Annotated in this window: 47 protein-coding genes and 4 pseudogenes (1 of these 51 running past the window's edge); 36 read left to right on the top strand and 15 right to left on the bottom strand. The window is 56.0% G+C overall.

Translation table 11 applies throughout. The features are described 5' to 3' along the window. From CKK19_RS00255 to CKK19_RS00230, 6 genes are all read left to right on the top strand, one after another. A protein-coding gene (locus CKK19_RS00255) for a PhoX family protein (protein WP_063853726.1) crosses the window boundary here: on the top strand, window positions 1–94 show its 3' end. Its footprint begins 1880 nt before the window's first position; only the last 94 of its 1974 coding nucleotides appear in the window; its start codon lies beyond the left edge, outside the window; it ends in the stop codon at window positions 92–94. Between the two features lie 102 nt (window positions 95–196). Continuing rightward, a complete protein-coding gene (gene pheP / locus CKK19_RS00250; RefSeq protein WP_023305623.1) occupies window positions 197–1582 on the top strand; it encodes a phenylalanine transporter in 1386 nt (461 codons plus the stop codon). Between the two features lie 316 nt (window positions 1583–1898). Continuing rightward, window positions 1899–3134: an MFS transporter gene (locus CKK19_RS00245; protein ID WP_023299501.1), complete on the top strand. Its 1236-nt coding sequence runs from the start codon at window positions 1899–1901 to the stop codon at window positions 3132–3134. A 15-nt stretch (window positions 3135–3149) separates the two neighbouring features. Further along, window positions 3150–4175, top strand: a complete 1026-nt coding sequence (locus CKK19_RS00240) for a sugar phosphate isomerase/epimerase family protein (RefSeq protein WP_063146563.1) — start codon at window positions 3150–3152, stop codon at window positions 4173–4175. Continuing rightward, the gene (locus tag CKK19_RS00235) at window positions 4168–5310 is read left to right on the top strand and encodes a Gfo/Idh/MocA family protein (RefSeq protein ID WP_063853727.1); all 1143 of its coding nucleotides are present in this window, start codon (window positions 4168–4170) and stop codon (window positions 5308–5310) included. The genes CKK19_RS00240 and CKK19_RS00235 overlap by 8 nt, the downstream gene beginning before the upstream one ends. A gap of 75 nt (window positions 5311–5385) precedes the next feature. After that, entirely contained in the window at window positions 5386–6357 is a 972-nt protein-coding gene (locus CKK19_RS00230; RefSeq protein ID WP_023299504.1) for a LacI family DNA-binding transcriptional regulator, read from the top strand. Here CKK19_RS00230 and CKK19_RS00225 read toward each other — a convergent pair whose 3' ends face one another. Beyond that, window positions 6358–7602: a mechanosensitive ion channel family protein gene (locus CKK19_RS00225; RefSeq protein ID WP_023299505.1), complete on the bottom strand. Its 1245-nt coding sequence runs from the start codon at window positions 7600–7602 to the stop codon at window positions 6358–6360. A gap of 67 nt (window positions 7603–7669) precedes the next feature. Beyond that, window positions 7670–9106 (bottom strand): MFS transporter, encoded by a 1437-nt coding sequence (locus tag CKK19_RS00220; RefSeq protein WP_063853728.1) that lies wholly within the window; start codon window positions 9104–9106, stop codon window positions 7670–7672. Between the two features lie 107 nt (window positions 9107–9213). Here CKK19_RS00220 and CKK19_RS00215 point away from each other — a divergent pair, with 107 nt between their 5' ends. Both CKK19_RS00215 and CKK19_RS00210 read left to right on the top strand, forming a co-directional pair. Further along, a complete protein-coding gene (locus CKK19_RS00215; protein ID WP_063853730.1) occupies window positions 9214–10083 on the top strand; it encodes a helix-turn-helix transcriptional regulator in 870 nt (289 codons plus the stop codon). Between the two features lie 153 nt (window positions 10084–10236). Then, a complete protein-coding gene (locus CKK19_RS00210; protein WP_063853731.1) occupies window positions 10237–10839 on the top strand; it encodes a hypothetical protein in 603 nt (200 codons plus the stop codon). Window positions 10840–10866: 27 nt separating this feature from the next. Here the strand turns inward: CKK19_RS00210 and nfsB are convergent, their stop codons facing one another. The 3 genes from nfsB to CKK19_RS00195 all read right to left on the bottom strand — a co-directional run bounded on the left by nfsB (window position 10867) and on the right by CKK19_RS00195 (window position 12589). Next, window positions 10867–11520, bottom strand: a complete 654-nt coding sequence (nfsB, locus tag CKK19_RS00205; RefSeq protein WP_063853732.1) for an oxygen-insensitive NAD(P)H nitroreductase — start codon at window positions 11518–11520, stop codon at window positions 10867–10869. A gap of 120 nt (window positions 11521–11640) precedes the next feature. Then, window positions 11641–12009 carry an MmcQ/YjbR family DNA-binding protein gene (locus tag CKK19_RS00200; protein ID WP_022647330.1) on the bottom strand — a complete coding sequence of 123 codons (369 nt, stop codon included), beginning with the start codon at window positions 12007–12009 and terminating at the stop codon, window positions 11641–11643. Beyond that, entirely contained in the window at window positions 11999–12589 is a 591-nt protein-coding gene (locus CKK19_RS00195) for a TetR/AcrR family transcriptional regulator (protein WP_023299509.1), read from the bottom strand. Before CKK19_RS00195 ends, CKK19_RS00200 begins: the two co-directional genes overlap by 11 nt. 192 nt (window positions 12590–12781) lie before the next feature. Here CKK19_RS00195 and CKK19_RS00190 point away from each other — a divergent pair, with 192 nt between their 5' ends. Both CKK19_RS00190 and CKK19_RS00185 read left to right on the top strand, forming a co-directional pair. Next, window positions 12782–13885 (top strand): RomA family MBL fold metallo-hydrolase, encoded by a 1104-nt coding sequence (locus CKK19_RS00190; RefSeq protein ID WP_063853734.1) that lies wholly within the window; start codon window positions 12782–12784, stop codon window positions 13883–13885. Window positions 13886–13917: 32 nt separating this feature from the next. Then, window positions 13918–14259, top strand: a complete 342-nt coding sequence (locus CKK19_RS00185) for a RamA family antibiotic efflux transcriptional regulator (protein WP_032670430.1) — start codon at window positions 13918–13920, stop codon at window positions 14257–14259. A gap of 108 nt (window positions 14260–14367) precedes the next feature. Here the strand turns inward: CKK19_RS00185 and CKK19_RS00180 are convergent, their stop codons facing one another. Beyond that, window positions 14368–16512, bottom strand: coding sequence for a TonB-dependent siderophore receptor (locus tag CKK19_RS00180; RefSeq protein ID WP_023299510.1), 2145 nt, complete (start codon window positions 16510–16512; stop codon window positions 14368–14370). Window positions 16513–16635: 123 nt separating this feature from the next. On the opposite strand from CKK19_RS00180, the gene CKK19_RS00175 reads away from it, so the two are divergent. Next, window positions 16636–18204: an alpha/beta hydrolase-fold protein gene (locus tag CKK19_RS00175; RefSeq protein ID WP_063201202.1), complete on the top strand. Its 1569-nt coding sequence runs from the start codon at window positions 16636–16638 to the stop codon at window positions 18202–18204. Here CKK19_RS00175 and CKK19_RS00170 read toward each other — a convergent pair. Beyond that, the gene (locus CKK19_RS00170) at window positions 18190–18438 is read right to left on the bottom strand and encodes a DUF1158 domain-containing protein (RefSeq protein WP_003858875.1); all 249 of its coding nucleotides are present in this window, start codon (window positions 18436–18438) and stop codon (window positions 18190–18192) included. The genes CKK19_RS00175 and CKK19_RS00170 overlap by 15 nt on opposite strands. A gap of 488 nt (window positions 18439–18926) precedes the next feature. Between CKK19_RS00170 and CKK19_RS00165 the strand changes: the two genes are divergently transcribed. The 3 genes and pseudogenes from CKK19_RS00165 (at window position 18927) to CKK19_RS00155 (ending at window position 26037) form a co-directional block, all read left to right on the top strand. After that, window positions 18927–21635 carry a cation-transporting P-type ATPase gene (locus CKK19_RS00165; RefSeq protein ID WP_063853735.1) on the top strand — a complete coding sequence of 903 codons (2709 nt, stop codon included), beginning with the start codon at window positions 18927–18929 and terminating at the stop codon, window positions 21633–21635. Window positions 21636–21712: 77 nt separating this feature from the next. Continuing rightward, entirely contained in the window at window positions 21713–22777 is a 1065-nt protein-coding gene (locus tag CKK19_RS00160; RefSeq protein WP_022647336.1) for an efflux RND transporter periplasmic adaptor subunit, read from the top strand. Between the two features lie 9 nt (window positions 22778–22786). Continuing rightward, a pseudogene (locus CKK19_RS00155) lies at window positions 22787–26037 on the top strand (efflux RND transporter permease subunit). On the opposite strand, the gene CKK19_RS00150 reads toward CKK19_RS00155, so the two are convergent. After that, a complete protein-coding gene (locus CKK19_RS00150; RefSeq protein WP_063853736.1) occupies window positions 25967–27088 on the bottom strand; it encodes a YbdK family carboxylate-amine ligase in 1122 nt (373 codons plus the stop codon). The pseudogene CKK19_RS00155 and the gene CKK19_RS00150 overlap by 71 nt on opposite strands. Before the next feature lie 105 nt (window positions 27089–27193). Between CKK19_RS00150 and CKK19_RS00145 the strand changes: the two genes are divergently transcribed. From CKK19_RS00145 to CKK19_RS00080, 14 genes and pseudogenes are all read left to right on the top strand, one after another. Then, window positions 27194–28084, top strand: coding sequence for an oxidoreductase (locus CKK19_RS00145; protein ID WP_063853737.1), 891 nt, complete (start codon window positions 27194–27196; stop codon window positions 28082–28084). Between the two features lie 117 nt (window positions 28085–28201). Next, window positions 28202–28639: a DcrB-related protein gene (locus CKK19_RS00140; protein WP_063853738.1), complete on the top strand. Its 438-nt coding sequence runs from the start codon at window positions 28202–28204 to the stop codon at window positions 28637–28639. A 17-nt stretch (window positions 28640–28656) separates the two neighbouring features. Next, on the top strand, window positions 28657–32880 hold the full coding sequence (locus CKK19_RS00135; protein WP_063853739.1) for an RHS repeat-associated core domain-containing protein: 4224 nt from the start codon (window positions 28657–28659) through the stop codon (window positions 32878–32880). 6 nt (window positions 32881–32886) lie between these two features. Continuing rightward, a complete protein-coding gene (locus CKK19_RS00130) occupies window positions 32887–33324 on the top strand; it encodes a hypothetical protein (RefSeq protein ID WP_225455012.1) in 438 nt (145 codons plus the stop codon). Between the two features lie 109 nt (window positions 33325–33433). After that, complete coding sequence (locus CKK19_RS00125) at window positions 33434–33790, top strand: SMI1/KNR4 family protein (RefSeq protein WP_225455011.1); 357 nt, start codon at window positions 33434–33436, stop codon at window positions 33788–33790. A 666-nt stretch (window positions 33791–34456) separates the two neighbouring features. Next, a pseudogene (locus tag CKK19_RS00120) lies at window positions 34457–36139 on the top strand (RHS repeat-associated core domain-containing protein); the annotation flags it as partial. A 7-nt stretch (window positions 36140–36146) separates the two neighbouring features. Continuing rightward, complete coding sequence (locus CKK19_RS00115; protein ID WP_032621640.1) at window positions 36147–36590, top strand: SMI1/KNR4 family protein; 444 nt, start codon at window positions 36147–36149, stop codon at window positions 36588–36590. 613 nt (window positions 36591–37203) lie between these two features. Further along, a complete protein-coding gene (locus CKK19_RS00110) occupies window positions 37204–37710 on the top strand; it encodes a hypothetical protein (protein WP_063853742.1) in 507 nt (168 codons plus the stop codon). 185 nt (window positions 37711–37895) lie between these two features. Beyond that, window positions 37896–38462, top strand: a complete 567-nt coding sequence (locus CKK19_RS00105) for a hypothetical protein (protein ID WP_063853743.1) — start codon at window positions 37896–37898, stop codon at window positions 38460–38462. A 576-nt stretch (window positions 38463–39038) separates the two neighbouring features. After that, window positions 39039–39635 carry a hypothetical protein gene (locus CKK19_RS00100; protein ID WP_154819164.1) on the top strand — a complete coding sequence of 199 codons (597 nt, stop codon included), beginning with the start codon at window positions 39039–39041 and terminating at the stop codon, window positions 39633–39635. 497 nt (window positions 39636–40132) lie between these two features. Continuing rightward, window positions 40133–41464 (top strand): annotated as a pseudogene (locus tag CKK19_RS00095) (RHS repeat-associated core domain-containing protein); the annotation flags it as partial. 69 nt (window positions 41465–41533) lie between these two features. Continuing rightward, entirely contained in the window at window positions 41534–41824 is a 291-nt protein-coding gene (locus CKK19_RS00090; RefSeq protein WP_096217047.1) for a ribonuclease domain-containing protein, read from the top strand. Beyond that, a complete protein-coding gene (locus CKK19_RS00085; protein WP_023299531.1) occupies window positions 41824–42162 on the top strand; it encodes a barstar family protein in 339 nt (112 codons plus the stop codon). The genes CKK19_RS00090 and CKK19_RS00085 overlap by 1 nt, the downstream gene beginning before the upstream one ends. Before the next feature lie 132 nt (window positions 42163–42294). After that, window positions 42295–42858 (top strand): hypothetical protein, encoded by a 564-nt coding sequence (locus CKK19_RS00080; protein WP_063853745.1) that lies wholly within the window; start codon window positions 42295–42297, stop codon window positions 42856–42858. A gap of 83 nt (window positions 42859–42941) precedes the next feature. On the opposite strand, the gene CKK19_RS00075 is transcribed toward CKK19_RS00080, so the two are convergent. The 3 genes from CKK19_RS00075 to CKK19_RS00065 form a co-directional block, all read right to left on the bottom strand. Continuing rightward, window positions 42942–43271 carry a type II toxin-antitoxin system HigB family toxin gene (locus CKK19_RS00075; RefSeq protein WP_032671566.1) on the bottom strand — a complete coding sequence of 110 codons (330 nt, stop codon included), beginning with the start codon at window positions 43269–43271 and terminating at the stop codon, window positions 42942–42944. Window positions 43272–43471: 200 nt separating this feature from the next. Then, the gene (locus CKK19_RS00070; RefSeq protein WP_023299534.1) at window positions 43472–43882 is read right to left on the bottom strand and encodes an ASCH domain-containing protein; all 411 of its coding nucleotides are present in this window, start codon (window positions 43880–43882) and stop codon (window positions 43472–43474) included. A 200-nt stretch (window positions 43883–44082) separates the two neighbouring features. After that, complete coding sequence (locus tag CKK19_RS00065) at window positions 44083–44538, bottom strand: hypothetical protein (RefSeq protein ID WP_023305643.1); 456 nt, start codon at window positions 44536–44538, stop codon at window positions 44083–44085. 703 nt (window positions 44539–45241) lie between these two features. On the opposite strand from CKK19_RS00065, the gene cspA reads away from it, so the two are divergent. Next, entirely contained in the window at window positions 45242–45454 is a 213-nt protein-coding gene (gene cspA, locus CKK19_RS00060; RefSeq protein ID WP_022647355.1) for an RNA chaperone/antiterminator CspA, read from the top strand. A gap of 227 nt (window positions 45455–45681) precedes the next feature. Here cspA and CKK19_RS00055 read toward each other — a convergent pair whose 3' ends face one another. Continuing rightward, window positions 45682–46578: a LysR family transcriptional regulator gene (locus CKK19_RS00055; RefSeq protein ID WP_063853746.1), complete on the bottom strand. Its 897-nt coding sequence runs from the start codon at window positions 46576–46578 to the stop codon at window positions 45682–45684. 105 nt (window positions 46579–46683) lie between these two features. Here CKK19_RS00055 and budA point away from each other — a divergent pair, with 105 nt between their 5' ends. The 5 genes from budA (at window position 46684) to CKK19_RS00030 (ending at window position 51357) form a co-directional block, all read left to right on the top strand. Further along, window positions 46684–47463: an acetolactate decarboxylase gene (gene budA / locus CKK19_RS00050; protein WP_139153954.1), complete on the top strand. Its 780-nt coding sequence runs from the start codon at window positions 46684–46686 to the stop codon at window positions 47461–47463. Between the two features lie 13 nt (window positions 47464–47476). After that, the gene (gene alsS, locus CKK19_RS00045; RefSeq protein WP_022647358.1) at window positions 47477–49156 is read left to right on the top strand and encodes an acetolactate synthase AlsS; all 1680 of its coding nucleotides are present in this window, start codon (window positions 47477–47479) and stop codon (window positions 49154–49156) included. Between the two features lie 20 nt (window positions 49157–49176). Further along, on the top strand, window positions 49177–49947 hold the full coding sequence (locus CKK19_RS00040) for a (S)-acetoin forming diacetyl reductase (RefSeq protein WP_022647359.1): 771 nt from the start codon (window positions 49177–49179) through the stop codon (window positions 49945–49947). A gap of 130 nt (window positions 49948–50077) precedes the next feature. Further along, window positions 50078–50551, top strand: coding sequence for a cold-shock protein (locus CKK19_RS00035; RefSeq protein WP_022647360.1), 474 nt, complete (start codon window positions 50078–50080; stop codon window positions 50549–50551). A 107-nt stretch (window positions 50552–50658) separates the two neighbouring features. After that, the gene (locus tag CKK19_RS00030; protein ID WP_063853752.1) at window positions 50659–51357 is read left to right on the top strand and encodes a GNAT family N-acetyltransferase; all 699 of its coding nucleotides are present in this window, start codon (window positions 50659–50661) and stop codon (window positions 51355–51357) included. A 119-nt stretch (window positions 51358–51476) separates the two neighbouring features. On the opposite strand, the gene betA is transcribed toward CKK19_RS00030, so the two are convergent. From betA to betI, 3 genes are read right to left on the bottom strand one after another with little or no spacing between them, the layout of a single operon-like run. Then, a complete protein-coding gene (betA, locus tag CKK19_RS00025; RefSeq protein ID WP_032676376.1) occupies window positions 51477–53141 on the bottom strand; it encodes a choline dehydrogenase in 1665 nt (554 codons plus the stop codon). Window positions 53142–53154: 13 nt separating this feature from the next. After that, window positions 53155–54627: a betaine-aldehyde dehydrogenase gene (gene betB, locus CKK19_RS00020; RefSeq protein WP_063853747.1), complete on the bottom strand. Its 1473-nt coding sequence runs from the start codon at window positions 54625–54627 to the stop codon at window positions 53155–53157. A gap of 13 nt (window positions 54628–54640) precedes the next feature. Beyond that, window positions 54641–55228: a transcriptional regulator BetI gene (gene betI, locus CKK19_RS00015; protein ID WP_023299544.1), complete on the bottom strand. Its 588-nt coding sequence runs from the start codon at window positions 55226–55228 to the stop codon at window positions 54641–54643. A gap of 128 nt (window positions 55229–55356) precedes the next feature. Here betI and betT point away from each other — a divergent pair, with 128 nt between their 5' ends. Next, entirely contained in the window at window positions 55357–57390 is a 2034-nt protein-coding gene (gene betT, locus CKK19_RS00010; protein ID WP_022647365.1) for a choline BCCT transporter BetT, read from the top strand. Between the two features lie 75 nt (window positions 57391–57465). Then, window positions 57466–57651, top strand: a pseudogene (locus CKK19_RS00005) (addiction module toxin RelE); the annotation flags it as partial. Window positions 57652–57671: the final 20 nt, after the last annotated feature.

Below are 57671 nucleotides of genomic sequence, written 5' to 3'. Positions count from 1 at the left end.
TGTTTCCAGCTGGCCAGACGCGAGTCCGAACGGGCGTCCGCGATCGTCAACGGTGGTGATCGTCAAAGCAGACGGCGGGATCATCGGGTCGTGACGTTTATCCGCCGGGCGCATGCACTGGCCCGGCGTTAAGCTTGCTACCACCAGCATGAAGTGTTAAAACGTGCCCCTTCTAAAAAAGAGACAGGGGTAGGGCGTGAAAGACGCGTCATCCGCTTCAGGCCATGGTAGCGCTGAAGCTTCGTCGGATCAGAGTCCGACGCTGCAACGTGGTTTGCAAAATCGACATATTCAGTTAATTGCCCTTGGCGGCGCGATCGGTACCGGGCTGTTTCTCGGCATCGGCCCCGCCATTCAAATGGCTGGCCCGGCGGTTCTGCTGGGTTACGCTCTCGCAGGGATTATCGCCTTCCTGATCATGCGCCAGCTCGGCGAGATGGTTGTTGAAGAGCCGGTGTCCGGCTCCTTCGCGCATTTTGCCTATAAATACTGGGGTCCGTTCGCAGGCTTCCTCTCCGGCTGGAACTACTGGGTGATGTTTGTGCTGGTGGGCATGGCGGAGCTGACCGCCGCAGGCATCTATATGCAGTACTGGCTGCCGGATGTCCCGACGTGGATCTGGGCGGCGGCCTTCTTCATCATCATTAACGCCGTTAACCTTGTGAACGTGCGCCTGTATGGCGAGACCGAGTTCTGGTTTGCGCTGATCAAGGTGCTGGCGATTATCGGCATGATCGGCTTTGGCCTGTGGCTGCTGTTCTCCGGCCACGGCGGCGAGCGTGCATCGATCGACAACCTGTGGCAGCACGGCGGCTTCCTGGCGACTGGCTGGAAAGGGCTGATCCTCTCGCTGGCGGTCATTATGTTCTCCTTTGGCGGTCTGGAGCTGATTGGCATCACCGCTGCCGAAGCGCGCGATCCGCACAAAAGCATTCCGAAAGCGGTCAACCAGGTGGTGTACCGTATCCTGCTGTTCTATATCGGCTCGCTGGTGGTGCTGCTGGCGCTCTATCCGTGGGTGGAGGTAAAATCTGACAGCAGCCCGTTCGTGATGATCTTCCATGACCTGAACAGCAACGTGGTGGCTTCCGCGCTGAACTTCGTCATTCTGGTGGCGTCTTTGTCGGTGTACAACAGCGGGGTTTACTCCAACAGCCGCATGCTGTTTGGCCTCTCCGTACAGGGCAACGCGCCGAAGTTCCTTACCCGCGTCAGCCGTCGCGGCGTGCCGATCAATTCGCTGTTCCTTTCCGGCGCTATCACCTCGCTGGTGGTGCTGATCAACTATCTGCTGCCGAAAGAGGCGTTTGGCCTGCTGATGGCGCTGGTTGTCGCCACGCTGCTGCTGAACTGGATCATGATCTGCCTGGCGCACCTGCGCTTTCGCGCCGCGATGCGCCGCAAGGGGCGCGAGACGCAGTTCAAGGCGCTGCTCTATCCGGCGGGGAACTACATCTGTATCGCCTTCCTCGGCCTGATTCTGGTGCTGATGTGCACCATGGATGAGATGCGCCTGTCAGCGATGCTGCTGCCGGTGTGGGTGGTGTTCCTGTTTGTTGCCTTTAAACTCTCTCGAAGGTAAAAGCAAAACGGCAACCTGGTTGCCGTTTTTAGTGTTTGCCCCCTCTCCCTGTGGGAGAGGGCTGGGGTGAGGGCACCAGACCGCACCACACTGCCTGCCTTCACGCCCGGTGGCGCTGCGCTTACCGGGCCTACATGTTCGGGGACGTTATTTAGTAGGCCGGGTAAGGCGAAGCCGCCACCCGGCACCTCCGCTTCACCATTATCGTGACCCCTCTCCCAATTCTGTTTCGATCCACAGGATCTTTTTTTTGTAATCGATTACTTTCCATTTGGACTAATTTGTAATCGATTACTTTTTCCGGGTGAGGCTTATCATGGTGTCAACTGAGAGTAGTGAAAAGGCGATAACGCAGCACCGGCTGCTGGTGCCGCGTCTGTCGCTGATGATGTTTCTGCAATTTTTTATCTGGGGTAGCTGGTCGGTCACGCTTGGCCTGGTGATGACCCGGCACAACATGTCACTGCTGATTGGCGATGCGTTCTCAGCCGGGCCCATCGCCTCCATTCTTTCGCCGTTCGTGCTCGGGATGCTGGTGGACCGCTTCTTCGCTTCACAGAAGGTGATGGCGGTGATGCACCTCGCGGGCGCGGCGATCCTCTGGTTCGTGCCGGGGGCGCTGATTGCTGAGAACGGCGCGCTGCTGATTGGCCTTCTGTTTGGCTACACGCTCTGCTACATGCCAACGCTGGCGCTCACCAACAACATCGCGTTCCACAGCCTGGCAAACGTGGATAAAACCTTCCCGGTGGTGCGTGTGTTTGGCACCATCGGCTGGATCGTGGCGGGCATTTTTATCGGCGTCACCGGCGTGGCGTCCAGCGTGACCATCTTCCAAGTAGCGGCGGTCAGCTCCGTGCTGCTGGCGCTCTATAGCCTGACGCTGCCGCACACGCCAGCACCGGCGAAAGGCCTGCCTGTGAAGGTGCGCGATCTCTTCTGCGCGGATGCCTTCGCGCTGCTTAAAACCCGCCACTTCTTCGTCTTCTCCGTCTGCGCAATGCTGATCTCCGTCCCGCTCGGCACCTATTACGCCTACACCGCCTCGTATCTGGCGGATGCCGGCATTGCCGACGTCAGCACCGCCATGTCCTTCGGGCAGATGTCTGAGATCGTCTTCATGCTGGTGATTCCGCTGCTGTTCCGCCGCCTGGGCGTGAAATATATGCTGCTGATCGGCATGCTGGCGTGGTTCGTGCGTTATGCCATGTTCGCGCTGGGCGTCAGCGAGGAGGGGCGCATTCTGCTGTATCTGGGCATTCTGCTGCACGGCGTCTGCTACGATTTCTTCTTTGTTGTCGGCTTCATCTATACCGACCGCGTGGCGGGCGAAAAGGTCAAAGGTCAGGCGCAGAGCATGATCGTGATGTTCACCTACGGCATCGGCATGCTGCTCGGCTCGCAGATTTCAGGGGCGCTTTACAATCGCCTGGTGGCAGGGCAGACCGTGCCGCAGGCGTGGGTTACATTCTGGTGGATCCCGGCGGTGGCTGCCGCGGCGATCGCGCTGATTTTCCTTCTCACGTTTAAGTATGACGATGACAAGGCGTAATGTTCTGGAGGTGGTATGAGGACAATGAAAGGACCGGGCATTTTTCTGTCGCAGTTTATTGGCGGGGAAGCGCCCTTCAACACGCTCGACGGGCTGGCAGAATGGGCGGCGTCGAAGGGTTACAGAGCGGTGCAAATCCCCTGCAACCATCCGCATATCTTTGATGTGGAGAAAGCCGCAGAGAGTCAGGCCTACTGCGACGACATCACCGCTAAGCTGGCCGCGCACGGGCTGGTCATCAGCGAGCTGTCGACCCATCTGGAAGGGCAGCTTGTGGCGGTGAACCCGGTTTACAGCGAGGCGTTTGACCACTTCGCACCCGCATCCGTGCGCGATAACGATGCGGCGCGTCAGACGTGGGCAACGGAAAAACTGAAGCAGGCGGCGGTCGCCTCGGCCCGATTAGGCCTGAAAGCGCACGCCACCTTCTCCGGCTCGCTGGCCTGGCCGTTTTTCTATCCGTGGCCGCCGCACAACGAGCAGCGTTTTCAGGAGGCGTTCGAGGCGCTGGCAACCCGCTGGCGGCCGATACTGGATACCTTCGACGAGCAGGGCGTGGACGTCTGCTTTGAACTGCATCCGGGGGAAGATCTGCACGACGGCGTAACCTTCGAGCGTTTTCTGGCGCTGGTGGATAACCATCCGCGCTGCAACATTCTCTACGACCCGAGCCACATGCTGCTTCAGCAAATGGATTACCTGACCTTTATTGATCTCTACCATGCGCGCATTAAAGCGTTCCATGTCAAGGACGCGGAGTTCCGCCCCAGCGGGCGCAGCGGCGTCTACGGCGGCTACCAGCCGTGGATCAACCGCGCCGGACGTTTTCGCTCGCTGGGTGACGGGCAGATCGACTTTAAGGGTATCTTCAGCAAGCTGACCCAGTACGACTACGACGGCTGGGCGGTGCTGGAGTGGGAGTGCTGCCTGAAGGATGGCGACACTGGCGCGAGTGAAGGCAGCGAATTTATCCGCCGCCACATTATTCCCGTTTCCGGACGGGCGTTTGATGATTTCGCCGCAGGGGGGAGCCATGATTAACGTCGGGATTATCGGCAGCGGGTTTATTGGCCCGGCACACATCGAGGCGCTCAGGCGTCTCGGGTTTGTGCAGGTGGTCGCGCTCTGCGACGGTTCGCTCGTTAAGGCGCAGGAAAAGGCGCGCCAGCTAAATGTGCCGCATGCTTACGCCAGCGTGGAAGAACTGCTCGCGCACTCCAATCTGCATGCGGTGCACAACTGCACGCCGAACCACCTGCACGCGGAGATTAACCGCCAGATCCTGCGCGCGGGCAAGCACGTGTTTTCCGAAAAGCCGCTGTGCATGACGCCGGACGAGGCGCGCGAGCTGGTGGCGCTGGCAGAGCAGGCTGGCGTGGTGCATGGCGTGAGCTTTGTCTATCGTCAGTTTGCGATGGTGCGCCAGGCGGCGAGCATGATGCGCGCGGGCACCCTCGGGCGGCTGTTTGCCTCGCACGGCAGCTATTTACAGGACTGGATGCTGCTGGAAACCGACTACAACTGGCGGGTGGATGCCGCGCTCGGCGGCGCATCGCGGGCGGTGGCGGATATCGGCTCCCACTGGTGCGATACGGTGCAGTATGTCACCGGCAGGCGCATTACTGAGGTGATGGCTGATTTATCCATCGTCTGGCCGACGCGCAAGGCTAACGTGGCGGGCAATCAGACGTTTACGCACGACGAACATGCTCACTATGAAGATAAACTGGTCACCACCGAAGACTTCGGCTCGGTGCTGTTGCGTTTTGACGACGGCAGCAAGGGCAGCTTTAGCGTCTCGCAGGTGAGCGCGGGGCGAAAAAACCGCCTGACCTTTGAAATTAACGGCAGCGAGCAGTCGGTGGCGTGGGATCAGGAAACCCCGCAGCAGCTGTGGATCGGCCATCGCACCCGGGCAAACCAGACGCTCAGCGACGATCCGGGTTTGATGAACCGTGATGTGGCCGACAGCGCCCATTTCCCCGGCGGACACATTGAAGGCTGGCCGGATGCCTTTAAAAATATGATGGCGCAATTTTACCGTGCCGTGCAGGCGGGAGCGATGCCGGATAATCCGCAGTTTGCCACCTTCCACGATGGCGCCAGTGTGATGTATATCCTTGATGCGATTGTGAAAAGCCATCAGCAGCAGCGCTGGGTGCGTGTGGAATACTGACGCATTGCCCGGTTCGCCGGGCAACCAATTTATGGTAGCCTGCACAAAACGCTAACCGCAGGATGTATCGTCGCTATGTCAATTCAGAAAATCGCTCAACTGGCCGGGGTATCCGTGGCAACGGTCTCTCGCGTACTGAATAACAGCGATACCGTGAAGGCGAAAAACCGCGAGCGCGTTTTGCAGGCGATCCAGGAGAGTAACTACCAGCCCAATCTGCTGGCGCGTCAGCTGCGCACCGCCCGCAGCTATATGATCCTGGTGATGGTCTCGAACATCGCCAACCCGTTCTGCGCCGAAGTGGTGAAGGGCATTGAAGCCGAGGCAGAAAAGAACGGCTACCGCATTCTGCTGTGCAACTCCGGCTCGGATATTGAGCGCTCCCGCTCGGGCTTAAGCCTGCTCTCCGGCAAAATCGTCGACGGCATTATCACCATGGATGCGTTCTCGAAGCTGCCGGAACTGGCCGCGCTGATTGGCAACGCGCCGTGGGTACAGTGCGCTGAATACGCCGATGCGGGCGCGGTCTCCTGCGTGGGGATTAACGATGTTGATGCCTCCCAGCACGTTGTCAGCCAGCTTGCCGACGGGGGCCGCAAACGCATTGCGCTCATCAACCACGACCTCAGCTACAAATATGCCCGTTTGCGCGAACGCGGCTATAAGAGCGTCATACACCTGCGGGATCTGGACTATCAGGCGGTGGAGTACGCCAGTGAGCTCAGCTCCAGTGCGGGCATGGCGGCGATGCAAAATCTGTTAAAAGCAAACCCGCCGGATGCGGTGTTTGCCGTTTCTGATACACTGGCGGCGGGGGCGCTGCGCGCCATTCAGCAGGCAGGGCTGCGGGTGCCAGAAGATATCGCGGTGGTGGGTTTTGACGGCACCGAGCTGGCGGAGATGATTTCTCTCACCACCATTGAACAACCGTCGCGGGATATCGGGCGCAAGGCGGTCAATCTGCTGTTAAATAAGATCGACAACCCGGATGCGCCCACGGAAAGGGTCATGATGGACTGGCGCTTTATTTCCCGCGCCAGCACCTGATTATCTGGCGATGAAGCCAGCCAGCGAGCGAATATCGTTTCCGGTTGGCGACTGGTGAATACGCAGGCCAAATTCATCCACCACCGCGAAAATATGATCGAAGATGTCGGCCTGAATATCTTCGTATTCTGCCCAAATCACCGTGTTGGTAAAGGCATATATTTCAATCGGCAGCCCGTTGGCATCGGGCGCGAGCTGGCGCACCATCAGCGTCATATCTTTACGAATACGCGGGTGGTTACGCAGATATTCATTCAGATAGGCACGGAAGGTGCCGATATTGGTCATCTTGCGCAGGTTTAATACCGATTCCCCTTCGCCGTTCTGCTGATTCCACAGGTTAATTTCCTCGTGACGCGCGGCCAGATACGGCTTCAGTAGTTTCGCCTGAATCAGTTTCTGCTGCTCCTGCTCATCGAGGAAATGAATGCTGGTGGTATCGATATTCAGGCTACGCTTGATGCGGCGACCACCGGAGGCTGACATGCCGCTCCAGTTGATGAACGCGTCGGACACCAGCGCCCAGGTCGGGATGGTGGTGATGGTGTTATCGAAGTTGCGCACTTTAACGGTGGTCAGGCCGATGTCGGTCACCGTGCCGTTGGCCCCGTATTTCGGCATCTCCAGCCAGTCCCCGAGCTTCAGCATGTCGTTGGCGGAGAGCTGAATACCGGCCACTAAGCCCAGTATTGGGTCTTTAAAGACCAGCATCAGAACGGCAGCCATCGCACCCAGGCCGCTTATCAGAATGGCGGGTGACTGACCGATCAGAAGGGAGATAATTAATATTCCCACCAGAATGGCGCTCACCAGCTTGATGCCCTGAAATATCCCCTTCAGCGGCAGCTGTGATGCGGTAGCCATTTTCTGCGACAGATTAAAAATCACATCCAGCAGCGAGAAGAAGGAGAGCAGGGCATAGACCATCACCCACAATTTTGCGCAGGTGGTGAGCATTTCCGCCGCTTCGCTGCCTTTTTGCAGCCACAGAACCGCCTGAACGTTGACGATTATCCCCTGGAGGGTAAACGCCAGACGGTGAAATAACTTGTTCTGCGTAATGATCTGCAACCATAAATGGCTGCTGGCCTGCGCGCGTTTTTCGAAGGCGCGCAGCACCACTTTGTGCAGAATAAAATGAACGATAATGGCTGTAAGAAAAATAATACCAAAGATAATCACTAAAGAGGTGGTGTGATTAATTTCAATCCCTAACTCTTCAACCTGAGCAATTAATTCCTGCATAACGTCTCCTGTATTGATGCAGCCCCATAATGGCGGCTGCGGATCTATTATGCAAATTCAGGCAGTTTTATTTTGTCGCCGGACAGGCCTTGACGACCGGCAAACACAGACGATGGCGCATACGCAGCGTGGCCACTGCCAGCACCCCCATCATGGCCGTTTCCACCATCAGGAAGACGTTGACTGCCTGGGTGTAATCTCCGTGATGATTTTGCAGCCCGTGCAGCAAAATCGCGCCGAAAATGGCCGGGCCAAGCCCCAGCGCAGCCTGTTGCAGCGTGCTTAAAATCGCGCTCGCGGACCCCGCGTCGTCAGGCTGGATATCGCGCATCCCGATACGGTAGAAGCTGTTTACAATCAGCGCCTGCCCGTAACCCACCAGCCCGGTGGCCGGGGCCAACGTCAGCGCGGTATTCTGCATTCCCCAGTGACGGAACGTGGCGATCAGCGCCACCAGGCCGACAAGCTGAATCGCAAGCCCGGTCAGCAGGATGGCGCTGGTGCTGTAGCGGGCAATCAGGCGTGGGGCGAACCAGGCGGAAATAAAATAGGTGACGCCGAGCGCGATAAAGCTGTTCCCGGACTGCCACGGCGCCATCCCCAGACCGCTTTGCATGGTCAGCGCCATACAGAACATAAACCCGGACCAGACGCTGAAAAAGAGTATCCCGATCAGCACGCCAAAGCGGATGCTGCGCAGCTGCAACAGGCGCGGCGCGATGAGCGGGTGGGCATCTTCTCGCTCTTTCTTACGCGCGTTTAACACCATCAAATAGACCAGCGGCACAATCGCCAGCAGCGCGGCCTTCAGCGGCCACGACCAGTGCCACTGCGGGCCGAGCGCCATCGGGAAAAGCAGACAGCACAGTATCGCCGTCAGCAGGACAGTACCGGTCCAGTCAATGCGCGACGGCGTGTCGCGGCGGGTTTCCGGTACGTAGCGACGGCTCAACGCCAGCACCACCAGACAAATCGGCACGTTGATAAAGAAGGCGTTACGCCAGCCAAGCCCGGCGATGTCCGCCGACACCAGCCAGCCGCCACCCATCTGGCCGACGATAAACGCAATACCGCCGATACCGCCGAACAGACTGATCGCTTTGGCGTGTGCCGTTCCTTTTAACGTCACGTGCAACGTCGCGAGAATTTGCGGCATGATCAGCGCGGCGCCCGCGCCCTGAATAATGCGCGCGGCAAGCAACTGTTCGATATTGCCCGCCATGCCGCACAGCAGCGAGGCCAGGCCAAAACTCGCCACGCCCCACATAAACAAGCGACGGCGGCCAAGGTTATCGCCCAGCTTGCTGCCGGGGGCCAGGCAGACGGCAAAGGCCACGCCGTAGAGGGCGACGATCAGCTCCAGTTCGGTGGCGGTGGCGTGTAACGAATGGGTGATGGAATCCAGCGCCACGTTGGTGATCGAGGTATCAATCAGCGGCAGCATCTGGCCGGTTAATAGCAATATCAGGCCCGCACGACCCGGTGAAACAACTGACGTATTCATGGTGACTCCATTGCGTCAAACAGCGTAGAGTCGTAGCATCAACCATCTGATAAACGGGTACCAGTTCTTACTTATACTGGTACTGGCACTACCATGCAGGAGATGTTATGGCGCTGATGTCTGAACCTGTCACCTCTCTCCAGGATGACACCCGCAAGCAGCTGGGCGCGTTTTTGCGTGCCCGGCGCGAAAGCCTCGATCCGCAGCGGCTCGGCTTACCGCGCAGCGGCCGCCGCCGCACGCCGGGCCTGCGCCGGGAGGAGGTAGCGATGCTCGCGGATGTCGGTGTGACCTGGTACACCTGGCTGGAACAGGGCCGGGACGTCAATCCGTCCAGCGCGGTGATGGCCGCCATTGCAAAAGCGCTGCAATGCACCCCGACCGAAGCCCGGCATCTTTTTGTGCTTGCCGGTTTGCCGCCGGGCGAAGCCCCGCAGGCGGTGTGCTGTGAGGGGATCAGCGAAGGCACGCGTCGCCTGCTGGATACCCTGATGCCGAAGCCTGCCAGTATTCAGAAACCGAATTTCGATATCGTGGCGTGGAACGACAGCTTCGGACACCTGATGGGCGTCGATTTCAACGCTATCCCGCCGGAAGATCGCAACTGTATTTACCTGTTCCTCACCCATCCGGCGTGGCGCGCGCGGCTCGGCAAACGTGACGACGTGCTGCCGATTTTCGTCTCCTACTTCCGCGCGGCAATGGCTGAGCACCGTGGCGACCCGCTCTGGGAAGCGAAGCTGGCGCGTTTTTTTGCGGTGTCCGAGGAGTTCAAAACCCTGTGGCACCAGCGTAACGACGTGCGCGGCGTGGAGAACCAGCTCAAGCTGTTCACCCATCCCGAGCTGGGGGATTTTCATCTCCAGCAGATGTACTGGTACTCCGCCCCGCGAAACCGATCGCGGCTGCTGGTCTATTTACCGGTGGACGAGGCGGGGGAGAGGGCGATGGCGTGGCTGGAGGCGCAGGGGAAATAAGTTTTTTGCGAGGGGCTTTCAGGGAATAAGAGCTGGCTCTGCTAAGCGGATGAGACAGGTATAAGGTGGCGTTTAACTTAAATCAACCGACTGAATCGACATCATTTCGATGAGGGATTAAGTCGACTATACTCACGCCATGAGAAACAACAAATGTCGCCACTGATGATTGATTCCGCAGACTTCAGCCAAAAACTCGGCCTTATCTCCCGAAACGTCGAACACACCGAAGCGTTCCTGGCACGAGGTACGGCGGAATTTCATCTGCCGGGGTTTCTGCTGCCTGTGGGATACCGGCTCCTGAAATCGCGTTATGGTGATGAATATCGTCTCGTGACCACCGATGACGGCAAACCTTATACGGCGTATGCCGTAAAGCTTAAATTTCATAAAGAAATTACCTTTCCCCACGGTGCCGCCACGCAGGTGATGGTGTGGCGTACGCCACGTGCCGTTCATCAACGCGTGATAAGCGGGTTGCCACAACTCTTTTTTCAGTGGGTGCTAAGCGAATACGACATCGTTGTCTCTGACAGCGAACAAACGGGAGACGGGCAACGGTTCTGGCTGCGCATGATCGACTGGGCGTTTACCATGAACTATCGCATTAGCGTGGCGGACGGTACGGTGGGAGAAGAGTGGACGTTAACGCCTGTAAATTCCTACGCTGAGCTGGAAGAGCGCTGGATTGCTTTTGCCTTGGGAAACGATCGTGAGGTCCATCCGCATCGCAGGCTTGTCATCAGTAAAGCGTAACGGGCCGCATGCAGCGGCCCATTTTCATTAGCATTCAGTCACAATCGTGCTCAGCGGCAGGCGAGACTTCGGCAGCGTGGCATTGAAATCCTCAACGCTGTGATGCCCAACCGGCACCACCACCAGGCTGGTGAAGCCTTTCTCTTTCAGGCCGAACTCTTCGTCGAGGATTGCGGCATCGAAGCCTTCAATCGGCACTGCGTCCAGGCCCATCGCGGCCACGCCCAGCAGGAAGTTGCCGACGTTCAGGTAAACCTGCTTCGCCATCCACTGGTCGTCATCTTTCAGATCCACGCGGTGCATGTCGGCAAAATAGCAGCGGCCTTTGTGGTTCGCGGCTTTTGCTTCTGGCGTGGCGAAACGGCCGTCAGCCTCTTCCTGATCGACGACGCGCTCAAGCCAGGCATCGTCCATCGCGGTTTTCGCGCAGAACACCACCACGTGAGAGGCATCCAGCATTTTGCGTTCGTTAAACACATAGGTGCCCGCCGCGGATTTTGCCACGCGCGCTTTACCCTCTTCAGTGCTGGCAACAATAAAGTGCCACGGCTGGGAGTTGGTGCTGGACGGGCTGTATTGCAGCAGCTTTTTGATTTTTTCCGCTTCTTCTGCGGTCAGTTTTTTGGCTGGGTCGAACGCCTTGGTAGAGTGGCGTTTCAGGGCGACAGAAATAATATCCATAACAACTCCTGGTGATGAAATTCGCCCGCGGGCGGGCGTGAAAGGAAAGCAGATTACCGCGCGAAGCGGGAAAAGATAAGTGCGATTCGAGCGCTTATTCTGTTCGTCTCAGACGAACAATCAGGCTGGCCGAATCCACTTCTGATCTTTTTTCGGCAGTTTATCAACGACCAGATTCCACGAATCCGTAATCAGGTCGGTGACCAGTTCAGGCGTGATGTCGTCCGTGCCATAAAGGGAGATCCAGTGTTTTTTATTCAGATGGTAGCCAGGCTCAACGCCACGGTAGATCTGCTGATTGAGCAGTGATTTTTCCGGATCGGATTTCAGGCTGACGTGGGCCCGACCGTGAGCGGTCGCCATCAGCATAAAAATTTTCCCGCCCACCTTAAACACGTCATATTCCGGGCCAAACGGCCAGCAATGTTCGGTAAAAGGCATCTCCAGCGCGACGCGTCTGGCATGTTCCTGCAAGGCTTTACTGTCCATGGCTCTCTTCCTCAGCAAGCCCGCGCCACATGGCTTCAAAGCCCAGCGCTTTAAAATCGACGGCACGGGACGGATCACGCGCGGCAAACTCCATGGTGGTTTCAGCCAGCGATAAGAATATTGCATCACCGAAGGTCTTAAACTCGTCAGACATAAACACCGGGCGCACCGAGCGGTGACACAGTTCGTGTATTTCCGGGAACATGTCTTTCACCGCCTGCTCGGTTTCAATGTTCAGCTTTTCACTGACGCCAATCTGGCGGATAGCCGCATGCGCCAGGGGGTTACGAATGCCCCAGTCCACATAGCTATTCCAGATATTACGGGTATGCTCTTTTGGCTGGGTGATGGTGCGATCGAGGTTTGCCAGCATGGTCTGGCAAAGATCCTGCTTCAGATGCAGATAGAGGGCATTCAGCAGATCGTCTTTGGTAGCAAAGTAGCGAAACAGTGTCCCTTCAGCGACGCCCGCATTACGGGCAATTAACGCCGTTGAGGCGGCAATACCTGACTGCGCAAACGCAGCCGTTGCTGCTTCCAGTAAGGCCTGTTTTTTATCTTCACTCTTCGGACGTGCCACTAAATTTTTCCTCCCGTCAATTGTAAAAACCCTGATTGAAACACGTGCTTTGCCACGCTGCAACGCGGAATGTCAAAGATCGAAAACCTTCTTGACGGCGTAATCATCCTATCTATAATGAGTGCTTATTCACTCATAATCAAGTTCAACCCGCGCAAACTATCGGACAGGGCGCGTTGGCGGGTCAGGATAATGAAAAAGCCTCTATTCATCTGCGTGGTGTTAGTCATGATTATTGCTTCAGCTGCCAGTTTACCGTTTGTACTGAATGCCGGATTTGGCCAGCCACCGCAGGGTGCGCAGCTCTCTGAAGTGGAGGCCTCTCCGCACTATCGCGACGGGCAATTCCATAACACGCTCCCTACGCCGGGCTTTACCGGGCAACAAAATATGCTGGTGGCGTGGTGGCAGTTCCTTACCCGTAAAACCGAAAACGCCCGTCCTGCGCAGCCGCTGCCGCTGGTGAAAACCGATCTGGCGAGCCTGTCGCCTGAACAGGACACGCTGGTGTGGCTCGGCCACTCCTCCTGGTATATGCAGCTGGCGGGGCAACGAATCCTGATCGATCCGGTTCTGAGTAACTACGCCGCACCGTTCTCCTTCCTCAATAAAGCCTTTGCGGGGGAGTACCCGTGGCGTGCGGAGAGCATGCCGGAGATCGACCTGCTGATTATCTCCCACGATCACTATGATCATCTGGATTACGCCACCATCAAGGCGCTGCTGCCGAAGGTTAAGCGCGTGGTCACCCCGCTGGGCGTGGGTTCGCATCTGCGCTACTGGGGGATGAGCCCTGAGATTATCGACGAGCGGGACTGGAACCAGTCGGTACGTATCAGCGATGCGCTGACGGTACATGTTCTGCCGGCGCGCCATTTTTCCGGGCGCGGCATTAAGCGTAACCAGACCCTGTGGGGCAGCTTTATGTTTGTCTCTCCGGAGCAGAAGGTCTACTACAGCGGAGACTCCGGTTATGGCCCGCACTTCAAAGCGATTGGCGAGCAGTTTGGCGGAGTTGACTTAGCCATTATGGAAAACGGCCAGTACGACCAGGACTGGAAGTACATCCATATGCATCCGGCGGAAACGGCGCAGGCCTCGGCAGATCTCAATGCCAGAGCGGTCGTACCGGGACATAACGGGCGTTTTGTGCTGGCGAAACATACCTGGAACGATCCACTGATCCAACTGGCGAAAGCCAGCAAGGATAAAAACTACCGGCTGCTGACACCGGAGCTGGGCGAGCCCGTGCGGGTGAGTGATACCACGCAACAATTTCGCGAGTGGTGGGAATAATGTTTAAGCGAGAAGCAGAGGGGGAGAGCAGTATGACGATTTCCGCTCAGGTCATTGATACGATTGTCGAATGGATCGATGACAACCTACACCAGCCGTTACGCATCGAAGAGATTGCCCGCCATGCGGGTTACTCAAAATGGCATTTACAGCGGCTGTTTATGCAGTACAAAGGCGAAAGTCTGGGGCGCTACATCCGCGAACGCAAGCTGCTGATGGCGGCGCGCGATCTGCGTGAGTCAGACGAGCGCGTGTACGATATCTGCCTGCGCTACGGGTTTGACTCGCAGCAGACGTTTACCCGCATCTTTACCCGCACCTTCAACCAGCCGCCCGGGGCGTACCGCAAAGAGAATCACCGTCAGACACATTGAAATTTACGACATCAAGGCCGGGTAAGGCGTAGCCGCCACCCGGCTTTTTTGTGGGCTCGGTGCCCGTAATTGCCCGGTGGCGCTGCGCTTACCGGGCCTACAAATCCCTTACCACCGATAATTCACCGTCGCCGTCACCGTCCGGCCAATCCCGTAGAAGCACGCCGTATCGCTTGCGCATGACGCCACATACTTCGTGTCCGCCACGTTATTGACGTTGAACTGCACGCTTGCCCCTTTCAGGCTGCGGTTCATCTCGCCCAGATCATAGCGCAGCATCGCGTCATACAGATCCACCGATGGCACCTTAAAGGTGTTCTTCGCATCGCCGTAGCTGGTGCCGATGTAGCGCATCCCCACGCCAGCGGTCAGGCTCTTCAGCACGCCGCCCGGAACGGTATAGCTGGCGAACGCCGATGCCATATGCGCTGGAATGCGCGCAGGCGTTTTGCCTTCTGTTCCCGCCACCGTGGTGCTTTCGGTTTTTGCATCGGTATAAGTGTAGGAGCCAATCAGGTTGATGTTATCCATCAGCGTGGCGTGGATTTCCGCTTCAGCGCCTTTCGAACGCACCTTGCCCGCATTTTCGAACCAGCCTTCAGCGCTGTTATAGGTCGCTACGTTGTCCTGAGTTAAATCGTACAGCGCGAGAGTCATCAGCGTGGTGTCGACCGGCTGATATTTCAGGCCAATCTCGGTCTGCTCACCGGTAGTTGGCCTGAATGGCGCGACGCCCGGCGCACGGTTGGTTTGCAGGTTCGGCTCAAACGACGTGCTGTAGCTGATGTACGGCGAGAGGCCAAAATCGAACGCGTACAGCAGGCCAGTGCGCCAGGTAAATTTGCTGTCGTTCTGCTGCGTAAAGCTATTATCGGTGAAGTCGTTGGTACGCACTTCGCTCCAGTCGTAGCGCCCGGAAACCAGCCACTCCCAGTTGTTCCAGCTCATCTGATCCTGAAGATACAGCCCCATCTGGTCGAGATTTTGCTGCTCGTCGGAGGCCGTTTTGAAGGTGCTTTCATCCACGTTCACGCCGTAAACCGGGGTTGTCCAGTCGAGGTCATACTGTGAGCCGCTCCCGCGCGCCAGCAGCTGTTTATCCTTGCTGGTCTTGTAATCAAACCCGCCGAGCAGGGTATGGCTGACGCTCCCGGTCTCCAGCAGATATTCCAGCTGGTTATCGAGGCCAAATTCATTGGTCGTGCGCTCTTCACGCTGGGCGCGACGGGTCAACACCGTGCTGTTGGCCGCGCTGTTGGCGTAAACCAGATAACGGTATTTCTGCTTGATGGTGGCGTAACGGGCGTTCTGGCGGAAGGTGAGGTTGTCGGCGAACTGGTGTTCCAGCTCGTAGCCAATCATCGTCTGCTCGCGCCAGGACTGATTGTAATTCGGATCGCTGACGTTAAAGTCGCGCGGGATGTACTTCCCGTCGACGCTTTTCACCGTGCCATACGCGGGCAGGAAGTTGCGGTATCCGGCATCCGGATCTTTCTGGTAGCTGGTCAGCAGCGTAAAGCGGGTCTGATCGTTCGGGTACCAGGTGATCGCCGGGGCGATCGCCATCCGCGTCTCTTTATAATCGTCCACCTGATTATGCTGCGTACGGGCGATACCGTTCACGCGATACAGTACGCGGCCGTCGTCGCTCAGCCTGCCGCCGAAATCAAACGCACCTTCGGCGAGATCGTTATTGCCGGTGCGGAACTGCACGTTGTGAATGGCCTCCGCCGTCGGGCGCTTGCTGGTCATGCTGATTAACCCGCCAGGATTCACCTGACCAAACAGGACCGACGCCGGGCCGCGCACCAGCTCCACGCGCTCCAGCAGCCACGGGTCAACTGTGCCCGTCTGTGATGAGGCCGTTGCGCCAAAGCTTAAGCCGTCGAGGAATTTTGGCACGTAGCTAAAGCCGCGCACAAACACCTCGTCGTTACGGTTAGACGAGCCCCGGTATTCGGTAAACACGCCCGCCGAGTAGCGCAGCGCCTGCGAAACGGATGTGACGTCCTGCATGTTCATTTGATCGCGGGTGATCACCGATACCGACTGCGGCGTCTTCACAATCTCCGCGCTGGTCTTGGTGGCGGAGAGCGTTTTCGTCGCCACAATGCCTTTTACGGGCGCAGTGGGCTCTTCACTCACGCCCTGCGTCACCGTAATCGTTTCTTCTTTCGTTTCTGCCTGAGCCGCGACGCTGGTCGTCGCCAGACTCAGCAGCCAGAGCTGCATTATCTTATTATTTTTAAACATTTTTATTGAACGTCCTTGGTTGCTATCGCCATAAAAACACCGGTAAATCGCCGTTGATGATATTGCAAATTATTACCATTTGCATTAGCGTTGTTAACAAACTTCGTTGGGGAACAAGCGGTAATGAAGAGGGTATGGAGTGGGTTGCTGTTGGGGATCGGCGCGCTGCCCGCCGTGGCGGCAACGTGCGAGCAGTCGTCCCGGCAGGGCGATGTTCAGGGAAAGTTTGATGCCAGCGGCGAAGTCTGCTTCTCCCTGCCTGAACTGGGTGAAAATTACGTTTCCGCCACGCTGAATGGCGTGACGGATGCGCGCCTGCTGGATGGGCAAAACCGCCGCATCCGCACGCTGATCGAAAATGGTCCTGCGGACGGGGAACACACGCTGCTGTTTGCCCTGCCGGTGAAACAGAACACCTCGCTGGTGCTACACGGCGAAGCCGGTAAGCCGTGGCGTTTTCAGTGGCGGATGAAAGAGACCTCTCCGTTACCACGCGTGCAGATGCTGGCGCCAGAAAGCCCGACGCTAAAGGCGCTGGCAAACGTCATTTCTGCCGGTGGAAGTACCGAGGCGTTCTGGCAGGCGCAGCGTCGACAGGGAACGCCAATGGTGGAACCGGTAGATGCGAGCCATAAGCGCGTGACCTTTCTGTGGCGCGGCGCGCGGGATAACGTCTTCATTCTCGGCTCTCCGGCGGGGGATCACGATCCGCTGTTCCGCCTGGGCAACAGCGACGTCTGGTTCCGCAGCTACGTGGTCCCCGCTGATACGGTGATGCAATATAAGCTCGCCCCCGATGTGCCGATCGTTGAAGGCTCTGCCCGCGATCAACGCCGCGCCATCCTGGTGAGCGCACAGGCCGATCCGCTTAACCCGAACACCTTTGGGGAGCAGAAGGCGGATCGATGGAACCGTTACTCGCTGCTCGATCTCAGCCCGGCGCGCTACTGCTCCGTTCAGGCCACGGCAAAGCCGCTGGTGCACGGGACGTTGAGCCGTCAGAGTTTTTCCAGCCACATCCTCGGCAACGCCCGCGACGTGATGATCTACAAACCGCGCGGCGCACAGCCCGCACGCTGGACGTTAATTCTGTTCGACGGGCAGATTTATCAGGACGAATACCATTTTGCCAACGTGCTGGACGGTCTGATTGCCCGGCATCACCTGCCACCGATTAACGTGGTGTTTATCGACAGCCTCGATCACGCCCGTCGCGGCAACGAGCTGCCGCCGAACCCGGATTTTGCTGACTTTTTGGCGCACGAGCTGCTGCCGTGGCTGCGCGGGCAGGGCATCGCGATGCAGCGGCAGAAAACGGTGCTGGCGGGGTCGAGCTACGGGGGAATTGCCTCGTCATGGGTGGCGCTGCGCTATCCGCGTCTGTTTGGCAACGTGCTGAGCCTTTCCGGCTCCTACTGGTGGGCGCCGAAAGGTGACGCCCCCGGCTGGCTGACGCGTCAGTACCAGCAGTCGCCGCCGTATCCGGTGCGCTTCTGGTTACAGGCCGGAAAGTTTGAAACCACGGGGCCGGGCGGCGGCATTTATCGCACCACGCAGGATTTTGAACAGGTGCTGAAGGAAAAAGGCTATCGCGTCAGCTTCCACCCCTCATCCAGCGGCCACGACTACGCGGCCTGGTGTGAAGCGCTGATCCACGGGATGCGCGATCTCACTGGCTTACGACGCCAGTGAAAACCAGCGGCGCCAGATGAAACGCAGGATAAAGAATTCGATGGCGCCGAGCACCAAAAACCACAGACAGAACAGAATGGTGTACAGCTGATTCAGATCGACCATATGAAAGGTCTGAACCAGTTTCTGCGCCAGCACCAGACCCAGCGACGGCGCAGGTAACAGCAGACAGGAGAGCAGGGCCATCAGCAAAATGCCCCCTGCGGTGAGCAGCGATTCTAACGGGTGTTTCATCGTAATGTTAATCGTGAGTTAAAAATGTCATTGTCCGGCATCCTGAAACGTAAAGCAATATCATCCCCACTGGCAAAATTGAGTGAAAGGCCACCGTTATTCTGCGAGTTAATAACGGAAAATAGATAATATTTCCGGGGCGATTAAATTAATATCGCGTAATGTAAATAAACGTCTTTTTCACGAAAATAATTTTACAAAGCTATAGGTGCTATATCCAATTAACGTCGCAATAACAATGGCTGCGACAATGTATAACGCCAGGCGCCGCCCGCGATAAATACCAAACATGCTTCCTCCTCGTTTAGTGTTGGTTTAGAAATATTTTGTAAAAATCAACGCGTCGAAATAATTTTAATCAGTTTTGAATAACCGGGTAGTCAATATATTGCGGTAGATCAATTTAACCCGCAAGACTTAAAAATGAATTATTTAAAGCCAGAAAGGAATTCCGGCTTCCGTCCACCGGATATTGAAGGAAAAATACCATGACCAAAAAAAATTTCTCGCAGAATATGCCACCCGCAGGCGGGCAGGCGTACCAGCAGACCGTAGAGCAGGTGCTTGCTCAGGCGCAGAGCCAGGCGAATGGCCTGGACCGCACCGAGGCGCAGGCACGTTTGCAGAAGCATGGCCCGAACGCGCTGCCGGAGAAAAAAGGCAAGCCGGGCTGGCTGCGTTTTCTCGCGCATTTTAACGATGTCCTGATTTACGTCCTGCTGGCGGCCGCCGTATTAACGGCTGTAATGGGACACTGGGTTGATACGCTGGTTATCCTGGGTGTGGCGGTAATCAATGCCTTAATTGGCCACATTCAGGAAAGTAACGCAGAAAAATCCCTGAAGAGTATTCGCAATATGCTCTCCAGCGAGGCGCGCGTAATTCGTAATGGTAACCATGAAACCATCCCGACGACGGAAATCGTCCCGGGCGATATTATTGTGTTGCGCGCAGGAGCTCGTATTCCGGCGGATATGCGCTTAATTGAAGCGCATAATTTACGCGTGGAAGAGGCAATTCTGACCGGCGAATCCACCGTGGTGGATAAACACATTAATCCGCTGAGCGGTGAACTGCCGCTGGGCGACCGCACCAATATGGTCTTCTCCGGGACGACCGTAAGCGCGGGCGGTGGCGTTGGCCTGGTCACCGCGACCGGTAAGGATACGGAGCTCGGCCACATCAACCAGATGATGGCGGGCATTGAAAAGCACCGCACCCCGCTGCTGGTGCAGATGGACAAGCTGGGCAAAGCGATTTTCGCCATCATTCTGGCGATGATGGCCGCGCTGTTTGTCTTCAGCCTGGTTTTCCGCGAGATCCCGATGGGCGAGCTGCTGCTCTCCCTGATTAGCCTGGCGGTAGCCTCCGTACCGGAAGGTCTGCCGGCGATTATCTCCATCATCCTCTCTCTGGGCGTACAGGCGATGGCGCGTAAGCGGGCGATTATCCGCAAGCTGCCGACGGTTGAAACCCTGGGCGCGATGACCGTGGTCTGCTCGGATAAAACCGGCACCCTGACCATGAACGAGATGACGGTGAAAGCCATCATTACCGCCGATACGTGCTATCGCGTGGACGGCAACAGCTACGAGCCGGTGGGCAACCTCTACCTCGAAGGCAGCGACGAGCCGGTGCAGATCCAGCCGGGCACCGTGCTGGAGCAGTACCTGCGCACCATCGACCTGTGTAACGACAGCCAGCTGATTCAGGACGAGCGCGGCCTGTGGGGCATCACTGGCGGCCCGACCGAGGGCGCGCTGAAGGTGCTGGCGGCAAAAGCCCACCTCGCACCGGTCGAGACCACCCTGGTCAACAAGATCCCGTTCGACTCGCAGTACAAGTACATGAGCACCCACTACCAGATTGGCGGTGAGGAGCAGATTTTGATCACCGGCGCGCCGGACGTGATTTTCGCCCTGTGTGAGCAGCAGCAGACCCGCAACGGTGCGCAAGCCTTTGACCGCGCGTACTGGGAAACGGAGATGGAGCGCTATGCGCGTCAGGGGCTGCGCATGGTCGCCGCGGCGTTCAGGCCAGCGAACGGTGAGCAGGCACTGACTCACGACGACCTGAGCCACGGCCTGATCTTCCTCGGCATTGCCGGGATGATGGATCCGCCGCGTCCGGAAGCGATTGAGGCGATTAACGCCTGCCAGCAGGCGGGGATCCGCGTGAAGATGATCACCGGGGATCACCCGCAGACGGCGATGAGCATAGGCCAGATGCTGGGGATCACTAACAGCGAGCAGGCGGTCACCGGCTATGAGCTGGAGAAGATGGACGACGCGGAGCTGGCCGAAGCGGCGGTGAAGTATGACATCTTCGCCCGTACCAGCCCGGAGCATAAGCTGCGCCTGGTGAAAGCGTTACAGGACAAAGGCGAAATCGTCGGTATGACCGGTGACGGCGTGAACGATGCGCCAGCGCTGCGTCAGGCGGATGTGGGTATTGCGATGGGCATCAAAGGCACGGAAGTCACCAAAGAGGCGGCGGACATGGTCCTGACGGACGATAACTTCGCCACCATCGCCAGCGCGGTGAAAGAGGGGCGTCGCGTTTACGACAACCTGAAGAAGACCATTCTGTTCATCATGCCGACCAACCTGGCGCAGGGACTACTGATTGTGATTGCGCTGCTGGCGGGGAACATCATTCCGCTGACGCCGGTACTGATCCTGTGGATGAACATGGCGACCTCCGCCACGCTCTCCTTCGGCCTGGCCTTCGAGGCCGCCGAGCGCAACATAATGCGCCGCCCACCGCGTCAGACCGGGCAGCACGTGATGGACGCCTACGCCGTATGGCGCGTGGCTTTCGTCGGCACCATGATTGCCATCGCCGCCTTTGCGCTGGAAGCCTGGCTGGCCCCGCGCGGGCACAGCGCGGAGTTCATCCGCACCGTGCTGCTCCAGATGCTGGTCTGCGCCCAGTGGGTGTACATGATTAACTGCCGCAACACCGAAGGGTTCTCCCTGAACCGCGGCCTGCTGGCGAACAAAGGGATCTGGCTGGTAACGGGCGTACTGTTCCTGCTCCAGGCGGCGATCATCTACCTGCCGTTTATGCAGATGCTGTTCGGCACCGAAGCACTGCCGCTGCGCTACTGGTTCGTGACGCTGGCGGTGGCGGGGGTGATGTTCTTCGTCGTCGAAATCGAGAAGCGACTGACCCGCAGGTTCCGTAAGGCTGCATAACTAAAACCTTACCCCTCACCCTGCCCTCTCCCCTTTGGGGAGAGGGCAGGGTGAGGGGAAAATACTGAGGTACTCCCATGAAATTCCCGCTCCTGCTCATACTCCTCGCCGCTACCCTGCCGCCCGCATTCGCCGCAGTCATTCCCGTGCGTGTCGCCACCGTGGAGCAAACCGCCCACGCCGCCGAACGTCAGATCCCGGGTCGCATTGAAGCGATTCACACCGTTGAACTGCGCGCGCGTACGGAAGGCGTGATTACCAAAATCCACTTCCGCGACGGCCAGTACGTGAAAAAAGGTGACGTGCTGTTCGAGCTGGACGACGCCGAGCCGCGCGCCGCCCTGCGCCTGGCGCAGGCCGAAGTGAAAAGCGCCGAAGCCACGCTGCGTCAGGCGCAACAGCAGCTGTCCCGCTTCGAAAGCCTGGGCAGCAGCAACGCCATCAGCCGCCACGATGTGGACAACGCCCGCATGCAGCGCGACGTTGCCAGCGCCGCGCTGGAGCAGGCGAAAGCCCGTCTCGACACCCGCAGCGTCACCCTCAACTACACGCGCATTACCTCACCGATTGACGGACGCGTGGGGCACAGCAACTTTCACGTCGGCAGCCTGGTGGATCCTGCCAGCGGTGTGCTGGTGGAGGTGGTCCAGCTCGATCCGATCCGCATCGCCTTTGCGCTGGAAGAGGGCGCGTTTGCCACCAAAGCCGGACAGCATGCGGATATCAGCGCCATGAAGCAGGCCTGGCAGGCGCTGATTGACAGCAACGGCCAGCGCGTCAGCGGGGAACTCACCTCCGTGGACAACCGCATCGACCCGCGTACCGCCAGCGTGATGCTGCGCGCCGAGTTCGCCAACCCGCGCCATCAGCTGCTGCCCGGCGGCAATGTGAACGTCTACCTGCGTCCGGCAAGCGAGCAGCCTGTCCTGACCCTGCCCGCCGCTGCGGTACAACAGAATGGCGACGGGTTCTTCGCCTGGGTGGTTAACGCCGAGGATAAAGCCGAAATGCGTCCGCTTAAGGTCGCCGGGCAGATGGGCCAGCAGTTCCAGATTGCCTCCGGCGTTAAGCCCGGTGAGCGAGCAATTACTGACGGTGCGCAGCGCGTGCAGCCAGGCGCTGCCGTTCAGATACTGAATTAAGGAGCCATCATGCTGACGTTTTTCATCAAACGCCCGCGCTTTGCGATGGTGATTGCGCTGGTCATCACCCTGCTGGGGGCCATCGCGCTGAGGATTATTCCGGTGGAGCAGTACCCGCAGATCACACCGCCGGTCGTGAATGTGTCAGCGTCATGGCCGGGCGCCAGCTCGGCTGACGTGGCGGAGGCCATCGCCACGCCGCTGGAGACGCAGCTGAACGGGGTGGATCATATGCTCTATATGGAGTCCACCAGTTCGGATGAGGGCTCTTACAGCCTGAACATCACCTTTGCGGCGGGCACCGATCCGGATCTCGCCGCCATCGACGTGCAGAACCGCGTGGCGCAGGCCGTGGCGCAGCTGCCGACCGAGGCGCAGCAAAACGGCGTGCAGGTGCGCAAGCGCGCCACCAACCTGATGATGGGGGTAAGCCTTTACTCACCAAATAACACCCACACGCCGCTGTTTGTCAGCAACTACGCCAGCACCCAGGTGCGCGAGGCGCTGTCGCGTCTGCCGGGCGTCGGGCAGGTACAGATGTTTGGCGCGCGCGACTACAGCATGCGCATCTGGCTGCGTCCGGACCGCATGAATGCCCTGAACGTGACCAGCGATGACGTGGCGCAGGCGTTGCGCGAGCAGAACGTGCAGGGGGCGGCAGGCCAGGTCGGCACGCCGCCGGTGTTTAACGGCCAGCAGCAGACGCTAACCATCAACGGGCTAGGGCGCTTAAACCAGGCCGACGACTTTGCCAACATCATTATCCGCACCGGGGAGATGGGGCAGCTGGTGCGCCTGAAGGACGTCGCCACCATTGAGCTTGGCTCGCGCAGCTACAGCTCGGGCGCGCAGCTGAACGGGCATGACTCCGCCTACCTTGGCATCTACCCGACGCCGTCCGCTAACGCCCTGCGCGTGGCCGATGCGGTGCGCGCGGAGCTGGAACGGTTATCCACGCGCTTCCCGGACGATCTGGTCTATGAAGTCAAATTCGACACCACCTCGTTTGTGGCCGCTACCATCAAAGAGATTGGCGTCTCGCTGGCGCTGACGATGCTGGCGGTGGTGGTCGTGGTGTCCCTGTTCCTGCAAAGCTGGCGCGCGACGCTGATTGTCGCCCTTGCCATTCCGGGGTCGCTGGTGGGCACCTTTGCGGTGCTCTACGCGCTCGGCTACTCCGCGAACACGCTCAGTCTGTTCGCCATCATTCTGGCGCTGACCATGGTGGTGGATGACGCCATCGTGGTAGTGGAGAGTGTCGAAACGCTGATGGCGGAAGGGCAGAGCCGCACGGCGGCGACCGCGCTGGCGCTGCGTCAGATTGCCGGGCCGGTGATTGCCACCACGCTGGTGCTGCTGGCGGTGTTTGTACCGGTGGCGCTCCTGCCGGGGATCGTGGGCGAGCTGTACCGCCAGTTCGCGGTGACGCTCTCGACCGCCGTCACGCTCTCAAGCCTCGTGGCGCTGACCCTGACGCCCGCGCTCTGCGCGATGCTGCTGCGCCCGCGTCCGGCACAGCCCGCCGCCGTTTTCCGTGGGTTCAACCGCGGGCTGGACGCCACGCGCACGCTTTACACCCGGATCGTGAGCGTGTTCAACCTCCATCCGTGGCTGGCGCCGCCGTTTTCCGTGGGTTCAACCGCGGGCTGGACGCCACGCGCACGCTTTACACCCGGATCGTGAGCGTGTTCAACCTCCATCCGTGGCTGGCGCTGCTGGCCACCGCAGGCGCGGCGGCGGTGGTGGTATTCAGCTTTATGTCGATGCCAAAGGGCTTCCTGCCCCAGGAGGATCAGGGCTACTTCTTTGCCAGCGTCCAGCTGCCGGAGGCAGCCTCGCTGGAGCGCACCGAAGCGGTGATGACCACCGCGCGCGAGCTGATCGCTAAAAACCCGGCGGTGGAAGACGTGATTCAGGTCTCCGGGTTTAACATCCTCAACGGCACCAGCGCATCGAACGGCGGGTTTATCTCCATCATGCTCAAAGACTGGAGCGAGCGTCCGCCGCTGGATGAGGTGATGGGCACCCTTCAGCGCCAGCTGCTGGCCCTGCCGGAAGCCACCATCATGACCTTTGCACCGCCGACGCTGCCGGGGCTGGGCAACACCTCCGGCTTCGATCTGCGCATTCAGGCACAGGCGGGGCAAAGCCCGGCGGAGCTGGAGCGCGTAACTCGCGAGGTGCTGGCGAAAGCCAACCAGCACCCGCAGCTGAGCCGCGTGTTCACCACCTGGAGCAGCAACGTGCCGCAGATGACGCTCACCGTTGACCGTGAGCGCGCGGCCCGCCTCGACGTGCCGGTGTCGCGCATCTTCAGCAGCCTGCAAACCGCCTTTGGCGGCACGCGCGCCGGGGATTTCAGCGTCAACAACCGCGTCTACCACGTGGTGATGCAAAACGAGATGCAGTGGCGCGAGCGCGCAGAGCAAATCAGCGAGCTGTTCGTGCGCAGCAACAGCGGCGAGCGGGTGCGTCTGAGCAACCTCGTCACCATCACGCCGACCGTCGGCGCGCCATTTATTCAGCAGTACAACCAGTTCCCGTCGGTATCGGTGAGCGGCTCGGCAGCGGAAGGGGTGAGCAGCAGCACCGCAATGGCGGCGATGGGCGAGATTCTGGCGGAAAACCTGCCAGCCGGGTACGACTACGCCTGGAGCGGCATGTCGTATCAGGAGCAGCAGACCGGGAATCAGGCGATATGGATTGTGCTGGCGGCGGTGGTGATGGCGTGGCTGTTCCTCGTCGCCCAGTATGAGAGCTGGACGCTGCCGGCGAGCGTGATGCTCTCGGTGCTGTTCGCCATCGGCGGAGCGCTGGTCTGGCTGTGGCTGGCAGGCTATGCCAACGACGTGTACGTGCAGATTGGTCTGGTGCTATTGATAGCCCTCGCCGCCAAGAACGCGATCCTGATCGTGGAGTTTGCCCGCGCCCGGCGTATGGACGGAATGGCGATTGTCGATGCCGCGCGGGAAGGGGCATCGCGCCGCTTCCGCGCGGTAATGATGACCGCCGTGTCGTTCATCATAGGCGTCCTGCCGATGATGCTGGCGACCGGGGCGGGTGCCCAGAGCCGCCGTATCATTGGCACCACGGTGTTCAGCGGCATGCTGGTAGCCACCGTGGTGGGGATAGTGTTCATCCCGGCGCTGTTCGTGCTGTTCCAGCGCCTTCGCGAATGGGGGCACGGCCTTACGGACTCGTCGCCCACAGCTCACAGTGCTTCTGCACCAGAGAAATCAGCGAGCCGCCATCGGCGATAAAGTCCCGCATGCGCTGCGCCTCGCTCTTGCCCTGCTTTAACAGCAGGGCAATTTCCTTGATGGCGCTCGTCGTGCCGAGTTTCTCGGCCGACGGTGCAACCTGCTCCAGCAGCCAGGCGATATCCTCCGCCACGGTTTTGTGCTCGCCGGTATGCACGTCCGTCAGAATGCCTTCCAGCCCGTAGCGACAGGCCTGAAAACGGTTAAAGCGGTACAGCAGAAAATCCCGTTCCTGATGCTTATAGGGCCGCGCAGTCAGCAGCCAGTGCGACGTCGCCTGAATAAGCCCGGCGATGTTAATGGCGTGACCGAGCGTCAGCGGCGTATCCATTACCCGCACCTCCACGGTGCCAAAGTGCGGGCTGGGGCGGATGTCCCAGTGCAGATCCTTAATGCTGTCGATCATGCTGGTGGAACTCAGGCGGCGGAACAGCCCCTCGAACTCCTGCCAGCTGTTGACCCACGGCATCTGGCCGTTATCCGGGAACCCGGAAAATATGTTGAGCCGCGACGAGGAAAACTTGGTGTCCGTGCCCTGCATATAAGGCGACGACGCGGCGAGGGCGATAAAATGCGGCACGAAGCGCGACAGGCCGTGCAGCAGGTAAATCGCGTCGTCCCCGTTTCGGCATCCCACGTGCACGTGCTGGCCGAACACCGTCGCCTGCAAAATCAGATAGCCAAAGCGCTCCAGCGTGACGTTATAGCGCTCGTCGTCACACACCTCCTGCCGCTGCCATTTCTGGAACGGGTGCGTGCCGCCGCCGCAGATCTGGATGTGCTGCTCCGACGCCGCCCGCAGGATGCTCTGCTGCATCACGGAGAACTGCGCCGCCGCCTGGTCGATGGTCTGGCATACACCGGTGGCGATTTCGAGCATGCTTTCGGTGATGTCGTGTTTGACTTCGCCCCCTTTGATGTCGTCTTTGACGGCGGCGATGAGGGCAGAGGAGTCCTGGCTCAGATCGTAACCCGGCGGGTTAACCACCTGGAGTTCGAGCTCAATGCCGAGGGTATAAGGTTCAGAGGACTTGAAATCGGGTAAGGGCATGGCGCACTCCGTTGTCTGTTATGTGTTGAGTATAGACAATGGGCGTGGCGCGCTCTTTTCAGGGTGGTATAACTGATAGCAGGCTTAGCAAAAGGGGAGTGACCCATGTCTGACTATCCAACCATTGCGCTGATTGGTCCCGGTGCGATTGGCACCACCATTGCCGCGGTGCTGCATGACGCGGGCCGTACGCCGCTGCTGTGCGGTCGCACCGCGCATCCGGTATTACGCCTGCGTCACGATGAGGATGAAACTGTGGTGCCCGGTCCGGTACTTACCGATCCCACCGTCATTACCCGCCCCGTAGACCTCGTTTTTGTGGCGGTAAAAACGACGCAAAATGCCGACAGCGCCGGGTGGCTGCGCGCCCTGTGCGATGAAAACACCGTGGTCTGCGCGCTGCAAAACGGCGTGGAGCAGAAAGCCCAGCTTGCGCCTTTGGTCAACGGCGCAACGGTGCTGCCGTCGGTGGTCTGGTTCCCGGCGCAGCGCGAGCCGGACGCCTCCGTCTGGCTGCGGGCAAAACCGCGTCTGACGCTACCGGACGTGCCGCAGGCGCAGCGGGTGGTCGAGGCGCTTCGCGGGACGCGCTGTGATGTTGAGCTCTCGACAGATTTCACCACCGTCGCCTGGCGCAAGCTGCTGCAAAACGCGGTCGCCGGGCTGATGGTGCTGGCCAACCGCCGCGCCGGGATGTTCAGACGCGAGGATATCAGCGAGCTGGCGCTGGCCTACCTGCGCGAGGGGCTTGCCGTCGCCCGCGCTGAGGGGGCGAAGCTGGACGATGCGGTGGCCCAGGAGATTCTGGCGAACTTCCAGCGTGCGCCCGAGGATTTAGGCACGTCGATCCTTGCCGACCGTCAGGCCGAACGCCCGATGGAGTGGGATATTCGTAACGGCGTGATCCAGCGCTATGGCCGCAAGCATGGTATTGCGGTGCCCATCAGCGACGTGGTGGTACCGCTGCTGGCGGCGGGGAGCGAGGGGCCGGGCTAACGGCCGCTGTTTTTCCGTTCGGCGAGCGTGACGGTGGAGCAATAATCTGGGGATAGTCAGCTTTAAACACATATGCGAAACTTACCGCTTCTGAAAAAATGTGGTGGGACCCGCTCAATGTCAGAACCATCTTCGCAGTGCCTGTTTAATGAAGGAATGATTGCTTTTCCTGAGGGCTATCAGGACCGTACCGTCAATGTCTTCGCGCCGCCTGCAGCGGATGCGCCTGCGTTCAATATTTCCCGCGATGCCCTCAACGCCGGCGAAGCGCTTGCCGCGTATATCGATCGCCAGCTCGCCCTGATGGCAAAGCACATCAAGGGCTGGAAGCAGGGTGAGCGCAGCGCCGCTACGCTGGGCGACAGCCTTTTACAGGGTGAAACCGTCCATGCCAGCTACCTGCGCGACGGGAAACGCATCTGGCAGCAGCAGGCCGTGTTTAACGTCGACGGCGATAAAATCCTGGTGTTCACTATGACCTGCACCCGCGCGCCGGGCGATGCCGACGGCGCGCTGTTTGGCGATCTTCTCAGGAGCTTCCGCTTCCACCATTAACTTCAGGGACCGTTGTTATGTTTGAAGCAGCACGCGTTGGTGATGATATCGGCCACTCCGGTGCGCTGGCCGGGATGATTGCCGGAACGATTGTCGGTGGCCTGATTGCCGCCGCCGGGGGCATTCTGGCGGGGGCCATGTTTATTGCCGGTCTCGGCGCATCCTGTCTTGGCGTGGGCGTCCTGCTTGTCGGCGCCAGTCTGGCCGTGGGGTATTACACCGGGGAGCTGGCGACTGCCGCCAGGGACAGCATCGCCGACGCCGGGGCATCCAGCATGACGAAGAAAGGCGTCATCACCTCCGGCTCGCCCAACGTGTTTATCAACGGTAAACCCGCCGCGCTTGCCACCGATAGCACCGTCGACTGTTCTGACGACGGCTCGCAGCAGATGGCCGAAGGCTCTAAGCGAGTCTCCATTAACAGCCAGCCTGCGTCACGCATCGGGGATCGCACCACCTGCGACGCGAAGGTGATGACCGGTTCGGACAACGTCATTATCGGCGGCGATCCGCAGCAAACCCTCCCCATTCAGTCTGAAGTGCCCGAGTGGCTCTATAAGGTCTCCGATCTTACCCTGCTGTTCGCCGGGCTTCTCGGCGGCTGGGGCGGCGCCGCTGGCAAAGTCGGGGCGCTCTCTAAGCTGCTGGGCAAAATCCCCGGCATCAACAAGCTGGCCCGTATCGCCTGTCGCGCCGGCACGCTGATGACCGGCGTGGCGGCCGCGGGGATCATCGCCCGCCCGGTGGATATCGTCAGCGGACAGAAGTTTCTCAGCGGGGATGATGAGCTGGACTTCGTCCTGCCTTCCCGTCTTCCGGTGCGCTGGCAGCGCTACTGGCGCAGCGGCAATCCCGGCGACAGCGTGCTGGGCCGCGGATGGAGCCTGTTCTGGGAAAGCCGCCTGGAGCCTTATCAGGACGGCCTGGTGTGGCGCGCACCGTCCGGCGATTACGTCGCCTTCCCGAAGGTCCCGAAAGGGATGCGCTCCTACTGCGAAAGCGAAAAAAACTGGCTTGAACATCACCAGGACGACAGCTGGTCGGTGTATGACGTCAGCGGCGAGCGCTGGCACTATGCGCCGCTGCGGGATGCTGCCCCGTCGCTGCTCCAGCGCCTCTCCGAACCCTGCGGCAACGATATCCTCTTTGAGTGGAATGCGGATAATACCCTGCATGCCCTGACCGACTGTGCGGGCCAGCGCGTGGTCTGCCGCTACGACCGCGACAGGCTCGTTGGCGCCTGGCTGGATGACGAGATCTGCCTGGTCAGTTACGCTTATGATGAACAGCGCCAGCTGGTCTCCGTGACCGGCCGGGGCGGTAGCGTGCGCCGACGCTTCAGCTGGCAGGACGGGCTGATGAGCGCTCATGAGGACGCCAACGGCCTGCTGAGCGAATACCGCTGGCGGGAGATTGACGGCCTGCCACGCGTGGTCGGCTTCCGCCATAGCGGCGGCGAACGGCTGACGTTCGAATACGATTTTGAGAACGGCACCCGCCGCGCGACCCGCGAAGACGGCGCGCAGGCGCACTGGCTGGTAGATGACGACGACAACGTCGCGCGCTTCTCGGATTACGACGGTCGCCAGACGACGTTTGTCTACCGCGACGGCGAGCTCTGCCACGTCATTCTGCCGGGCGGGGCGATGCGCCGCAGCACGTGGGACAAATACGGCCGCATGACCAGCGAGACGGACCCGGCGGGCCGCCGCACGGAGTATCACTGGCATCGCCTGACCGACCGCATCACCCGCACGGTTTACCCGGACGGTACCTCATCGCAGGCCATGTACGACCTTCGCGGTCGCCTGCTGTCGGAGACGGATCCGGCCGGTAGCACCACCGCGTATCGCTATCCCGATGATGAAGAATTCCTCCCGGAGAGCATCACCGACGCCATCGGCGGCGTGGTGCGCCTGGCCTGGAACCACCAGGGGCTGCTGACGCAGCGCACCGACTGCTCCGGCAGCGTCACCCGCTTCACCTACGACCGCTTCGGGCAGCTGATTGCCAGCGAAGATGCAGAAGGGAATATCACGCGGCGGGAGTGGAGCCGTGCCGGGCTGCTCAGCGCCGTGATCCATCCGGACGGTAGCCGCGAGTCGCTGGTGTGGAACGAACGCGGCCAGCTCACGGGCTGGCGCGACCCGCTGGAAAGCGAGGTGAGCTGGGCCTATAACGCGCTCGGCCTCCCGGTCAGCCTTACCGACCGTATTGGTCGCGTGCGCCAGTGGCGCTACGACCCGCGCGGTAACCTGCTGCGACTCGATAACGGCAACGGGGCGGAATACCGCTTCACCTACGACGCCGTGGGCCGCCCGCTCAGCGAAACGCGCCCGGACGAGACCGTGCGCCATATGGAATGGGACGCGCGAGGGTTTCTCTGCGCGCTCGAAGAAAACGGACGGCCTGCCGCCGACGGCGGCATCGCCCGTCGCGTCCAGCAGTTCAGCTATGACGACAGCGGGCTGCTGATCGGGCGCACTCAGCGCCACGCGGAGTACCGCTACTTCCGCGACCTGAGCGGCCAGATTACCCGCATCCGCCGCACGCCGACGGCCGAAGGCGTTGCCCTGGGTATCGAAAGCGATGAGATCGCTTACCGCCACGACGCCGCCGGGCGCGTGCTGAGCGAGTCCGGCATTAACGGCGCGGTGGGCTACGAATGGGATGCCCTGAGCAACCTGACCGGCCTGACGCTGCCCGGCGGGCAAAAGCTGGCCTGGCTGCACTACGGCTCCGGCCACGTCAGCGCCATCCGCTTCGGGCAGCAGCTGGTGACCGAGTTCACCCGCGACCGCCTGCACCGGGAAGTGCGCCGCACCCAGGGCGCGCGCGAGCAGCTCCGTCAGTATGACAGCCTCGGCAGACGCACCCTGCAGCGCAGCGAACTGAGCACGGACGTGACCCTGCCGGAGCAGGCGCTACTGGAACGCCTGTACCGCTACACCGCGCGCGGTGAGCTTTCCGGCGTCAGCGACACCCAGCGCGGTGAGGTGGACTACGGCTACGACGCCGAAGGGCGTCTGCTGAAGCACTACGAGGCCCGGCAGGGACACAGCCGTGCGCAGTTCAGCTACGACGCCGCGGATAACCTCGCCGCCAGTGACGATGCGGTACCGGTTACGGATAACCGCCTCCAGCACTGGCAGGCGCTGTTTATGAAATACGACCACTGGGGCAACCTGGTCAGCCGCCGCATCGGGCTGTACGAGCAGCATTATGCGTATGACGCCGAGAACCGGCTGGTGTCCGCCCGGGGAACCGGGCCGGAAGGGCGGTTTGAGGCGCGCTATCACTACGACGCGCTGGGCCGCCGCACGCGCAAAATCGTCACCACGACGCACGGCACCACCGACACCTGCTTCCTGTGGCAGGGCTACCGCCTGCTGCAGGAGCAGCAGGAGAGCGGGCTGCGCAGTACGTATATTTATGACCCGAATGAAGCCTGGAGCCCGCTGGCGCGTGTGGATCACCTTCGTGACCAGAGCAACGCTGAGATTTACTGGTTCAACACCGATCTGAACGGCGCGCCGCTGGAAGTGACCGACGAGCGCGGCGCGGTGCGCTGGAGCGGCCAGTACGGCAGCTTTGGCGAGGTGCGCCATCAGAGCGAAGGGTTCTCACGGCTTGTGAATCGCACGGCGATGGCACACCAGCCGCTTCGCTATGCCGGGCAATACGCTGACGGTGAAACGGGGCTGCACTATAACCTGTTCCGCTACTACGACCCGCAGGTCGGGCGGTTTATTGTGCAGGACCCGATTGGGTTGAATGGTGGGTGGAACCTTTATCAGTATGCGCCGAATTCTCTAATATGGATCGACCCGTTAGGATTGAAAGGGTTCTTTACCCCATCAATTTTTAATGCTCCTTCAGGTAGTACTCATACCGTTTACCAGCAATCAATAGACTGGGACTTACCTGTCAACACTAGGGGAGGAGTAAAAACAAATTTAGATTTAGCTTTGGAAGGTAAATCACCTTTTGTTGTGAAAAATGGAGCCTATTCACAAATAAATATTCACCATTCTAAACAAAATGGGCTAGGATCTTTATTTGAGCTTTCATCGAATACGCATCAGACATATTATGGAACAAATGCTCTCCATCCTTATTTACCAAATGCTCACCCAATTAATCCTGTAAACAGAGATTTATTTAATCTGGATCGTGAAGCATATTGGAGGGGGCGAGCACAAGCAGAATTAAACAGTCGAGCAAAAAATAAATGTGGGTGAGAGATTATGTTATCTGAAAAAATAAAGTTAATGAGTCAATCTCGAGGTTGTTGGTATGATGATATCACTCAAGAGTATAGTGATGCTTTGCTTTCTTTAGGTATTGACCTTGCTTCTGATTTTGCTCAGTTTTATTTGCACGTTGAGGATGGGGCTACTTTTCATAGCAGGAATCATGAAATTTATCAGATCTGCTGGTTTGTTATAAATTCCTCGTACCAACTTGATCTTAAAAGAACACATGAAATATTAAAAATACCAAACGAGTATATTCCCTTGGATGGTTTTCAAAGCGAGGGTGGGTATTTTTATAACAAAAAAACTGGAGAAGTTTTATATATCAATGTAGGGGATGTTTTAACTAAGTTCCTACAGGGGGAATTAAAGCCTCAATGGGTAGACTTTAATTCTTTCATTGAATGGTTTTTTGATTTAGATAAATGAATGAAATATGCCGGAAACCATTAAGTTCCGGCTTTTATTACTACAACCAATTTTTCCATAGTGTGGAGTATCTAAGATCAAGAAGTCATGACCTTAGTAAGGAAAGCTTATGCCTATTTCATGCGGTAAGCCTGCAAATAAAGATGTAATTAAAATTTTGGAGGGGGAATTCAAAATCCATTTGCCAGATGATTATAAAGAATTCCTCAGGTTGAAAAATGGCTTTGTTGTAAAATCTCCGGGTTTTTGTGAGTTGGAGTACGAAGGTGTCGATGAAGGGTTTATCGCTTTTTATGCCCTTTTGGGAATAAATATAAAAAATCCAAGCCACGACATTTTTCGGCAAAATGAAAATTTTTTAAATGAACTTGATTTTGTTGATGATAAGTTAATTATTGGTGATGAGCCTGGAGGTAACTTTTATCTTATTCTAAATGGAAGTGAAAGTCAGGGGGTTTATTATTGAGATAGAACACATCTACATGCTGAGGATGATATCCAAGAGTTTGAGATCGCTGAGCAAAATCAGTGCGGCATTATCTATAAAATTACTAATAGCTTTACTGAATTTCACAAGATAATTTGTAAGGCTTCCCTTGATGCAGGAATGAATGTAACTGTTGATTTATGATATTTCAAAATTAAGTCATATTAACAATATGATTATGGCTTATTTTTAAATTTAGAGGTTATTAAATTGATAAATATTAAAATAAGAGTATCACGTATGCATGTATTTAAATCTTCATATTAAAGTCGACAGCATTGTTAGGTTTAGAACATTGGATAAGCACGTTATAAAATAAACCATTTGACTTTTTATAATGATAAATTCTACTTATTTGTTACCAGTGATGATATTAATAATATGAATGAAATATTGATGATAATCTCAATCTCATAGTTTCTGGCTACTAGATCTTGAAGTATGAAAAAAGACTCTGTGCATATCTGGCTCAGGCTTCGATTTTACGGCTGGGATAGATGATACCTATATAGTCGACCATAAAACAGTACTATGTGTAAGTAAGTTTCTGTGTTTAACCTGCTGTTTAAAAACTAAAATAGTTATCGTGCAGATAGCTTAATTTATCAGGGTGTGGCGGTAGCATGATTGTCTTATGCAAACCGCTACTTCCGCGACCTGAGCGGCCAGATTACCCGCATTCGCCGCACGCCGACGGCCGAAGGCGTTGCCCTGGGTATTGAAAGCGATGAGATCGCTTACCGCCACGACGCCGCCGGGCGCGTGCTGAGCGAGTCCGGCCTTAACGGCGCGGTGGGCTACGAATGGGATGCCCTGAGCAACCTGACCGACCTGACGTGGCTGCATTACGGCTCCGGCCACGTCAGCGCCATCCGCTTCGGGCAGCAGCTGGTGACCGAGTTCACCCGCGACCGCCTGCACCGCGAGGTGCGCCGCATCCAGGGTGCGCGCGAGCAGCTCCGTCAGTATGACAGCCTCGGCAGACGCACCCTGCAGCGCAGCGAAGTGAGCACGGACGTGACCCTGCCGGTACAGGCGCTACTGGAACGCCTGTACCGCTACACCGCGCGCGGTGAGCTTTCCGGCGTCAGCGATACACTGCGTGGTGAGGTGGACTACGGCTACGACGCCGAAGGGCGCCTGCTGAAGCACTACGAGGCCCGACAGGGGCACAGCCGCGCGCAGTTCAGCTATGACGCAGCGGATAACCTCGCCGCCAGTGACGATCCGGCACCGGTCACGGATAACCGCCTCCAGCACTGGCAGGCGCTGTTTATGAAATACGACTCCTGGGGCAACCTGGTCAGCCGCCGCATCGGGCTGTACGAGCAGCATTATGCGTATGACGTCGAGAACCGGCTGGTGTCCGCCCGCGGAACCGGGCCGGAAGGGCGGTTTGAGGCGCGCTATCACTACGACGCGCTGGGCCGCCGCACGCGCAAAATCGTCACCACGACGCACGGCACCACCGACACCCGCTTCCTGTGGCAGGGCTACCGTCTGCTGCAGGAGCAGCAGGAGAGCGGGCTGTGCAGCACCTATATCTACGACCCGAATGAGGCCTGGAGCCCGCTGGCGCGGGTGGATCATCTCCGTGACCAGAGCAGCGGTGAGATTAACTGGTTCAACACCGACCTGAACGGCGCGCCGCTGGAAGTGACAGACGAGCGCGGCGCGGTGCGCTGGAGCGGCCAGTACGGCAGCTTTGGCGAAGTGCGCCATCAGAGCGAAGGGTTCTCACGGGTTGTGAATCGCACGGCGATGGCACACCAGCCGCTGCGCTATGCCGGGCAGTACGCTGACGGTGAAACGGGGCTGCACTATAACCTGTTCCGCTACTACGACCCGCAGGTCGGGCGGTTTATTGTGCAGGATCCGATTGGGCTGAATGGTGGAAACTTAAATTTATATAATTATGCCCCTAACCCTCTGTTATGGATAGACCCTATGGGTCTGGCATTGAGCGGCGATGACTTTAGTGGAAGCCCATCACTTTATCCTGTTACTGGGACGCAACGAAATATCGTTGAAATTACCCTTCAAGGATCAAGGGGGCGGGATTTCACAGAAGCCTACAAACTTGCAGGCATAAGTGAAGCTGATGCAAGCGAATATACATGGCATCACCTTGATGATTTTGATCCAAAAACAGGTAAGTCAACTATGCAGTTGGTCACGACTGAGGCGCACAAAGCATCTTTCCCACATAAGGGGTCTGTATCTCAGTTCGAAAAACATTTTGGAGTGAAGTATGGCTCTCCTGAAGCTATAAAAATATCTCATAGTAAAGGATGGCTGAGAGGTCGTATTCCTAAACATTGTCAATAGGAGAGAAATGATGATTAAACTTATAGACTCTTCCCCTGCTGTATCTGCTGATGAGCTAGGCAAGATCGAAGTTTCGCTGGGCGTAACTTTTCCTAATGCCTTAAAATCTATATGGCTTATAAGTAATGGTGGCATACTGGACGAAGGTCGTCGTGTTTATCAAAGCGAACACTACGAGAATGATATAAAATATTTCCTACCTATATTACATACTAAAAAATCGGGCATATTAACTGTTGATGATTACTATAAGGATTTAGTAGTTAACAAAAAAATTCTTGCAGAAAATTTTATACCATTCGCAATTGATGGAGGTGGGTTCCCCTATTGTGTTGGGGTAAATGATGGTGCAGTATATTTTTGTGATTTGGAAAATCAGGAGGAGATCTATCTTGAGCCAAATTTTGAAAGTTTTATTGGAAAAATAATTCCTGAAGATGAAGCATGGTGATACAGGTTCTTACACTCGTAAGAGGGGGGCTTTGTTGATCACTACTTTTCACAGGGGGCTTCATTGATGTAATGATGAAGTGCCCAATTATTTCATTAATAACATATTTCCTTTTCTGCTATACACCGATCTGTCAGTTTATTGTGCAGGCTTCGAGAGTGTTAAAGGGAGGGTTAAACTTATACTCAAATGTTCCCAACCAACTTACCTAGATAAATTTATTAGGGTTAATGCAATGGGCATGGAACCCAAATGGAATGGGATACCATTTAATGCCACGAAACATAGCCAACAGCATTGGACCAACCGATCTTGGTACTATGAAAAATATGCCAACGTTTTTCCCGGATCCTTATAGCGCTGGAATGCATGAAGAACTATATAGAGCTATTAAAAATGGTACTGGAAAAAATCAAGGGCCGTGGCAAGGATCCGCGGACGATCTATTAAATGTGACTAGCCGTAATTTAGATTCCGTTTCACATATAACAAACGATTTAAGGTTTCCTTCGACGGCTGGAATCTTAGTCAAAATGTCACTCCTAAAGAAGCAGATTCAGAATTGCTTGCGTTGTTCATATTGAAGAAACAGGTAAGGCATCAGGAGGTAGGTGTGGTTAAAACAATTTACATTGATGTGGATTTTAACGGGATAATAATATTCGATTATCCAGGAATACGGGCCCCATTTGGTGGGAAGATAGAGGATGGAGATAACATTCTCCAGGAATTCACCACCACAGACAAAGGGGATCTTGTTCTTAATGAAGGTATTGCCTTACCTATCATGGGCCTTGATGATGGTGGCTATGTTGTTAGGCTTTTTTTAAATGAATTTCCCGACAATAAAGACAGGGAAGTTATATTCACAGATAAATATTTCTATCTTAATGTAACTGGTGATTTATACGTTGCTGATATGGCAGTGTTTTGGGAGTGGGAAGATTATACTGGTTGGATTAACACTGATGTTCCTAAAGGAATATATAGAGTGAGCCTTGAAGGGGTTCATTTATTAAAGGGGGAAGAGACTGTTTACTGCTATGATTTAATTTTTGAAAAAACGAATCAACTTGGTATAAGAGATGTTGAACCACGCTCAGACTCCAGGATTTATTAAATCTATTAGCCTGCAAAGAAAGTAAAATTTTCCGGCTTTTGTTAGTTTTTTTTAATCATGCCTGAAGAGACGTACATTGTAGTTAATCATAAATGTGACTTAAAAATGCTAAGAATTTGTTCGCTGAAATGGTTATGGGAATTAGGAAAGAGAGAATGTACTTTTTATGGGAGCGAGTTTAAGAAATGATTAAATGTAATCTAATCTCTAAAATAAGTATCTTTTCTGATGATAATGACATTGGGCGGATTGGTGGAAATATCCCTAATTTCTTTTTAGATAAACTAGATATTGTTCGGGGTTATAAGTTTTATTTGACAGTTCAGAATCCTGATGATGGACATGAGTATATTACGATACTTACTCCAGGCGAATATGATGACATAATTGATAATAATATCTATCCTAATTGTTCAGTAAAAGTTTTCACACATACTTTTTCTGATGAAAGCAATAATGATGCATTTACGATAAAACACATTAACAAGGCAGTTATTGTTGGGTATGATAAGGTTGAAAGTGAAGAGTTTGAGTTTATCACTAAAACCGAAGAGGCAAGGTTAATACAATCTGAAAATTATTATTTTGATGCTTTGCAAAAGGATGGTTATAAATTTTTCATGCAGATAGATGAAGACTATTATCCTGATGCATTGCTTGATGGTGATTACATCTTTGGTTACGGTGCTTTGTATTTGTATAAAAACATATCTGGCGGGAATATCATAGCTGGTTTTTGGCAGTACTCATAAAGACAAGTGATTAATCAAGGCCGGATTATTATCGATTATTTCCGGCTTATCAAATACAGATGATATTTTTTATTCAGAATACACTTTTTTTCTTAATTTTTTAAATGGCTTTTATATAATTCTTTCTAAGTGATTATGGTATTAATATCAGGCTTCAGGAAAATATATACTTGTATAATTTAATAATAATTGCTCACCTGTATTTAAAACTCTATCTCCGCCAAAGTGTTAATATTTTAAGATGCATAGTTTCAACTGGTTAATTTTGTAATTCGATAAACACGACGGGATATCGTTGACATGAATGTAAAGGCACGAGAAACAAAATATGGTATGATTTACGGTCGTGATGCTTTAATAATATCTAGCGCTGAGTTAAAATTTTATCCCTTTAGCTTTTTGGTAAAAGCTTCTTTAGGTTTATCTGCTACCAGGTAGGCGTAATCCTAATTAGAAAAATCATTGGTTTGAGCATCCCGACGGCCACCCGGATGCCAGTCAAACTGGTATGTCTGAGCATCATTCTAATGGTCATGTGCATGTGATTAACCCTAAAGGTAATGAGGTGATTTTTACATGGTAAATAATATGCCTGAGCAATTAATTAAATTTCCTGTTTCCGAATGGATAGTTCGATCAGGTCATTTTAAAACTGATTTATCATCGGAGGCTTATTGTATTTGCTATCAATATAATATAGATATTAATGGATATGGTCCTTATGATTTTTTAACTGAAAAATCGAAGGGGCTTTTGTCCTCTTTATTTACAAATCTTATGTGTTTTAATAAAGAGGGACAAAGTCTTGATGCTTGCTCAGCCATAAGTAGAAATGGGCTTTATTTTTATGGCAACAATAATGAACAAGTGAATAAACAACTGGAGGAGTATCGCAAGATGCTTCTGAAAAATAAGTTAAGAACTAATAAAGGATTGCCTGAAGAGATTTTACCTGACAAACCTGAACTACTTAATCTTTATGATGATTATGGTGGTGTTGATGTAAGTGTAATAAATTCTTTAATAAAGGAAGGTTACCAATTTCTTTTTTACTGGTTTTTTACTCCTGTCTCTGGAGGGAGTGTAATTGTTTTTGATGGTAACATATGGGATAAAGCCGTTGAATATTGCAAAGAAAATGGAATTGGTTTCCAAGAGTTTGATTCAGATTGATAATCTGAAAGAATGGTAAGGTTGTTTTTTATAAATTAGTTAACTTATTAATAAAAAGGACTGGAAAGATCTTTTTATCTTTCCGGCTTTTTTATTATTCTAATTTTGGGGAAGTGCTACATAGGCGTACACTTAGTCCCTTTGTCCATATGTCTAGCCAGATAATGTTACTTGGATAGCTCCTACACAACATAATTATCCGCCATCAGAAAAATATAGCTGTTCGAAATATTCATGGCGACGCTGCGCCCGGTCTCAAATCCCTTCTCTGCGAGTCAGTTGCTCATGAAGGGGCAAGTTGGGCTTGCGTGTATGTCCGGCAGAGATTTAGGTTTACGGTTGGAATAGGTAATGCCGACAAAGTTGACCTTAAAAAGCAGGATACTATGAGTAAGTTTTTTCTATTTAACCTACTTATTAGAAAGTAACATAAGTATCGTGCAGATAGCTTAATTTATCAGGGTGTGGCGGTAGCATGATTGTCTTATGCAAACCGCTACTTCCGCGACCTGAGCGGCCAGATTACCCGCATCCGCCGCACGCCGACGGCCGAAGGCGTTGCCCTGGGTATCGAAAGCGATGAGATCGCTTACCGCCACGACGCCGCCGGGCGCGTGCTGAGCGAGTCCGGCATTAACGGCGCGGTGGGCTACGAATGGGATGCTCTGAGCAACCTGACCGGCCTGACGCTGCCCGGCGAGCAAAAGCTGGCCTGGCTGCACTACGGCTCCGGCCACGTCAGCGCCATCCGCTTCGGGCAGCAGCTGGTGACCGAGTTCACCCGCGACCGCCTGCACCGGGAAGTGCGCCGCACCCAGGGCGCGCGCGAGCAGCTCCGTCAGTATGACAGCCTCGGCAGACGCACCCTGCAGCGCAGCGAACTGAGCACGGACGTGACCCTGCCGGAGCAGGCGCTACTGGAACGCCTGTATCGCTACACCGCGCGCGGTGAGCTCTCCGGCGTCAGCGACACCCTGCGCGGTGAGGTGGACTACGGCTACGACGCCGAAGGGCGTCTGCTGAAGCACTACGAGGACCGGCAGGGACACAGCCGTGCGCAGTTCAGCTACGACGCCGCGGATAACCTCGCCGCCAGTGACGCTGCGGCACCGGTCACGGATAACCGCCTCCAGCACTGGCAGGCGCTTTTCATGAAATACGACCACTGGGGCAACCTGGTCAGCCGCCGCAACGGGCTGTATGAACAGCATTACGCGTATGACGCCGAGAACCGGCTGGTATCCGCCCGCGGAACCGGGCCGGAAGGGCGTTTTGAGGCGCGCTATCACTACGACGCGCTGGGCCGCCGCACGCGCAAAATCGTCACCACGACGCACGGCACCACCGACACCCGCTTCCTGTGGCAGGGCTATCGCCTGCTGCAGGAGCAGCAAGAGAGCGGGCTGTGCAGCACGTATTTATACGACCCGAATGAAGCCTGGAGCCCGCTGGCGCGTGTGGATCACCTTCGTGACCAGAGCAGCGGTGAGATTTACTGGTTCAATACCGATCTGAACGGTGCTCCGCTGGAGGTCACAGACGAGCGCAGCGCGGTGCGCTGGAGCGGCCAGTACGGCAGCTTTGGCGAGGTGCGCCATCAGAGCGAAGGGTTCTCACGGCTTGTGAATCGCACGGCGATGGCACACCAGCCGCTTCGCTATGCCGGGCAGTACGCTGACGGTGAGACGGGACTGCACTATAACCTGTTCCGCTACTACGACCCGCAGGTCGGGCGGTTTATTGTGCAGGATCCGATTGGGTTGAATGGTGGGTGGAACCTATATCAGTATGCGCCGAATCCGTTGGGGTGGATTGATCCGCTGGGTCTTAAATGTTCTCATTCATCAAAGAATCCTAAAGAATTTCATGCTGTTGTAAACGAAAAATGGGGGCATAAAATGACCGCCTCAGAAATGAGGGAAGTACAAAAAACAATCGATAATATTAAATTGAATAGACCAGCTTTTCCTCGTGATGGAATACCTTTTGAAAATAATTTCAAAATTTCACCAGATAGTCAGCGCCTTAATACAGGAAGCGGTCCTTATAGAGAATGGACAGTAAAAACACCTGGTGTAGGAAATCGAGGAGCCAGGCGTATAGTTGTGGATACAAAAACAGGTCAAGCATTTTATAGTCACGACCATTACAACACTTTCATAGAGATCGGTCTGGGAGGATGGAAGTAATGAAAGTAATTACTTTATCTATTGACTTTAAAGAAATAAATGATGTTACAGAATTTCATGATAGGGTTAAGCACTTGTTTGGCTTTCCTGATTTCTATGGTAATAATTTCCATGCATTCATAGATTGCCTGACTAGTTTGCGATTCCCAGAAGAGGGGATGACATCTTTAAACTTAAAGCAAGACGAGTTTTTATTACTTAAGATAAGTAATATCAACAATTTGAATGAGGGATTGAAGCATGATTTTCTTTTGTCAATTCAAGAGGTAAATAATAGAAGTATTTTATTTGGTGAGGAGCCAACTATCTTGTTATTGCTTTGTGCACAACATAAGTGAAATATGGCGGGCGAAAAGAAAAATTCGCCTGTTTTTTATTAATTGATATTATTCTGAACGGAAGTATGTTGCGGGAAGTATATTTTTCACTCACTATGCGGAGTGTAATCATAGATACTTTAGGGAGGGCTGATGAGAGGGATTAAAGAGGCGTTGAAGCAACTAGCCGCTATTTGTAATGAATACTCGGTATCCGGAAATTTCAATACCGTTAATGACTTGGACAATGCATTTCCAACCAACCTACCTCGTTCCACAGATGTTGATTACTTATATAAAAATTACAATCCGGAAAAATTAAACATTGAAACAGGCTTCACGCCAATTAAAATTTACTCTATCAGTGAGCTCTCGAAGGCTCAAAGTGGTTATGAATACTTACCGGATAATTATCATGTTATTGGTGATGATTTAGGTGGAGGTAAACCTTTAATTGCGGTTATCGAAGAAGGGAATACCTCTGTCTATGCTAGTTATGATGTAATTGAACCATTTAAAATAGCTAGCAGTCTCTCTGGATTTATATTTTCATTAGCTGAGCTTATTGATTTGGTATATGGTCAATACGGTATCTTTGATATAGCAGATGATAATGACGAAGTGAAAGGTGACTTTATTGATGAGTTGCGGAAAAGAATTGCGCCTCTTATCGGTAATGAAGGTTTTAATGCATTCTATGATTATTTTTATGGCTAGGGTACATGTTTTTTATTTAAATAAATGAATGGGATATGCCTCGCTTGTCAGATTGTTCGCCGCTTTGATGGCTGCTGCAAAGTTCATTCTTTCGTTCTCCGGTAGAGGTACGTGAGCTTGTCATACTCTGCGTGAGTGCTGGTGTGTTTGATGAAGAGCTTTCCGCGCTCAAAATCAGTAAATAACATTACTCTTAAATACCCGCCACCTACGTCAATGACCCACCATTTTTCCCGGTATTTCATCCTCTCCCGGCTGGGGAAGCGCTTTCGCATGTCGTCTGGTGATGGGTAGTGGTCTCCTTTTAGTACCCAGTAAAGATCTTCCAGAGCGAGTTCTTGAATAGGAAAATGTCTGGTGGCCGCGTCGAAAGCGCTCTTGAGACTGCGGGCATTTTTGCCCCTTGTTTCCAGATTGGAAACATTTAAGGTGGTGGTCGGCGGGTTGAGAATGTGGGAATTGTCATGGATTGCAGTTTTCATTTGCTCGTGATAAAGGCGATCATTTAATGAGTGTGAACACTGTAAGAGGTGACTGTGAAAGAAATGTCCACTTTGTGCCAGGAGCGGACATTGTTATTAATAGCAGCAGACGCCAGCCGGACTCTCTCGTCTTACAGCACTTCAACCACTTCAAATTCTTCTGCGATCAACTCCATATCTTTAGAAAAATGACCTTCGCGGGTAAAAAATCGCTGATGCTCATTTCGCCAGTATTGAAGGCTTAAATCGCCTTCACCTTCTTTGCGGGCAAACTCCTCAGTCACATCACAAAAACGCACCAGTCGCATTGAAACCAGCCGGGTCACGCAGACCGGGGCATTCAGGCCATCAAGGATAATGTTATAGCTTCCAATCCTCGGGGCAGACTTTTCTTGCTGGTAAGAGGCAAAGGATCCGCAGGAGGCCGTTTTAATCCCTTTTTTAATCAGGTCCGCAAGCTCGCTGGCCAGTTCCGGGCTGTCTCCCATTTGCCAGGCATCTGCGCCTGGATACTTTACTTTTAATACCTCAACAGTAGCCATTAAGAGCCCTTTTTAATCGTCGATGAAAAATGTCATACAGAGTTTTAACATGAACTTTCCGGACATTAACATTGATGCTTTCCCTCTGCTACTTTGTCCGCTCTTCGCTCTTACCAGACATTCAAAAACAACATTAAATTTTGCGTATGGCCGGGGATCCGCTTCTTACCCAGCAGAACTCCGGCCTCCCATCACCCGCCTCAGTGCGTCGTTATATACGGCTCCTTCACAAACTCTGCCAGCAACCAGACCATATCATGCAGTAGCCCGGTGAGTTCTTTCGCCACGCTCGCAGGCAGTGTCCCGCCCATCACCGCCAGCGTTAATGCCACGGCATAATCCACCTGCAACACCGTTTCCTGCCAGCAGTCCGGCACGCAGGAAGTAATCTTTTCACCTGCAATCAATTGCTCAACCAGATACGACGGAAGCTCTGAGTCACAGCACTCACGCAGCCGCTTCAGCGCGGCCAGCAATCGCTTGCAGAGCGTGGTAAACGTCACTGTGTCGTCAGTTTCCACCAGCACGCTGACATACGCGGCGCAGGTATCAGCCAGCTCGAAAAGATTCGCAAAATCGGAAATTGAAGCGTTGATGAGCTGATGAACAGCGCTTTCTTCAGAGAGCGCATAAGAAAAGTTAGGTGTAGTAGCCATTTAGCATCCTCGTCGTGCAGAAAAGTGTCATGTTATGCTAACGGGTTCCTACGCCCGGTTACGGATGTGCCGCAACGCAGGCACTTTACGACCGTGAAGAAGGGATGAAAAGGGATAACCCTGAATTACATAAGGTTGCTTGCAGGTTTGCGAGGCGGCTTCCAGAAGGGGATTGCCGCGTGGCGGCTACGCCCGACCCGGCCTCCAAAACCACCGCGATACGACCCGTAGGCCCGCGCAAGCGCAGCGCCCCCGGGCACAGTTTGCACTGCGGTTACGTCTTACGCAGACCTTTTCATTTTGAGCATCCCTTCTAATGATGTCTGCGTCGCGCGGGAGGATTTTCCCGCCTGTGAACAAAACACCCCAAACTCCCGGCACAGTGAAAGCGTAGACATTTTGTAGTACATGGTAGACCTCAAGCCAGAACGATGTCTGGCACCGCGACCAGCCATCCGGGCGTTTAAATGGTTAAAATAAATAATAATAATCATTGCGCAATAAATTTCGCTGTGTCTTAATAGCGTCATCGGTTTGGAATACAGACCTTATGAAAGCAGTTTTAGTAAAGCAGTCCTCAGTTCAGGTGTTATCAGTAGATACTCCTTCTTCGTGAGCCTCCTCCTAAGTGCCAAATAAGTAACTCTCGAAATACAGGCCATCATCGCCGCGCTTAAGTGGCTCATAAATTAAGGATTTATCTATGTCTAATAAAATGACTGGTTTAGTAAAATGGTTCAACGCAGATAAAGGTTTTGGCTTTATCACCCCTGACGACGGCAGCAAAGATGTATTCGTACATTTCTCTGCAATTCAGAGCGACAACTTCAAAACGCTTGATGAAGGTCAGAAAGTTTCCTTTACCATTGAGAATGGCGCAAAAGGTCCAGCAGCTGGAAACGTTTCTCCACTGTAACCCGCGCTAAATATCAGTGCGGCGTACGATAGCGATGAAGACAATAGTCCGAGCAGTTAAGCTGTACTGATAAAAATTAACCCGCACCTGTGCGGGTTTTTTTATTTTTAAAGGGTAATGGTACTGAGTTTTATATGGCAGCCTGCCCATACTCCCTTCAAATTCAGCCTCAAAAACTGCTTCGCAATAAATTGAGCATCAATACAGTCCGCAGTTTCTGAAAAGGTTCATCCCTGCTCCCGTTCCCCCTCGCTCATCATCGCCAGAAACCGTTTCACCGTCCGCGAACGCTCAAATCGCCGCCAGCAGAGTGCGATATCGGTATAAAGCTCTGGTGAGCGCAGCGCATGGTAGGTGACATTCGGCGGAGAAATAGCGGCCATGGATTTCGGCACCAGCGCGAACCCGCCGCCCGCGGAGACCATGCTCAGGGAAGAGGAAAGTTGTGAAGATTGCAGCGTGTGTTGCATATCGATCCCGGCCCGCTCGCAGCTGCCGTAAACGCGGTCATACAGCCCCGGCGCGACCTCCTGGGGAAACAGCACCACCGGTGTATCCCGAAGCTGCTCTAACGCCAGCGAATCGCACGCAGCCAGAGGATGATCGCGATGCAGCGCCACCACCATCGGCTCCCGGTCGAGGATTTTCAACTCGAACACCTTGCTGCTTTCGCACGGCAGGCGCACAAAGGCGATATCCAGTTCACCCTCCGCCAGCATTGTCGTCAGCGAAGACATATTGGCTTCCACCTGGTGAACCTGCACCGCCATGTTCTGCACCTGAAACTGACGAATCAGCGCGAAAATTTTGGGATGAAAGGCGTCGGAGCTGGTGATGCCAATCGACAGGCTGCCGTTCAGGCCGCGCGCGATGCCCCGGGCTTTCTCCAGCGCGGCGTCGCTCAGCGCCAGGATCTTACAGGCGTCCTCATAGAAGGCTTCTCCCGCCTCGGTCAGCTCCACGCCCCGCGTCAGGCGCCTGAACAGCGGTGTGCCCACTTCCTCCTCAAGCCGTTTAATCTGCTGGCTCAGTGGAGGCTGTGAAATACCCAGCGCTTTGGCCGCCCTGGTGAAGTGTCGCTCGCGTGCAACCGCGACAAAATAGCGCAGATAACGAAGTTCCATATCAAAAACGTCTCAAACCAGCATGGATTCTATATTGGAACTCTCTGCTGAATCGGGTCAACATTTATTTAACCTTTATAAATAAAGTTGAAGAGGACGGGCATGATGATGCATTCATCTGCATGCGACTGTGAGGCGAGTTTATGCGAGACCCTGCGTGGGTTCTCGGCCCAGCATCCTGACAGCGTGATCTATCAGACATCGCTAATGAGCGCCCTGCTAAGCGGCGTCTACGAAGGGGAGACGACGATCGCCGACCTGCTGGCACACGGTGATTTTGGTCTCGGCACCTTTAACGAGCTGGACGGTGAAATGATTGCCTTCAGCAGCCAGGTGTACCAGCTGCGCGCCGACGGCAGCGCCCGCGCCGCGAAGCCGGAGCAAAAAACGCCGTTCGCGGTGATGACCTGGTTCCAGCCGCAGTACCGCAAAACCTTTAACGGTCCGGTCAGCCGTCAGCAGATCCACGACGTGATCGACCAGCAGATCCCCTCCGATAACCTGTTCTGCGCGCTGCGCATCGATGGCAACTTCCGCCATGCGCATACCCGCACCGTTCCGCGCCAGACGCCGCCGTACCGGGCAATGACCGACGTGCTGGACGACCAGCCGGTGTTCCGCTTTAACCAGCGCGAGGGCGTGCTGGTCGGGTTCCGCACCCCGCAGCATATGCAGGGCATCAACGTGGCGGGCTATCACGAGCACTTTATCACCGACGACCGTCAGGGCGGGGGACATCTGCTCGACTATCAGCTGGAGAGCGGCGTGCTCACCTTCGGCGAAATCCACAAGCTGATGATTGACCTGCCCGCCGACAGCGCGTTTTTACAGGCCAACCTGCACCCCAGCAACCTTGATGCGGCGATCCGTTCCGTCGAAAACTAACAGGAGAACTACCGTGAACAGTGAGAAACAGTCACGTCAGTGGGCGCACGGCGCCGATATGGTTGTCGGCCAGCTGGAAGCGCAGGGTGTGAAGCAGGTGTTCGGGATCCCGGGCGCAAAAATCGACAAGGTCTTTGACTCCCTGCTGGACTCCTCCATCGAGATTATCCCGGTGCGTCACGAGGCGAACGCGGCGTTTATGGCGGCAGCGGTAGGGCGGTTAACCGGCAAGGCCGGAGTCGCGCTGGTCACCTCCGGGCCGGGCTGCTCCAATCTGATCACCGGCATCGCCACCGCCAACAGCGAAGGCGACCCGGTCGTCGCGCTGGGCGGGGCGGTGAAGCGGGCGGATAAAGCCAAGCTGGTGCACCAGAGCATGGACACTGTCGCCATGTTCAGCCCGGTGACCAAATACGCCGTAGAAGTGAACTCCCCGGACGCGATTGCCGAGGTGGTGTCGAACGCGTTTCGCGCTGCCGAGCAGGGCAGGCCGGGCGGGGCGTTTGTCAGCCTGCCGCAGGATATTGTCGACCAGCCCACCACGGGGGCGATTTTACCCGCCAGCGGCCCGGCGCTGATGGGCCCGGCACCGGAGTCCGCCATTAACGACGTGGCGAAGCTTATCGAGAACGCCAAAAACCCGGTCATTTTACTCGGCCTGATGGCCAGCCAGCCCGCGAACAGCGCCGCGCTGCGCACGCTGCTGGAGAAAAGCCGCATTCCGGTCACCAGCACTTATCAGGCCGCCGGGGCGGTGAATCAGGAACACTTCACCCGCTTCGCCGGGCGCGTCGGCCTGTTCAACAACCAGGCCGGAGATCGGTTGCTGCATCTGGCGGATCTGATTATCTGCATCGGCTACAGCCCGGTGGAATACGAGCCGTCCATGTGGAACAGCGGCGACGCGACGCTGGTGCACATTGACGTGCTGCCCGCCTATGAGGAGCGCAAGTATGTTCCCGATCTGGAACTGGTCGGGGATATTGCCGCCACGCTGAATCTGCTTGCTAGCCGAATCGAGCACAAACTTGAACTCAGCCAGCGCGCCTCGGAAATTCTTGTCGATCGCCAGCATCAGCGTGACCTCCTCGACCGTCGCGGCGCATCGCTAAACCAGTTTGCCCTGCATCCGCTGCGCATCGTGCGCGCCATGCAGGACATCGTGAATAACGACGTAACGCTCACCGTCGATATGGGCAGCTTCCACATCTGGATCGCCCGCTACCTCTACAGCTTCCGCGCGCGTCAGGTGATGATCTCCAACGGACAGCAGACCATGGGCGTGGCGCTGCCGTGGGCGATTGGCGCGTGGCTGGTCAACCCGGGGCGCAAGGTGGTGTCGGTCTCCGGGGACGGCGGATTTTTGCAGTCGAGCATGGAGCTGGAAACCGCCGTGCGCCTCAATGCCAACGTGCTGCACATCATCTGGGTGGATAACGCCTACAACATGGTGGCGATCCAGGAAGAGAAAAAATACCAGCGTCTTTCCGGCGTGGAGTTTGGCCCGGTCGATTTCAAAGCCTATGCCGACGCCTTCGGTGCGAAAGGCTTTGCCGTCGAGAGCGCCGACGCGCTCGAACCGACGCTGCGTGCCGCAATGGATGTCGATGGCCCGGCCGTGGTGGCCATTCCCGTCGACTACAGCGATAACCCGCTGCTGATGGGCCAGCTCCATCTCAGCCAGATTTTGTGAATCAATATAAGGACAGAGAAATGCAAAAAGTGGCTCTCGTAACCGGCTCCGGCCAGGGGATTGGCAAAGCGATCGCGCTTCGCCTGGTGAAGGACGGCTTTGCCGTCGCTATTGCGGATTACAACGAAGAGACGGCGAAAGCGGTTGCGGATGAGATCACCCGCAACGGCGGGAAAGCCGTCGCCGTGAAGGTGGACGTCTCTGACCGCGACCAGGTGTTTGCGGCGGTGGAAAAAGCCCGCACCGCGCTGGGCGGCTTCAACGTCATCGTCAATAACGCCGGGGTGGCGCCGTCTACCCCTATCGAATCCATCACGCCGGAAATTGTCGACAAGGTCTACAACATCAACGTGAAAGGGGTGATCTGGGGCATTCAGGCCGCGATTGACGCGTTCCGCAAAGAGGGGCACGGCGGTAAAATCATCAACGCCTGCTCCCAGGCGGGCCATACCGGCAACCCGGAACTGGCGGTGTACAGCTCCAGCAAGTTCGCGGTGCGCGGTTTAACCCAGACCGCCGCGCGGGATCTCGCGCCGCTGGGGATCACCGTTAACGCCTATTGCCCGGGCATCGTCAAAACGCCGATGTGGGCGGAGATCGACCGTCAGGTCTCCGAGGCGGCGGGTAAACCGCTCGGCTACGGAACGGAAACCTTTGCCAAACGCATCACGCTTGGCCGTTTGTCCGAACCGGAAGATGTGGCCGCCTGCGTCTCTTACCTCGCCGGACCAGACTCCGACTACATGACCGGTCAGTCGCTGCTGATTGATGGTGGGATGGTGTTCAACTAAATTCTAATAAGCTCTGACATGAACTTTCCCCTGCTCCCGTGCAGGGGCTTTTTTTTGTCTCCTCAGCCATTGTGCATTACACTGCGCGCTGCAAAACTTTAGTCTTAAGATCTGACAGGCGGTAACAGCGATGAACGGTACAATCACAACGTGGTTTAAAGATAAAGGCTTCGGATTTATCAAAGATGAAAACGGCGACAACCGCTATTTTCACGTGATTAAGGTCGCCAACCCTGATCTGATTAAGAAAGATGCGGCGGTGACCTTCGAACCCACCACAAACACCAAAGGCCTTTCCGCGTATGCGGTGAAGGTGATCCCGGAGAGCAAGCATCTTTATATCGCGGGCGAGCGCGTGAAGCTCACCTCGATCAAATCCTTCGTGGTGTTCAGCGAAGAAGAGCCCGTTGAGACCAAAATCGACAAAGAGAACGCGGTGCTGTCGGTGGGGCTACTGATGAACAGCATCAAGCCGAAAAGTGAGAAAAAACCGGGCGAGATGCGCACGGTGAAGAAGCTGGCGATCACCACCTTCCAGAACACGACGATGATCTTCACCGAAGATGAAATCGACATCGACGCGACGGTTAAGCTGCTGAAGTAATTTTATGCCGGGTGGCGGCTACGCGTTACCCGGCCTGCACGGTCTTCCTTTTCGCCCGCTTTTTAACCTGCTATAACAAACTCCTTACCTTGCAGGGAGTCACCGCCGTGCCCGAAATCAATCAACATGGTCAAACCGTTAACGATATCGTCCCCGACTGGAAATGTGCCCGAGCGCTAACTCGCACGCCGCTAACCGGCCAGTATTGTCGTCTGGAACCGTTGGACGCAGAACGCCACGCGGCGGATCTGTTTGAAGCTTACACACTGGGCGATGACAGCGACTGGACGTGGCTTGCCAGCACCCAGCCTGTGAGTGTTGAGGCTACTGCGCACTGGGTGCTTGGAAAGGTGCTGGATGACGACCTGGTGCCCTTTGCCGTTATCGATCTGCGCACCGAAAAGGCGGTAGGGCTGGTGAGCTATATGGCGATTGAACGCTTTCTGGGATCGGTGGAAATTGGCCACGTCACCTGGTCGCGCAAGATGAAAGGCACCCGCATTGGCACCGAAGCGGTGTGGCTACTGCTGAAAAATGCCTTTGAGCATAAATATCGTCGGCTGGAGTGGAAATGCGATTCGATGAACACCGCCTCACGCAACGCGGCGGAGCGGCTGGGGTTCGTCTGGGAGGGACGTCTGCGCCAGAAGCTGGTGCGCAAAGGACGCAACCGCGACAGCGATATGCTCTCTATTATTGACGGCGAGTGGCCGCAAAGGGACGCGGAGCTGCGCGCCTGGCTGGCGGCGGAGAATTTTGACGCGGAAGGGCGGCAGGTCAGGCGGTTAGAGGAATTTCGAAAATAATTTTCCCTCACCCTAACCCTCTCCCCGGAGGGGCGAGGGGATTGCTCAGTGCTCGCATTAATTTGTGGGGAACCCTCAGCCCTTTGGGAGAGGGCCGGGGTGAGAGGAGAAGTTCGCACTCAGCGGCGAACCGGCGCCCCATCCGCCACATAATACGCCGCCGTGCTCTTCGCCAGCGGCTCGCGCCCGCGAATGCCGTCGGCAATCTTCTCACCAATCATGATGGTGGTGGCGTTCAGGTTGCCAGTGATAATTTGCGGCATAATCGACGCATCTACCACGCGTAACCCTTCCAGCCCGTGAACGCGGCCTTCGCCATCGACCACCGCCATTTCGTCGTAGCCCATCTTGCAGGTGCCGCACGGATGGAAGGCGGTTTCGGCGTGGTTACGCACGAACTCGTCCAGCTGTTCGTCGGTCTGGCATTCGACGCCCGGGCTGATTTCGCGACCGCGATACTTGTCCAGCGCGGGCTGGTGCATGATCTCGCGGGTGATGCGGATCGCGTCGCGGAACTCCTGCCAGTCCTGCTCGTGGGACATATAGTTGAACAGGATCGCCGGATGCTGATGCGGGTCGCGGGACTTAATCCGTACGTGCCCGCGGCTCGGCGAGCGCATGGAGCCGACGTGGCACTGGAAACCGTGTTCTTTCACCGCGTTCGAGCCGTTGTAGTTAATCGCTACCGGCAGGAAGTGATACTGAATATTCGGCCACTCGAACTCCTCGCGGCTGCGGATAAACCCGCCCGCTTCGAAGTGGTTGCTCGCGCCCACGCCTGTGCCGCCAAACAGCCACTCCGCGCCAATCTTCGGCTGGTTCCACCACTGCAGGGCAGGGTAGAGGGAAACGGGCTCTTTGCATTCATACTGAAGGTACATCTCCAGGTGATCCTGCAAGTTTTCCCCCACGCCGGGTAAATCATGTACCAGCGGGATATCAAACTGCTTCAGCAGTTCAGCGTTGCCCACGCCGGAGCGCTGGAGGATCTGCGGAGACGCAATAGCGCCCGCGCACAGCAGTACCTCTTTCTTCGCTGTCGCTTTTGACGGAATGGTGCTTTCGCCTTCCAGCCACTCGACGCCCACCGCGCGCTTGCCGTCAAAGATAATGTGATCGGTCATGGCGTGGGTGCGGATGGTCAGATTCGGGCGCGGTTTGGCCTGATCCAGATAGCCGCGCGCGGTGCTGGCGCGTCGGCCCTGCGGCGTGACCGTGCGATCCATCGGGCCAAAGCCTTCCTGCTGATAGCCGTTGAGATCGTCGGTGCGCGGGTAGCCCGCCTGCACGCCTGCCTCCACCATCGCTTCAAACAGCGGGTTCACGCCCGGCTTAGAGGTGGTGACGCTCACCGGACCGTCGCCGCCGTGGTAGTCGTTCGGCCCCACGTCGCGGGTCTCTGCCTTGCGGTAGTAGGGCAGACAGTTGAGATAGCTCCAGTGCTCCAGACCCGGTTCTTTCGCCCAGTTGTCCAGATCCATTGCGTTGCCGCGCACGTAGCACATGCCGTTGATCAGCGACGAGCCGCCCAGCCCTTTTCCGCGTCCGCACTCCATGCGGCGGTTGTTCATGAAAGGCTCTGGCTCGGTTTCATACGCCCAGTTGTAGCGCTTGCCCTGCAACGGGAAGGCCAGCGCGGCAGGCATCTGGGTGCGGAAGTCAAAGCGGTAGTCCGGCCCGCCCGCCTCAAGCAGCAGGACGGTGGTGTTCGGATCTTCAGTCAGTCGTGTTGCCAGAACGTTGCCGGCAGAGCCGGCCCCGATAATGATGTAGTCAAATTGCAAATAAACCTCCCGGTTAAAATATGGACTGGAATTTACCCATCTCAACCTGGATGGACTTCACCTGGGTGTAACTCTGAAGCGTCATGACGCCGTTCTCGCGGCCAATGCCGGAGTGTTTGTAGCCGCCCACCGGCATCTCTGCGGCGGATTCGCCCCAGGTGTTGATCCAGCAGATGCCCGCTTCGAGCTGATGAATAGCGCCGTGGGCGCGGTTCAGATCGGCGGTGACAATGCCCGCCGCCAGACCGTAGTCGGTGTCATTGGCGCGACGAATGGCCTCTTCGTCAGTGTCATAGGAAAGAATGGACATCACCGGGCCGAAGATCTCTTCGCGCACGATGGTCATTTCGTCGGTGCAGTCGGTGAACACGGTCGGGGCAACCCACGCGCCGTTATCAAAGCCGTCACCCTTCAGCACGTCACCGCCGCACAGCACGCGCGCACCTTCCTCTTTGCCTTTGGCGATGTAGCGCATCACGCTGTCGCGGTGCGGGAAGCTGACCATCGGGCCGAAGTTAGTGTTTTCATCGAACAGGTCGCCCGCGCGGATGCGGCCCACGCGCTCAACGATTTTTTGCTCAAACGCGGCTTTGAACTTCGCGGGCACGAACACGCGGGTGCCGTTGGTGCACACCTGACCGGAGCTGAAGAAGTTGGCCATCATGGCGATATCTGCCGCGAGATCCAGATCCGCATCGTCAAACACTATCAGCGGGGATTTACCGCCCAGCTCCATCGTCACCTCTTTCAGGGACGAGGCCGCCGAGTTCGCCATCACCTTTTTGCCGCTGGCGACGCCGCCGGTAAAGGAGACTTTGGCGATGCCCGGATGCTCGGTCAGGTACTGGCCGGTTTCCGCGCCCACCCCCGGCAGAACGTTAAACACGCCGTCCGGCACGCCCGCTTCGGTGTAGATTTCCGCCAGTTTCAGGGCGGTAAGCGGCGTTACTTCGCTCGGCTTGAAGATCATCGCGTTGCCCGCCGCCAGCGCCGGGGCGGATTTCCACAGGGCGATCTGGATCGGATAGTTCCACGCGCCGATGCCCGCCACCACGCCCAGCGGCTCGCGGCGGGTGTAGACGAAGGAGGTCTCGCGCAGCGGGATCTGGCTGCCTTCCAGTGCCGGGATCAGCCCCGCGTAGTACTCCAGCACGTCCGCGCCGGTGACGATGTCGACGGTCGAGGTTTCAGAAAACGCTTTGCCGGTGTCGAGGGTTTCCAGCTTTGCCAGCTCGTCGTTGCGCTCGCGCAGGATATCGACGGCGCGACGCAGGATGCGCGAGCGCTCCATGGCGGTCATCGCCGCCCAGATTTTTTGCCCGCGCTGTGCGCTTTCCACGGCGCGGTCCACGTCTTCACGCCCGGCGGCCTGCACGCTCGCCAGAACTTCACCGTTGGCCGGGTTGATGGTCTCGAAGGTGCGACCGCTGGTGGCGGATGTATAACCACCATTGATATAAAGCTGCTGTTCTGCCATTCGGGACATGCTTCCTCCTCGGTTATTCGGTCGGTAAATGCTGGCTGATAAAGTGGCTGGTAAGCGACTGGGCCAGGGTTTTATCCAGCGGTTTGCCGCTGAGCGCGGCGCGCAGCCACAGCCCGTCAATCAGTGCGGCGAGCCCGTAGCCCGCCTCTTCAGCCTGTTCACGCGGCAGTTCGCGGCGGAATTCGTACACCAGATTTGAGAGCAACCGGCGGCTGCTGACCTGCTGCAAACGATAGAGCATCGGCTGATGCATGCTGCTGGCCCAGAAGGCCAGCCAGGCCTTCATCGCCGCGCCGCTGACCTGGGTTTCATCAAAATTGCCGCCGACAATCGCCTGCAAACGCTGCTCTGCACTGCCGTCCGGCAGGGCGCGTAAACGGCTTAATACCGCATCGCGTAACTGACCGGTGATGTCGCGCATGGTTGCTTCCAGCAGACCGTTTTTATCTTTGAAATAGTGGCTGATGATGCCCGTGGACACGCCCGCCCGACGGGCGATTTGCGCGATGGTTGCGTCATGCATTCCCACTTCATTAATTGCTTCCAGCGTGGCATCGATGAGCTGCCTGCGCCGGATCGGCTGCATCCCCACTTTGGGCATTTTTGCCACTCCATTCATCAGCGTTGGTAATCTATTAAAGCGGTTTTTGATTGGACGTTCAATATAAAATGTGTCTTAATTGTTGCGATTTTGGATTTTAATAGTTACAAAAACAGTGGGGATACTGGATGACAGACCTTTCACAAGACAGAGAAAAAGACAAAATCAACCCGGTCGTTTTTTTTACGTCCGCCGGGCTGATTTTGTTGTTTTCCCTGACGACCATCTTCTTTCGTGATTTTTCTGCCGAGTGGATTGGGCGCACCCTGAACTGGGTGTCGAAGACCTTCGGCTGGTACTACCTTCTGGCGGCGACGCTCTATATCGTCTTCGTCGTCTGCATTGCCTGCTCGCGCTTCGGTTCGGTGAAGCTTGGGCCGGAGCAGTCCAAGCCCGAGTTCAGCCTGCTGAGTTGGGCCGCGATGCTGTTTGCCGCGGGCATTGGCATCGACCTGATGTTCTTCTCCGTGGCGGAACCGGTCACGCAATATATGCAGCCGCCGGAAGGGGCAGGGCAGACGATGGAGGCCGCGCGTCAGGCGATGGTCTGGACGCTGTTCCACTACGGCCTGACGGGCTGGTCAATGTATGCCCTGATGGGCATGGCGCTCGGATACTTTAGCTATCGTTATAATTTGCCCCTTACCATCCGCTCCGCGCTGTACCCGATTTTCGGGAAAAAGATCAACGGCCCGATTGGCCACAGCGTCGATATCGCGGCGGTGATCGGCACCATCTTCGGCATCGCCACCACGCTCGGGATTGGCGTAGTGCAGCTTAACTACGGGCTGAGCGTGCTGTTTGACATCCCGGATTCGATGGCGGCGAAGGCGGCGCTAATTGCGCTGTCGGTGATCATCGCTACCATCTCGGTGACCTCCGGCGTGGATAAAGGTATTCGCGTGCTCTCCGAGCTGAACGTCGCGCTGGCGCTGGGGCTGATCCTGTTCGTGCTGTTTATGGGCGACACCTCATTCCTGCTCAACGCCTTAGTGCTCAACGTAGGTGATTACGTGAACCGCTTTATGGGCATGACGCTGAACAGCTTCGCCTTTGACCGCCCGGTGGAGTGGATGAACAACTGGACGCTCTTCTTCTGGGCGTGGTGGGTGGCCTGGTCGCCGTTTGTCGGCCTGTTCCTGGCGCGCATTTCGCGTGGCCGCACCATCCGTCAGTTCGTGATGGGCACGCTGATCATCCCGTTCACCTTCACCCTGCTGTGGCTGTCGATTTTCGGCAACAGCGCGCTGCACGAAATTATCCACGGCAATGCGACCTTCGCGCAGGAAGCGATGGTGCACCCGGAGCGCGGCTTCTACAGCCTGCTGGCGCAGTATCCGGCGTTTACCTTTAGCGCGTCCGTAGCAACCATTACCGGCCTGCTGTTCTACGTCACCTCGGCGGACTCCGGCGCGCTGGTGCTGGGCAACTTCACTTCGAAGCTCAAAGACATCAACAGCGATGCGCCGAACTGGCTGCGCATCTTCTGGTCCGTCGCCATCGGCCTGCTGACGCTCGGCATGCTGATGACCAACGGCATTTCGGCGTTGCAGAACACCACGGTGATCATGGGCCTGCCGTTCAGCTTCGTGATCTTCTTCGTGATGGCCGGGCTGTATAAATCGCTTAAGGTGGAAGACTACCGCCGCGTCAGCGCCAGCCGCGACACCGCGCCGCGGCCGATGGGCGCGCAGGACAGGTTGAGCTGGAAGAAACGCCTGTCGCGCCTGATGAACTACCCGGGCACGCGCTACACCAGCCAGATGATGGAGACGGTCTGCTTCCCGGCGATGGAAGAGGTGGCGCAGGAGCTGAAGCTGCGTGGCGCCTACGTGGAACTGAAAAACCTGCCGCCGGAAGAGGGCGAAACCCTGGGGCACCTGGATCTGCTGGTGCACATGGGCGACGAGCAGAACTTTGTTTATCAGATCTGGCCGCAGCAGTATTCGGTTCCCGGCTTTACCTACCGGGCGCGCAGCGGGAAATCGACCTACTACCGGCTGGAGACCTTCCTGCTGGAAGGGAGCCAAGGGAATGATTTGATGGATTACAGCAAGGAGCAGGTAATTACGGATATTCTGGACCAGTATGAACGGCACCTGAACTTTATCCATCTCCACAGGGAAGCGCCGGGGAATAGCGTGATGTTCCCGGATGTCTAAACGGATTCTTAAAATACCTTCAGACTGTATATAAATACAGTTATTTGGCGCAGCATTACTCAAGGAAGAGTAACCATGCAGCAAGAGCCTGATGCTGAAGCATTCGGGCTTTTGCTGCGTTTAGGGAAGGAACTATGGATGAGTCATGCGATAGAGTTTATCGAAACATCACTCTTTACCCGACAGATTAAAAGCATTGCTACGGATGATGAATTAAAGGATCTGCAAAAGGAACTTATTGCCTGGCCTGATAAAGGTGACTGAAGTGGTCAACAAAAACT

It is taken from the genome of Enterobacter sp. CCUG 70166 (genome assembly GCF_020224095.1).
In the GTDB taxonomy this organism is placed as follows: Bacteria; Pseudomonadota; Gammaproteobacteria; order Enterobacterales; family Enterobacteriaceae; genus Enterobacter; species Enterobacter intestinihominis.
The sequence above is the reverse complement of the archived record's forward strand: the minus strand, read 5'-3'. Positions and strand labels throughout refer to the sequence as shown.

Coding starts and splice junctions, on each gene's coding strand:
- CKK19_RS00245 (WP_023299501.1), top strand. CDS start 1,899: ATGGTGTCAACTGAGAGTAGTGAAAAGGCGATAACGCAGCACCGGCTG.
- CKK19_RS00240 (WP_063146563.1), top strand. CDS start 3,150: ATGAGGACAATGAAAGGACCGGGCATTTTTCTGTCGCAGTTTATTGGC.
- CKK19_RS00235 (WP_063853727.1), top strand. CDS start 4,168: ATGATTAACGTCGGGATTATCGGCAGCGGGTTTATTGGCCCGGCACAC.
- CKK19_RS00230 (WP_023299504.1), top strand. CDS start 5,386: ATGTCAATTCAGAAAATCGCTCAACTGGCCGGGGTATCCGTGGCAACG.
- CKK19_RS00225 (WP_023299505.1), bottom strand. CDS start 7,602: ATGCAGGAATTAATTGCTCAGGTTGAAGAGTTAGGGATTGAAATTAAT.
- CKK19_RS00220 (WP_063853728.1), bottom strand. CDS start 9,106: ATGAATACGTCAGTTGTTTCACCGGGTCGTGCGGGCCTGATATTGCTA.
- CKK19_RS00215 (WP_063853730.1), top strand. CDS start 9,214: ATGGCGCTGATGTCTGAACCTGTCACCTCTCTCCAGGATGACACCCGC.
- CKK19_RS00210 (WP_063853731.1), top strand. CDS start 10,237: ATGTCGCCACTGATGATTGATTCCGCAGACTTCAGCCAAAAACTCGGC.
- nfsB (WP_063853732.1), bottom strand. CDS start 11,520: ATGGATATTATTTCTGTCGCCCTGAAACGCCACTCTACCAAGGCGTTC.
- CKK19_RS00200 (WP_022647330.1), bottom strand. CDS start 12,009: ATGGACAGTAAAGCCTTGCAGGAACATGCCAGACGCGTCGCGCTGGAG.
- CKK19_RS00190 (WP_063853734.1), top strand. CDS start 12,782: ATGAAAAAGCCTCTATTCATCTGCGTGGTGTTAGTCATGATTATTGCT.
- CKK19_RS00185 (WP_032670430.1), top strand. CDS start 13,918: ATGACGATTTCCGCTCAGGTCATTGATACGATTGTCGAATGGATCGAT.
- CKK19_RS00180 (WP_023299510.1), bottom strand. CDS start 16,512: ATGTTTAAAAATAATAAGATAATGCAGCTCTGGCTGCTGAGTCTGGCG.
- CKK19_RS00175 (WP_063201202.1), top strand. CDS start 16,636: ATGAAGAGGGTATGGAGTGGGTTGCTGTTGGGGATCGGCGCGCTGCCC.
- CKK19_RS00170 (WP_003858875.1), bottom strand. CDS start 18,438: ATGAAACACCCGTTAGAATCGCTGCTCACCGCAGGGGGCATTTTGCTG.
- CKK19_RS00165 (WP_063853735.1), top strand. CDS start 18,927: ATGACCAAAAAAAATTTCTCGCAGAATATGCCACCCGCAGGCGGGCAG.
- CKK19_RS00160 (WP_022647336.1), top strand. CDS start 21,713: ATGAAATTCCCGCTCCTGCTCATACTCCTCGCCGCTACCCTGCCGCCC.
- CKK19_RS00150 (WP_063853736.1), bottom strand. CDS start 27,088: ATGCCCTTACCCGATTTCAAGTCCTCTGAACCTTATACCCTCGGCATT.
- CKK19_RS00145 (WP_063853737.1), top strand. CDS start 27,194: ATGTCTGACTATCCAACCATTGCGCTGATTGGTCCCGGTGCGATTGGC.
- CKK19_RS00140 (WP_063853738.1), top strand. CDS start 28,202: ATGTCAGAACCATCTTCGCAGTGCCTGTTTAATGAAGGAATGATTGCT.
- CKK19_RS00135 (WP_063853739.1), top strand. CDS start 28,657: ATGTTTGAAGCAGCACGCGTTGGTGATGATATCGGCCACTCCGGTGCG.
- CKK19_RS00130 (WP_225455012.1), top strand. CDS start 32,887: ATGTTATCTGAAAAAATAAAGTTAATGAGTCAATCTCGAGGTTGTTGG.
- CKK19_RS00125 (WP_225455011.1), top strand. CDS start 33,434: ATGCCTATTTCATGCGGTAAGCCTGCAAATAAAGATGTAATTAAAATT.
- CKK19_RS00115 (WP_032621640.1), top strand. CDS start 36,147: ATGATGATTAAACTTATAGACTCTTCCCCTGCTGTATCTGCTGATGAG.
- CKK19_RS00105 (WP_063853743.1), top strand. CDS start 37,896: ATGATTAAATGTAATCTAATCTCTAAAATAAGTATCTTTTCTGATGAT.
- CKK19_RS00100 (WP_154819164.1), top strand. CDS start 39,039: ATGGTAAATAATATGCCTGAGCAATTAATTAAATTTCCTGTTTCCGAA.
- CKK19_RS00090 (WP_096217047.1), top strand. CDS start 41,534: ATGACCGCCTCAGAAATGAGGGAAGTACAAAAAACAATCGATAATATT.
- CKK19_RS00085 (WP_023299531.1), top strand. CDS start 41,824: ATGAAAGTAATTACTTTATCTATTGACTTTAAAGAAATAAATGATGTT.
- CKK19_RS00080 (WP_063853745.1), top strand. CDS start 42,295: ATGAGAGGGATTAAAGAGGCGTTGAAGCAACTAGCCGCTATTTGTAAT.
- CKK19_RS00070 (WP_023299534.1), bottom strand. CDS start 43,882: ATGGCTACTGTTGAGGTATTAAAAGTAAAGTATCCAGGCGCAGATGCC.
- CKK19_RS00065 (WP_023305643.1), bottom strand. CDS start 44,538: ATGGCTACTACACCTAACTTTTCTTATGCGCTCTCTGAAGAAAGCGCT.
- cspA (WP_022647355.1), top strand. CDS start 45,242: ATGTCTAATAAAATGACTGGTTTAGTAAAATGGTTCAACGCAGATAAA.
- CKK19_RS00055 (WP_063853746.1), bottom strand. CDS start 46,578: ATGGAACTTCGTTATCTGCGCTATTTTGTCGCGGTTGCACGCGAGCGA.
- budA (WP_139153954.1), top strand. CDS start 46,684: ATGATGCATTCATCTGCATGCGACTGTGAGGCGAGTTTATGCGAGACC.
- CKK19_RS00040 (WP_022647359.1), top strand. CDS start 49,177: ATGCAAAAAGTGGCTCTCGTAACCGGCTCCGGCCAGGGGATTGGCAAA.
- CKK19_RS00035 (WP_022647360.1), top strand. CDS start 50,078: ATGAACGGTACAATCACAACGTGGTTTAAAGATAAAGGCTTCGGATTT.
- betB (WP_063853747.1), bottom strand. CDS start 54,627: ATGTCCCGAATGGCAGAACAGCAGCTTTATATCAATGGTGGTTATACA.
- betI (WP_023299544.1), bottom strand. CDS start 55,228: ATGCCCAAAGTGGGGATGCAGCCGATCCGGCGCAGGCAGCTCATCGAT.
- betT (WP_022647365.1), top strand. CDS start 55,357: ATGACAGACCTTTCACAAGACAGAGAAAAAGACAAAATCAACCCGGTC.